The organism is Shewanella sp. TC10 (genome assembly GCF_009663145.1).
Lineage (GTDB): Bacteria > Pseudomonadota > Gammaproteobacteria > Enterobacterales > Shewanellaceae > Shewanella.
This window is the reverse complement of the sequence record NZ_VKHR01000024.1, coordinates 1-57671: the sequence shown is the minus strand read 5'-3', so window position 1 is coordinate 57671 and position 57671 is coordinate 1. Positions and strand designations below refer to the sequence as shown.

General features: G+C 40.0%; 39 protein-coding genes and 2 pseudogenes (1 of these 41 running past the window's edge). 22 read left to right on the top strand and 19 right to left on the bottom strand.

Annotation, left to right across the window (positions count from 1 at the left end; translation table 11 throughout):
* The 3 genes from FNZ24_RS10290 to FNZ24_RS10280 form a co-directional block, all read left to right on the top strand.
* Window positions 1-530 carry the 3' portion of an ABC transporter ATP-binding protein gene (locus tag FNZ24_RS10290; protein ID WP_153914400.1) on the top strand. 349 nt of this gene lie to the left of the window's left edge, so the window shows 530 of its 879 coding nt (coding positions 350-879); its start codon lies off the left edge, out of view; it ends in the stop codon at window positions 528-530.
* A complete protein-coding gene (locus tag FNZ24_RS10285; protein WP_153914399.1) occupies window positions 527-1510 on the top strand; it encodes an ABC transporter permease in 984 nt (327 codons plus the stop codon). The genes FNZ24_RS10290 and FNZ24_RS10285 overlap by 4 nt, the downstream gene beginning before the upstream one ends.
* Window positions 1511-2002: 492 nt before the next feature.
* On the top strand, window positions 2003-2791 hold the full coding sequence (locus FNZ24_RS10280) for a LuxR C-terminal-related transcriptional regulator (RefSeq protein ID WP_153914398.1): 789 nt from the start codon (window positions 2003-2005) through the stop codon (window positions 2789-2791).
* 70 nt (window positions 2792-2861) lie between these two features.
* Here the strand turns inward: FNZ24_RS10280 and FNZ24_RS10275 are convergent, their stop codons facing one another.
* The 3 genes from FNZ24_RS10275 to FNZ24_RS10265 all read right to left on the bottom strand — a co-directional run bounded on the left by FNZ24_RS10275 (window position 2862) and on the right by FNZ24_RS10265 (window position 8144).
* A complete protein-coding gene (locus tag FNZ24_RS10275) occupies window positions 2862-4748 on the bottom strand; it encodes a hypothetical protein (protein ID WP_194945038.1) in 1887 nt (628 codons plus the stop codon).
* Between the two features lie 645 nt (window positions 4749-5393).
* Window positions 5394-7226 carry a hypothetical protein gene (locus tag FNZ24_RS10270; protein ID WP_153914396.1) on the bottom strand — a complete coding sequence of 611 codons (1833 nt, stop codon included), beginning with the start codon at window positions 7224-7226 and terminating at the stop codon, window positions 5394-5396.
* Between the two features lie 192 nt (window positions 7227-7418).
* Window positions 7419-8144, bottom strand: coding sequence for a helix-turn-helix transcriptional regulator (locus tag FNZ24_RS10265; RefSeq protein ID WP_194945035.1), 726 nt, complete (start codon window positions 8142-8144; stop codon window positions 7419-7421).
* Between the two features lie 271 nt (window positions 8145-8415).
* Between FNZ24_RS10265 and FNZ24_RS10260 the strand changes: the two genes are divergently transcribed.
* Together FNZ24_RS10260 and FNZ24_RS10255 are read left to right on the top strand one after the other, a co-directional pair.
* The gene (locus FNZ24_RS10260; RefSeq protein ID WP_153914394.1) at window positions 8416-9858 is read left to right on the top strand and encodes an ATP-binding protein; all 1443 of its coding nucleotides are present in this window, start codon (window positions 8416-8418) and stop codon (window positions 9856-9858) included.
* A 44-nt stretch (window positions 9859-9902) separates the two neighbouring features.
* Complete coding sequence (locus FNZ24_RS10255; protein WP_153914393.1) at window positions 9903-10592, top strand: response regulator transcription factor; 690 nt, start codon at window positions 9903-9905, stop codon at window positions 10590-10592.
* 389 nt (window positions 10593-10981) lie between these two features.
* On the opposite strand, the gene FNZ24_RS10250 is transcribed toward FNZ24_RS10255, so the two are convergent.
* Window positions 10982-12994 (bottom strand): MtrB/PioB family decaheme-associated outer membrane protein, encoded by a 2013-nt coding sequence (locus tag FNZ24_RS10250; protein WP_153914392.1) that lies wholly within the window; start codon window positions 12992-12994, stop codon window positions 10982-10984.
* 11 nt (window positions 12995-13005) lie between these two features.
* A complete protein-coding gene (locus tag FNZ24_RS10245) occupies window positions 13006-13917 on the bottom strand; it encodes a DmsE family decaheme c-type cytochrome (protein ID WP_153914391.1) in 912 nt (303 codons plus the stop codon).
* 1129 nt (window positions 13918-15046) lie between these two features.
* Between FNZ24_RS10245 and FNZ24_RS10240 the strand changes: the two are divergent.
* Both FNZ24_RS10240 and FNZ24_RS21470 read left to right on the top strand, forming a co-directional pair.
* Window positions 15047-15613, top strand: a pseudogene (locus FNZ24_RS10240) (IS30 family transposase); the annotation flags it as partial.
* Window positions 15587-15736 (top strand): phosphoribosylformylglycinamidine synthase subunit PurQ, encoded by a 150-nt coding sequence (locus FNZ24_RS21470; protein WP_267463730.1) that lies wholly within the window; start codon window positions 15587-15589, stop codon window positions 15734-15736. The pseudogene FNZ24_RS10240 and the gene FNZ24_RS21470, both read left to right, overlap by 27 nt.
* A 236-nt stretch (window positions 15737-15972) precedes the next feature.
* Here FNZ24_RS21470 and FNZ24_RS10235 read toward each other — a convergent pair whose 3' ends face one another.
* Complete coding sequence (locus FNZ24_RS10235; protein WP_153914390.1) at window positions 15973-16845, bottom strand: LysR family transcriptional regulator; 873 nt, start codon at window positions 16843-16845, stop codon at window positions 15973-15975.
* A 156-nt stretch (window positions 16846-17001) separates the two neighbouring features.
* Here FNZ24_RS10235 and FNZ24_RS10230 point away from each other — a divergent pair, with 156 nt between their 5' ends.
* Together FNZ24_RS10230 and FNZ24_RS10225 are read left to right on the top strand one after the other, a co-directional pair.
* Window positions 17002-19485, top strand: coding sequence for a N,N-dimethylformamidase beta subunit family domain-containing protein (locus tag FNZ24_RS10230; RefSeq protein WP_194945034.1), 2484 nt, complete (start codon window positions 17002-17004; stop codon window positions 19483-19485).
* Window positions 19486-19530: 45 nt separating this feature from the next.
* A complete protein-coding gene (locus FNZ24_RS10225; RefSeq protein WP_153914388.1) occupies window positions 19531-20703 on the top strand; it encodes a hypothetical protein in 1173 nt (390 codons plus the stop codon).
* Window positions 20704-21726: 1023 nt separating this feature from the next.
* Here FNZ24_RS10225 and FNZ24_RS10220 read toward each other — a convergent pair.
* Entirely contained in the window at window positions 21727-22734 is a 1008-nt protein-coding gene (locus FNZ24_RS10220; protein ID WP_153914387.1) for an alpha/beta hydrolase family protein, read from the bottom strand.
* A gap of 1453 nt (window positions 22735-24187) precedes the next feature.
* Between FNZ24_RS10220 and FNZ24_RS10215 the strand changes: the two genes are divergently transcribed.
* Genes FNZ24_RS10215 through cydX form a run of 3 tightly spaced genes read left to right on the top strand, consistent with a single transcriptional unit; the run spans window position 24188 to window position 27035 of the window.
* Entirely contained in the window at window positions 24188-25744 is a 1557-nt protein-coding gene (locus tag FNZ24_RS10215; RefSeq protein ID WP_153914386.1) for a cytochrome ubiquinol oxidase subunit I, read from the top strand.
* A gap of 15 nt (window positions 25745-25759) precedes the next feature.
* Window positions 25760-26899 (top strand): cytochrome d ubiquinol oxidase subunit II, encoded by a 1140-nt coding sequence (cydB, locus tag FNZ24_RS10210; RefSeq protein ID WP_153914385.1) that lies wholly within the window; start codon window positions 25760-25762, stop codon window positions 26897-26899.
* Window positions 26900-26912: 13 nt separating this feature from the next.
* The gene (gene cydX / locus FNZ24_RS10205) at window positions 26913-27035 is read left to right on the top strand and encodes a cytochrome bd-I oxidase subunit CydX (protein ID WP_153914384.1); all 123 of its coding nucleotides are present in this window, start codon (window positions 26913-26915) and stop codon (window positions 27033-27035) included.
* 143 nt (window positions 27036-27178) lie between these two features.
* Here the strand turns inward: cydX and FNZ24_RS10200 are convergent, their stop codons facing one another.
* The 4 genes from FNZ24_RS10200 to FNZ24_RS10185 all read right to left on the bottom strand — a co-directional run bounded on the left by FNZ24_RS10200 (window position 27179) and on the right by FNZ24_RS10185 (window position 34283).
* Window positions 27179-27670 (bottom strand): DM13 domain-containing protein, encoded by a 492-nt coding sequence (locus tag FNZ24_RS10200; protein ID WP_153914383.1) that lies wholly within the window; start codon window positions 27668-27670, stop codon window positions 27179-27181.
* 244 nt (window positions 27671-27914) lie between these two features.
* Window positions 27915-29918 carry a methyl-accepting chemotaxis protein gene (locus tag FNZ24_RS10195; RefSeq protein ID WP_153914382.1) on the bottom strand — a complete coding sequence of 668 codons (2004 nt, stop codon included), beginning with the start codon at window positions 29916-29918 and terminating at the stop codon, window positions 27915-27917.
* Between the two features lie 169 nt (window positions 29919-30087).
* A complete protein-coding gene (locus FNZ24_RS10190; RefSeq protein WP_153914381.1) occupies window positions 30088-33162 on the bottom strand; it encodes an efflux RND transporter permease subunit in 3075 nt (1024 codons plus the stop codon).
* Complete coding sequence (locus FNZ24_RS10185; protein ID WP_153914380.1) at window positions 33159-34283, bottom strand: efflux RND transporter periplasmic adaptor subunit; 1125 nt, start codon at window positions 34281-34283, stop codon at window positions 33159-33161. Before FNZ24_RS10185 ends, FNZ24_RS10190 begins: the two co-directional genes overlap by 4 nt.
* Before the next feature lie 258 nt (window positions 34284-34541).
* Between FNZ24_RS10185 and FNZ24_RS10180 the strand changes: the two genes are divergently transcribed.
* The 3 genes from FNZ24_RS10180 (at window position 34542) to FNZ24_RS10170 (ending at window position 37270) form a co-directional block, all read left to right on the top strand.
* A complete protein-coding gene (locus FNZ24_RS10180; RefSeq protein ID WP_153914379.1) occupies window positions 34542-35186 on the top strand; it encodes a TetR/AcrR family transcriptional regulator in 645 nt (214 codons plus the stop codon).
* A 156-nt stretch (window positions 35187-35342) separates the two neighbouring features.
* Window positions 35343-36284 (top strand): DUF6268 family outer membrane beta-barrel protein, encoded by a 942-nt coding sequence (locus FNZ24_RS10175; RefSeq protein WP_153914378.1) that lies wholly within the window; start codon window positions 35343-35345, stop codon window positions 36282-36284.
* Window positions 36285-36445: 161 nt separating this feature from the next.
* The gene (locus tag FNZ24_RS10170; protein WP_153914377.1) at window positions 36446-37270 is read left to right on the top strand and encodes a hypothetical protein; all 825 of its coding nucleotides are present in this window, start codon (window positions 36446-36448) and stop codon (window positions 37268-37270) included.
* Window positions 37271-37349: 79 nt separating this feature from the next.
* Here FNZ24_RS10170 and FNZ24_RS10165 read toward each other — a convergent pair whose 3' ends face one another.
* The 4 genes from FNZ24_RS10165 to FNZ24_RS10150 form a co-directional block, all read right to left on the bottom strand.
* Window positions 37350-37910 carry a chalcone isomerase family protein gene (locus FNZ24_RS10165; RefSeq protein WP_153914376.1) on the bottom strand — a complete coding sequence of 187 codons (561 nt, stop codon included), beginning with the start codon at window positions 37908-37910 and terminating at the stop codon, window positions 37350-37352.
* A gap of 104 nt (window positions 37911-38014) precedes the next feature.
* Window positions 38015-38494: a DUF2947 domain-containing protein gene (locus FNZ24_RS10160; RefSeq protein WP_153914375.1), complete on the bottom strand. Its 480-nt coding sequence runs from the start codon at window positions 38492-38494 to the stop codon at window positions 38015-38017.
* Between the two features lie 166 nt (window positions 38495-38660).
* Entirely contained in the window at window positions 38661-40235 is a 1575-nt protein-coding gene (locus FNZ24_RS10155) for a methyl-accepting chemotaxis protein (RefSeq protein ID WP_153914374.1), read from the bottom strand.
* Window positions 40236-40623: 388 nt separating this feature from the next.
* Window positions 40624-42915: a peptidase U32 family protein gene (locus tag FNZ24_RS10150; RefSeq protein WP_153914373.1), complete on the bottom strand. Its 2292-nt coding sequence runs from the start codon at window positions 42913-42915 to the stop codon at window positions 40624-40626.
* 126 nt (window positions 42916-43041) lie between these two features.
* Here FNZ24_RS10150 and FNZ24_RS10145 point away from each other — a divergent pair, with 126 nt between their 5' ends.
* Together FNZ24_RS10145 and FNZ24_RS10140 are read left to right on the top strand one after the other, a co-directional pair.
* On the top strand, window positions 43042-43701 hold the full coding sequence (locus FNZ24_RS10145) for a glutathione S-transferase (protein ID WP_153914372.1): 660 nt from the start codon (window positions 43042-43044) through the stop codon (window positions 43699-43701).
* Between the two features lie 35 nt (window positions 43702-43736).
* The gene (locus FNZ24_RS10140; protein WP_153914371.1) at window positions 43737-44081 is read left to right on the top strand and encodes a winged helix-turn-helix transcriptional regulator; all 345 of its coding nucleotides are present in this window, start codon (window positions 43737-43739) and stop codon (window positions 44079-44081) included.
* A gap of 261 nt (window positions 44082-44342) precedes the next feature.
* Here the strand turns inward: FNZ24_RS10140 and FNZ24_RS10135 are convergent, their stop codons facing one another.
* The 3 genes from FNZ24_RS10135 to FNZ24_RS10125 all read right to left on the bottom strand — a co-directional run bounded on the left by FNZ24_RS10135 (window position 44343) and on the right by FNZ24_RS10125 (window position 50423).
* Complete coding sequence (locus FNZ24_RS10135) at window positions 44343-45773, bottom strand: endonuclease/exonuclease/phosphatase family protein (RefSeq protein WP_153914370.1); 1431 nt, start codon at window positions 45771-45773, stop codon at window positions 44343-44345.
* 268 nt (window positions 45774-46041) lie between these two features.
* Window positions 46042-47454: an endonuclease/exonuclease/phosphatase family protein gene (locus FNZ24_RS10130; protein WP_153914369.1), complete on the bottom strand. Its 1413-nt coding sequence runs from the start codon at window positions 47452-47454 to the stop codon at window positions 46042-46044.
* A gap of 383 nt (window positions 47455-47837) precedes the next feature.
* Window positions 47838-50423, bottom strand: coding sequence for an acylase (locus tag FNZ24_RS10125; RefSeq protein ID WP_153914368.1), 2586 nt, complete (start codon window positions 50421-50423; stop codon window positions 47838-47840).
* Window positions 50424-50846: 423 nt separating this feature from the next.
* Between FNZ24_RS10125 and FNZ24_RS10120 the strand changes: the two genes are divergently transcribed.
* The 3 genes from FNZ24_RS10120 to FNZ24_RS10110 all read left to right on the top strand — a co-directional run bounded on the left by FNZ24_RS10120 (window position 50847) and on the right by FNZ24_RS10110 (window position 54558).
* Complete coding sequence (locus tag FNZ24_RS10120) at window positions 50847-52925, top strand: protein-disulfide reductase DsbD family protein (protein WP_416384831.1); 2079 nt, start codon at window positions 50847-50849, stop codon at window positions 52923-52925.
* A 100-nt stretch (window positions 52926-53025) separates the two neighbouring features.
* On the top strand, window positions 53026-53547 hold the full coding sequence (locus FNZ24_RS10115) for a protein disulfide oxidoreductase (RefSeq protein WP_153914367.1): 522 nt from the start codon (window positions 53026-53028) through the stop codon (window positions 53545-53547).
* Between the two features lie 246 nt (window positions 53548-53793).
* Window positions 53794-54558: a class I SAM-dependent methyltransferase gene (locus FNZ24_RS10110; protein WP_153914366.1), complete on the top strand. Its 765-nt coding sequence runs from the start codon at window positions 53794-53796 to the stop codon at window positions 54556-54558.
* 161 nt (window positions 54559-54719) lie between these two features.
* Here the strand turns inward: FNZ24_RS10110 and FNZ24_RS10105 are convergent, their stop codons facing one another.
* Entirely contained in the window at window positions 54720-55400 is a 681-nt protein-coding gene (locus tag FNZ24_RS10105) for an oligogalacturonate-specific porin KdgM family protein (protein WP_153914365.1), read from the bottom strand.
* A gap of 744 nt (window positions 55401-56144) precedes the next feature.
* Here FNZ24_RS10105 and pseB point away from each other — a divergent pair.
* Window positions 56145-57137: a UDP-N-acetylglucosamine 4,6-dehydratase (inverting) gene (gene pseB / locus FNZ24_RS10100; RefSeq protein WP_153914364.1), complete on the top strand. Its 993-nt coding sequence runs from the start codon at window positions 56145-56147 to the stop codon at window positions 57135-57137.
* A 2-nt stretch (window positions 57138-57139) separates the two neighbouring features.
* Window positions 57140-57664: pseudogene (locus FNZ24_RS10095) on the top strand (aminotransferase class I/II-fold pyridoxal phosphate-dependent enzyme); the annotation flags it as partial.
* Window positions 57665-57671 lie beyond the last annotated feature (7 nt).

The following is a 57671-nucleotide window of genomic DNA, read 5'->3' as shown; positions in this document are numbered from 1 at the left end:
TACAAGAGGTGGCTGAACGCTATCACGTGCACTTGTCCGGCGGACAGCGTCAGCGCTTGCTTCTTGCATTAAGCTTGGTGAATGACCCTTGTCTCATTTTCCTTGATGAGCCAACCACCGGTTTAGATCCTGCTTGCCGTTTGGCTTTTTGGCAACTGCTTGAACGATTAAAGCAACGAGGTAAAACCATGTTGTTGACTAGCCACTATATGGAAGAAGCCGAGCGGTTGTGTGATCAAGTCGCAATCATGAATAAGGGAAAATTAGTCGCAGTTGAGTCACCTAAAGCGATGCTGCAGCAACAGTTTTCAAAGCAACTGGTTTGTTTAGATGGTGTTTCAGCAATTGATGAAACTGTTTTAGCAGATTTTTCATACGTACAGGATGGAGAACGCTATCAGATTGAGACCGATGATAGCTGTAAATTACTGAGTGCGCTATCTACAAGTCAGTTTTCGAACCTTCAAGTACGAAGCCCTAACTTAGATGATTTATTTTTAAAGCTGACTGGGAGTAGTTTGATCTCATGAGAAGCCTTTGGGCATTAATTTGTGCCCGTAACTTAGAATTTATTCGTGACCGCTCAGCATTGGGTTGGTCGACGATTTTTCCAATTATACTTATTATGGCAATTGCAATGGTGTTTACTCAGCATCAAAGCCCTATGTTCCGAATAGGTTACATGCAAGGAAGTGAAGTACCAGCTTCGTTACTTGAACTCGATCATATTGATTTTATCGAGTACCAAGATCCTCAATTAGCTCAATTAAAAATTTCTCGCCATCAACTAGATTTACTCATAGAGCAAGACCACTATTTAATTAATCCAGAATCACGTAGCAGTTATTTTGCTGAGCAATTGCTCTTAGCTGATAGTCAAAACTGGCAATCTCAAGATATTACAGGTGAGCCATTGCGGTATGTTGAGTGGATTATGCCGGGAGTCATAGGCATGAATATGATGTTTTCGGCTTTATTTGGTATTGGTTATGGCGTGGTGCGTTATCGTCGTACCGGTGTGCTTAGGCGATTACATGTTACCCCTGTAAAGCCGTGGCAGTTTATAGGCGCGCAATTGATTAGCCGCTTATGTTCGTTACTGGTTAGCTCAGCAGTAGTATTCATATTGATTTGTTTACTATTTTCAATCGAAATAGAAGGCTCAATTTGGTTATTGTTACTGTCGACTGCGCTCGGTGGTATGGCAATGATTAGTATTGGTTTGCTGGTGGCTAGTCGCACTCGATCTGAAGAGTACAGTAATGGGATTCTGAACTTACTATCGTGGCCAATGATGTTTCTTTCTGGTGTGTGGTTCAGCCTAGAAGGTGCATTACCATGGGTGAAACAATTGGCTGAGTTTTTACCTCTGACTCAAATGAACCGTGCTAATCGTGCGATATTACTGGATGGTGCAGCTATCGGTGAGATCATGCCAGATTTGTTAGCTTTGGCGGCAATGACTGTCACATTATTATTGATTACGTGTTGGCGTTTTCGCTGGGACTAGCTTAGATTTTATACAACCTTGTTAGCTATCTTTACCTGCGTAAAGCTAGCTAACAAGAGTTCTTGGGGGGGAAGAATAACAGCTAACAAACCTAGTAAAGCTCGATAGAGCAATAAACTCGAGCATTTATGGCTAAGCCAAGCTTGGTCGAGAATCTTAAAATATACCAATAGTTTTCAAGTTACATATATTAGTAATAGACCTGAGTCATTAGGGTTATCTACTGCGCTATTATATTGCCGTTCTAACTCTTTCCTTTAACTTCATAAAACATTTTGCTTGTTTGATGCACATTCAGCTGCCGATATTTTGAGTATGATTTGGGTGGGGATATGCAATTAAGTAACATTTTTTATACTGAAATGATAATCAAATCACACAATTAGCTATGACATGTCACACTGTTTTCAGGTGGCAGGTTGAAGTCACTGAAACCATCAGAGGCTATCGTTAGTATTCGCAATAATTGGCTTAATAAAAAGGATAAGTTATATGAGTAATGCTAATTTGAGAATAATAAATGATGAGCCTGATAAAGCCAAAAATCAGCGTGTTTTGTGGTTAGAAAGTTGCTTGGAAGAGATTGCTACCGAGTTTGGTTTTATTGGGGCAACTTATTTACTCTTTTTTAGTGACAAAGTTAAGTACAGTGAGTCTTTGCTGGCAAAGCCTGTGACTTATAAAAAGCAGCATAAAATGAATAATTTCCTTTTCTCGAACAAACGAATGAAGCAGCTACGGAGAGATTACGAGCAATTAGCGATTCATCATGATCCCAATATACAAAACGGACTATCTAATAGCCCGTTTAAGATTTTTAGTTACGAAGGGGATGACAAGAGCAGCAAAATATGTCGTTCGGTATTGGACAAGTACGGTGTTAGCACCCGCTTAGTTTGTCGTTGTGATTATGAAGATCAGCCTGCATTCAAAGGTTGTTTTCTGTTAATGAGTAGTGAATCAAAAGAGGAACTCAGTAATCGCCTAGCTGAAATAAAACCTCAAATAGAGCAAAAAATACAACATTTTCATAAGGTGGCAGTATCTAGTACTGCTGCTCCTGAGATTAACCCCATTATTGGATTGGGATTGATTTCCTCCAAAGGACGTTCGGTATTGGAGTTAGTCGCTGAAGGTTTCAATCGTATCGACATTGCTGAACGATTGTTTTTAACCGAGCGAGGGGTCGATTACCATTTAAATAAACTTAAATATTTATTTAATGCCAAAACTAATGCTCAATTAGTCAGCAGCGCCTACAAGTTCAAAGTCCTTTCCTAAACTTCAGCCCATTAAAAAGCGCCAACCAGTTAATCTGGCTGGCGCTTTTTGCTACTCAGATTAGATAGCGTTAGTTAGCGCTGGTGTTTACATCCATCTGCGTGTTTGGGTGACAAGTTATACAAGAGTATGGATCAGGGAATTGTGAGTCCATGTGGTAATCACTGCTTCCAGAACTCAGCATATCTGCTTCGTAGTAAGCTCCAATATTATTGCCTTTATCATGCACTGGACGGCCTTTGGTCTCAGCCAATGTGTTAGCACATGGTCCTTTCACAGCATTACCTGATTCATCGACTATGCTCTCATGACATTCAATGTCCTGTACTTGCAGTTTCAAAGAAGCACCGCCATGGTTGATCATCTGTTTGTCTTCAGAGTGACACCAATGACAGCGTGATTCTTCACCATGGCCAGTTGGTGCGCCATTGCTACCATGACACTGAGCACAGTAGTATGGTTCTGCTGTGGATGGAAGTAATGGTGAATCACCGTCTAAGTGAACATTATCAATACTGTGACATTGGCTACAGTCAGCAATTCCCCAGCCAAAATGACTGTCATCCATTGGCGCTACTGCTTTATTGATGTCGTACCATTCATATTGACCATCGGCATAATGGTAGGCTGGCACCATCCATAAACCGTTTTGTGAAGACTTTTTGAGCTTAACAACCTCATGAGGGTAGTTTATTACCCAAGAGTCGGACATATGATGGAGCATGTTACCGCCGAATATATTGTTAAAGTCATCAATACACCATTGGGCTTGCTGCTCAGTCATATCTTCAATCCAAGGGCAGTATTTAGCGCGATTGCCCAATATGGTCGCTACAGTTGGAGTCATGCCCCCCATTATGCCATCAGCGAAGAAATCAGACGCGGTTTCATTTTCACCGGAATACATCAACCAACCATTAAAGCCTTCTGCTCGATCACCCTGAACACTGGTTATAGCATATGCGCCGACGTTAGAGCCTGTTGACAGGGTAGGCCAAACTGTAAAGCCGATATCAACATTTAGGGACTCATCATTATGTGCAGTCATTAATGCATCGGCAATAGTGTAAACACCATCGACGAATAGATCAGGTCTTAGATTGTAATTATCTACGGTGATATTTTCTGCGATGGTAATAACATTGCCATCACCAAAATCCACTTGGATTTCGCCTAAAACGACTTTACCGTCATTGTCTTTAAGGCGCTGAACCTCAAGAGCTTGTACATAATCGCGGCGTTCGGTCATTACAGGGGTGAATGGTTCGTAGCGTACTTCAGCATTCGGACGAAGCATAAACTCTTCAGGGCGTTCGTACATAGCTTCTAGAGTTGGCGGGCCAATTTCACGCTTAAAGTTACCACCAGTGTAAGTAAAGCGTGGGTACCAGTTTGCGTTTTCGAAGTTTTCTTCACCATCATTTTCATCAAAGGTTCCGTTACCGTCGTTATCAAAGCTGGTTACAAATCGATAAGTGGCTATGGACTCGTCAAACTGATAATCGATATGAAAATCATCACGAATTTTACTGACATAGAGCATTAAATCTAAGATGGTGAACTGTCCATCAGCCACTTGAGGGTTGATAGATTGGCCCATCTCGCGTTTGAGATCAGAAGCCTTAATGGTCATCTCGTACTTAGTCGAATCAGGAGTGAATACATTGTTTAGATCTTCATCGTAATCTAAATTGTCATCAGCCGTACAAAACTCCGGATGCGTATCACTACAAGGGTACCAACGACCGATATAGAAGTGGACATCACCCTCTAATGGATCGTTGAGTTGAACTTGAAGATCAAAATTATCAGGAAGATCTACAGCAGGTGTATTATCTTCAACAGGGGTATTTTCCTCAACAGGCGTACTGTCGTCTGGAACACTGCTGCTGTCATCAGAGCCACAGGCGGCTAACATTATCGCGGACAGCAAAAGCGGGTATCTAAGCTTGCTCATCATCAGATCCTTAAAAGTTACAAACAAGAAAACAGTGAACAAGTAATCAACAGCTCGTTTCGAATTATTAGAGACTTTGTTTAAATCACTTGTCACGTGCTGACAGCACTTAGTCTGTGCTGTTTTTCAGCTGTATTAGTGTATGTTTTCAGCATCTAAAAAATTGATGTTAGGTTTCATAGTAAAACTCGGTTTACTACTAAGTTATGACGAATGTCACTAAAGTAACTAATGCGGATTGAGATGAATGGTCATTCTAGTTAACAGAAAGTCACTTTGTTGCGCACTCACTATCAAGCAATCAAGTACAGCCTGAATGTACAGAGGCTAAATTAATCCAATAATGGAAAAACACTCTGTAACCAATATCTTGAGAGTTTGAATTTTGTTATATGTCATAGGAGTGCTTTAGTCATTATGGATTTTGTTGCCTGTTTATGCAGTTGTGACTTAAAGGGTTAATTGGGTATAAAACTTTCTACTAGAAAGAAAGATCGAAGTAACTTGAAATTACCTCTACTTCAAACAAAGGATGCTCCGCATACAGATAAATACTGTAAAAAATAATGCATACTTCACACGTAAAAAAGCTTACCGATAGTGATATCGATAAGCTTAGACAGTGTCGCTTTTTACTTTTGAATATTACTGATTTGGGTGGCACGTAACACAAGAATATGGGTCAGGAAACTGCTCATCTGAGTGCCAGTCACTGTTTCCTACTGCCATCAAATCTTCTGGGTAAGCAATATCAGAATAGGCAGTTCTTTTGTTAAATGCTTTGTCATGAATTGGTGATGTTGTGAGGTTCGCTTTGTTAGCGCAAGGTCCAATTAGCTCGCTTTCACCAGCATAATCAGGGTGAACATTATTTAATAAACTATCATTGCAGGTTAGGTTATTTGCTAAACCTCTTGCAGACGCTCCTCCATGATTTGTCATTAACTTATCCTCAGAGTGGCACCAATGACAGCGAGATGTTTCTCCATGTCCAATCGGTGCCCCGTTACTGCTATGACATTGAGCGCAGTAATAAGGTTCAGCTGTACCAGGTAAACTTGGTGAGTCGCCATTTAAGTGGACGTTATCGACACTGTGACAAAGGCTACAATCAGCTATGCCCCAGCCAAAGTGCTCTTGTGTTAATGGTGCTACAGCTTTAGTTATGTCGTATTCTTTACCAAGTCCATCACCAGCTCTAAATAGCTCGGTTGTTTGCCACTGACTCCACATCGCTTCCATGTAATTGAGAGTGATACTTTTAGGGGGGGCATTCATTACCCATACATCAGGCATGATGTGCCCATCAGCAATGGTTTTCCAGTCATCTAAACAAAGTTGGGCTTGATCCAACGTTATATCACTTCCCATCCAAGGACAATAGCTTCGATTTGCCTGAACTGTTTCTGCGGTGACGACTGCTCCACGAGGGTTGAAAAAATCTTTACCTGTGTCGGCTTGATCTGCAAAGATAACCCATCCAGACCAGCCAGCAGAGCGGACATCATTAAGCCCTACTATCGAAAATGAGCCAACATTTGCGCCAGTAGATAATTGTGGCCAATAACTTAGATCCACTTTTGCGTCATGCTCTAGGCTATCATTGAGGCTTAGTAAGATATCCAAGTAGGTTATCACGCCTTCTTTAAATAGATCAGAACGCATTCCGTATGAATTAACTTCTACGTTTTCATATATGGTCGCTTCACCATTGACATTTATCGTTATCTTTTCGATAACGACCTTATCATTATTTGACGAGACTCTATCAACCATCATCGCTTGAACTTCTTCGCGGCGATGAGTCATATCTTCTGAGTAAGGTTGTAGACGGAATAATGAGCCTGAGCGAACCACCATTAGGTCGGTAGGTGTATAGGTTGCTTCAATTGCAGGATCGACTACTTCACGTTGGAATTCGCCTGAGTTGTACATGAATCGAGAATACCAATTGGGGTTTTGATATTCTTCAGGATCATTGACATCTATAATACCGTCGCCGTTGGCATCAAAATCTACTGTAAAGCGATAGGTTCCAATCGCGGGATCAAAGTCACCTACATTTAAATTAAAATCATCACGTTTACGGCTGACATACTCCATTAAGTCAAGTACTGAAAAGTGACCATCTTGAAGAATTGCACTATAGGCTGACTTACCGCCAAATTCTTCAATTAAGTCTTCTGATGGAATAGTCATGACATATTTACTTTCATCAGAAACAATTACATTTCTACCATCACTATCACAAAATGCCGATGCCTCTGTGCCATTGCATGCGTACCATCGTCCTAGGTAGACTGTAATATCATCTTCTAAGGTTTCATTAGGCTCTATATTAACTGTAAGGCTTTCATGTTTAGGTTCAGATGTTTCTGGTATTTCCGGTATCGTTGATTCAGCACCATTATTGTCTGAACCACAGCCTGTTAAGCCTAAGGCAATTATTATTGATAAATACAACGATTTCTTATTCATTATCATCTCAATTTTTCTCATTTTATTTGTGATAAGTTTTTATTATTTTTATTAATTAAAAAGTACATTCTAATAATATGCTTATGAAAATATGATTTATTCCTTTTTGTAAAATTTTTGTATTGGATTAAAACTGTTATATAGAAAATGTATATATTTAATTTGATAATTTTTTATGATTTATAAATATTTTTAGATGATGCATCCTTCTTTGACTAACCGAATTAAATCAGAGTTATTTTTTGCTTTGAAGTTTTCTCTAATTTTCTCTAGGTGGTAGTCAACGCCTCTAGATGACATAAAAAGTGTGTTAGCTGTTTCATGTCTATTAGCTCCTCTTGCTACTTGCTCCAACACGCTTAGAGTCCGTTTTTTTATTTTTCCATCATTAACATAAGGGTTGATTATTGAAGGGTATGTTCTTGATAAATAGAAATGAGTTAGTTCCAGGTTTTTTTTAACAAACTTTTGAGATAGCAATGTATTCAAATCAATATTGTTAAGTTTTGAATGGAAAATAAAGTGGCCAACAAATTTATCCCCTGGAAGTTGCACATATAATGAATACTCACTGTTTATTTCATATTCAGAAAACAAGGCATTTTTGGCCAATCCATAGCTGTCATTCTCTACTGCAGTAGGGGGTACAAATCCATCAGGCCATTCGCCTGTGAACATGAAAGGTTCTATTTTTATGTCTTTTTTCTGTTGTAATTTTATATATTTTTCCATAAATCGTGAATGGGCTGGAGTCATTGAAAACAGAGGGTACTTTTCCAACTGATGGTATGCTTTAGACTGGCTGTGTTTATATCCACGCAATGCTTCACTCGGATAAACACGATAAGAAATCTTGCAATAGTTAAAATCTTTCAATTGAGAATGTAACTCGTTATTGATTGCCTCTATATCAGTCATTTGAGACTCCTTGATCTTAATACTCATATGTTTTGTATGGAAAATATAATGTATATTTTTACATTCATATTTTATGGAATAATATTAATTGGCAATTATGAGGTTTGTGTGAGCGTTAGTGGTGTATTAAGAGAGCAAGTTAGATATGCATCATTGTTTTATTAATAAATGGTCATATGATTTTGAGAGTACTGATAACTAAGTCACAAGAAAGATTTTTGAGTTGTGTTACAAATTGTTCATTAAAAATTTAATATTATTAAATAGTAATATGAAGATAAACTTTTCGAGCTTGTATTCAAAGCTTCTCATTGCTTTTGTTGGTCATACTTTACTCATTATTGTTTTAGTCACCTTTATGACTCTTTATTACGTATCGAATAGGATGCATGCCAATATTGATATTTTTGAGGAGCATGCAAAAAGAGATTTGATAACTGTACTCATAAATTATTATGAACAACATGGAAGTTTTGAAAGTTTAAAATCTAATGACACATTCCTTAGGATGAAGAAAAATAGCTTTGAAAGCGCAAGCTTTGAATATGCTCACCCTATGGAAACAGTTATTATAAATAGCATTTCTGACCTAGGACAAAACAAAGAGCAGGTGCTGCTTTTTATTTCAAGACGATATATAAACCTTTCAACATTGAGCTCTTCAAGTCAACAGTGCATTTCTGGCCCATGTAATCATAATATTCAAATGGTAAAAGAGCCTATTCAGAGTAACGGTAAAACGATTGGATTCCTTAACTTACCTAAAAAGCTCACATTAAGCTTTTTTAAAACATGGTGGTTAATATATTCTCTTCCAATGTTCACTATATTAATTTTAGTTTCTGTTAGCTTGTCGATAATCATTACTGCTTATATTTTACGTCCAGTAAAACAATTACGAGTTGCTGCAAAAAAAATTAAGGCTAGAGATTTTGATTTCGAAGCCCCAGTAAAAAACAATGATGAACTCAACTGTTTATTACAGAATTACAATGAGGTAGCTCATCAACTTAAGGTTTATGAATATGGGCAAAAAAGGTGGGTAAGTGCACTTTCTCATGAATTAAACTCTCCGTTAGCTAATATAAGAGCTGATATTCAAGCTATGCATGATGGTGTCAGAAAAATAGATATTAAACGACTTGATGTAGTGTTGGGGGACGTTGATCAGTTACACAAGTTAATCAATGATTTACAAATTGTTGTTGCCCCAGAGCGTTGGGTAAACCTTAAAATACAAAGCAGTAAATGCATCCTTGAGTCATTTGATATTGCACTAGCCTCTTGTAGCTCACGACTACAACAAGCAAAATTAGTAGTAACTCAACACAACCAATTAACTGAAGAACAAACGCTTAACCTTGATTCAAATAAGTTGGTACAAGTTTTCATTAATTTGCTAAATAACTGTATTTCATATAGTCATTCCTCAACCAATATTAGTGTGAGGTTCTTGCAATCAAACAGTACTATTGTAGTGGAAGTGGAAGACACAGGGCCTGGCGTTCCTGTTTCAGATCTTCCTTTTATCTTTGATTACTTATACAGGGTTGAGAATTCACGAAGTCGTAATACTGGTGGTAGTGGATTAGGACTAGCTATTTGTAAAGCTATTATAGAGTCACATCAGGGGCAAATTACTGCAACTCAAGGGAGTAAAGGAGGCTTAAAAATTATGATCACTTTGCCATTTACTACCTCAACAGCTGCTTAAAGTGAGCAGGGCTAAATATATAATATAAATTAGAGCGTAGAGTTATGATAAATGAAACTCACATTTGGATTGTCGAAGATGATGCAAGACTAGCCAGTGTAATGCAAGAGTACTTAACACTAGAAGGCTTTCAAACTCGCCATTTTAGTAATGGAAAAAATTTGTTGTTAGCGATGGAAAGTAATATTCCTGACCTATTATTACTTGATGTAATGATGCCTGGGATTGATGGTTTAAGCCTATGTGGTGAAATCAGGAAATCTAATAATTTACCTATTATGTTTGTCACATCCAAAAATAGTGAATCTGACCGTATTATAGGATTCGAGTTAGGCGCTGACGATTATCTCTGTAAACCCTTTAATCTTAAAGAGATGGTGTATCGAGTAAAAGCTTTACTTAAGCGTACAATGCCCAGTACCTCAACAAAACCAACTAATAATATTGTCTACGGTGCAATAACACTTGATCTTATTTCACATAGAGTCGTTATTGAAAACTCAGAACTTCATTTGACTCCTACAGAATTTGATTTACTTAAGCTGTTTATGAATAGTCCTAACGTTGCGTTTTCTAGAGCAATGTTAGTAGAACAAGCAATTGGTTATGGGTATCAAGGCTATGATCGCAGTGCTGATTTTCATATTAAAAACTTACGTAGAAAACTTGAAACTAAGCTTCCTGCTGAAAAATATATTAAAACTGTTCGGGGGATTGGCTTTAGGTTTGTGTAGATAAAAGCCACTTTGGCGCTGGAAATGGCTTATACTGGTATGTTTACCATTTTGGTCATCAATCAAAGTTAAAGATGCAAAAAGTCAATTTAAACAATAGTATAGGACGGGAAGTGGTTGAGCGATGAAGCCGTTACAATTATTAGTTAGCATACCTTGCTGATAATCGTAGGGCTATCGCTTTATCTCAATATGTTCAGTTTTAATGTGATTTAAGGAGACATACCTGCAACTAATTTTAGTCCAAAAGTTTGTGGGTATTGTCGCCGTGTACTTTTATTTACCAACAAAAAAGCGACTATCGTTACCGTAAAAGGCAAATGATAGCCGCTTTCAAATTCAGTTTTAGGTCCGTTTAATCTTAGTCATATCAGACGCTATTCTGAGCTTTAGAATTGATACCTAAAGTTTGCCATTACAAGGTGTGCAGTGTAATCATGGTTAAGCTCGCCTAATGTTTTCAAACCAGTAGGTGCGGTACCTGGATAATTATTGACTGGTAGATAGGTGTCATCGTTATCTTCATATCGTTCAATTTCATAACGTAGCCCTACAGTCATGGATGTTGATAATGCGTAATCAACAAACACTGAAGCATTGTGACTCGTTGACTCGAACAGACCAAATACATCTTGACTATCTACATCAGTATCACTGAATGACAACGCATAGCTGTAGTGTCCACCAATAATCACGCCATAATCAGCCAATCCAGTGAAATCAAACCCTACACCAATAAAACCAAACTCTTCATTGGTATTGCTTTGCCAATAGTTGCTGTAATCATTTTTAGCACTAGCTTGTTGGTTATCAATCCACTGATAGCCACCGTCACCGCTTAAATTAAAGGTATCAGTGATTTGCCAGTTAACGCTAATGTCATATCCCATATTTTCAGATTCAACTAAACCAATATCAGTATTGGTGTAATCATCAATAGAGTAATATCCATTTAAACTTATAGCTAAGTTATCCAGTGGTGTATGTGTGACAAACACTTCAGCTTTGGAACTTTTTTTATCAGCTAGGTGGTACTTAAGCATTAACTCAGTTTCATTATTAGCAACGGCATCATCGTATAAGAATGATGAGCCGCCCTTGTCTGAGTAACTACCCTTGAGACGTAAATCCCATTTATCAAAGCTGTTTGCACGCCATTGTGCCCAAACCACATTGTCGTCGGTTTTTTCACGATCTTGAGCTGAACGTTCAGTATCAATTCGATCAAAACCAGCTTCAACACGTTGACCTCTAGCTAGATTATAACTAGCGCTGACTTTATACACAGTACGGGTAATGTCATAGACACTATTTTCAACCATTTCACCTGTGACTGTGTTGTACTGGTACTGCTCATATTCATTGACCTCAGTTGAATTATCTCTGTCAGAGTAATCCAATGACGCATTGATACGCAGTCCTTTAGCCACCAAGCTCGAGGCTTTAAAGTTAGCATCTAAAGTCTCCACCTCAACGTCATTACTATGTTCTGGGGTTGGAGTGCCAGCTAGAGTTATGACGTTACTATCTTGTTTCATGTTACCGCCAACCAAGCGACCAGTTAGATAGCTTTTATCAAAACGGTAATTGCCGAGAATACTAACGAAATGAGCTTGGTTATCTGCAGCTTGTGATGCGTTTGGATACTCACTGTTTTCTAGTGATAATGCGTGGATATTGTTCTCAAAAACACTTCCTCGATAATTAATTTCTGAAAACCAGTTATCTCCGTTTAAATTAATCCCTGCGGATAAATTTTGCGTACGTGTATCTACAGGTGCTGCTAAGTTAATAGCGTTAATACCACCATTACTCATACTTGTGGCTTTTTTACCCGTTTTATCTTCGATGCTGTAATTTACATAACCTGCGTATCGATCAAGGGTATAATCGGCTTCAAGTTGATAACGATCGCGTTTTAATGATAATTCTTGGGTGACGAGATCTTCATTTTCTACAAATTGCCCATCGTTACTAGTCCAGACACTTTGTGCATTATCTGCATCATAGTGGCTTTTTTCATCAAAGCTGGCTTTTACACCCCATACACCTAATTTACCAGTGCTAACACTAATGCTGCCTTGTTCGCTACCTAGGTCATCAGCAATAACCTCTGTACGATGACCATTATCATAGTATGCTAAGTCAGCATTCACACCTGCAGCAAAGCCATCTTGATACTTCAATGTATTAGCAGCATGATTATCATCAGAGTCCATTGAACCCATTTCAACACCCGCGCTACCGACTTTTGAGGATTCAGAAACACAGCTTTTGCATTTCCATTTTTCAGTGATTTGGGTAGCACCTTGAGCCGCTGCAGTAACACCAAAATCAAAAGCCATTGCTCCACTACTAAAACCAGCGAGAGCTAAAGTAATTACACTTAATTTAAATTTCATAAGATGTTCCCTTAAAACTGAAGCGCTTTTCCAGAAGTGTGGTTAGAGCCATGAATTTGACTATGACAATTTAAACAACCTTGACCCGCTGTTTGTATACTTTGGTTGTCTCCTGGAACCGTAGATGCATGGATATCGCCGGCATGACATTGTTTACACAACATAGGTACACGAGATTTAAGTAAGTCATTGTTAACGCTACCGTGAGCATCGTGACAATTGGCACAATTTTCCATCACAGGCGCATGTTCCCACAGGAATGGCCCACGTTTTTCTGCGTGACATTCAAAACAAGTTTGATTGACGTTATAACCTTTTAACTCGCTTTCAGTCATAGTACCGTGAGGATTATGACAGTCAGAGCAAACCATAGAGCCATTATCAATTGGGTGGCTGCTACGCTTATGAATATCAGCGTTCACTTTGGTGTGACACTCAGCGCAGACTTTAGGTTGGTTCTTCTTGACCATGACAGGGTCTTTGGCCACATGGATTTCATGACAACTCACGCAGCTTACGTCTTGATCAGCATGCATAGAGGTATGCCATGCACTTCGGGACGTATCATTGTGACAAGCGGTACATACAGTATTTTGCATCTGCGCAGTTAAAATAGCGTCTTCACCGAAACCAATCATGGGTTCATTTTTACCTCGGTGTTTGCCTTGAGGGCCATGACAAGCTTCGCACTGAAGTCCGCCCATTGGGCTACTAGAACTGTTTGCTTGCCCGTGTACACCATCAAAAAGCGCCATGACTTTTTCAGAACGTTTGTGACACATTAAGCATCCATCCGCGCCTTTTTTAGAATAAGTTCCTTCCTCAAACTTCTTCATTAAGGTATCGAGTGGCTCAGCTTGCACGCTAGCGCTAAAACTCGATATCAAAATGAGCACCACACTCATAAAAGTTAAATTTTTCATATCATCTGCCATTGGTCATCATATAGTTATAGGTATGTGCGATATTTTCGCTAACCATCAACATGCATATCGCATCTTGATTAACACAAAGACTAACGACAAAAATAAGTAAATTCTCTGGGAGTTATAACAGTAAGTATGAAATTGTTAGCTGCATCATAGAGTTTTTTTTAAATCGAAGAATTAGTACTTTACTAAATTGCTTTCTTGAATTGTATTGACATCCTCAGGTAAATGTCGATGTGTGAATGAAACGGTGAAAATAGATTGGGTTCAATGGAACGGGGGAATTAATTATCATACTAATTAGGGTAAAGATATTTTTAATGCAAAAAGCAGAGTTTATTTAGGTAGAAAGGCGCATTAAATATAATGTCATTCTATGCTCAGTGTGTGTCATATGAAATGTTGCGACCAAAGAGGGGAATCCCCTTGTTACTTTGATAAGTAAAACATTGTTTATTCAATTTAAACTGACAAATAATATAAAAAAAGAGGCCAAAGTTGGCCTCTTGCAGGGAACGTTAATAATTATAACGATCTAAGTTTTACACTTTGGGGTGATGAATCTAAGTAGTAAACAGAGTATCAGATTTATTAAAGTGAAGATGATGAAGCTCCATTAAATTGTCGAATACCTATCCAATGTTTCTTATTTAAATTGCTATGACTGGTAAGTACATAAGCAATTAATTGAACATGTAATAGATAAGTTCAACAAATTAGCTAACACTCTGAGAATAATTATAATTGTAGGAAAATGACTTTTAAATAGGACTTATGACAGTCTTTTATATTTTCTGATTACCATATTGCAGCTTGAAAAGTACACTTTATGAATAATCCTTTTAACTTCCTTATATTAGTAGGGCTATAGCCATCATTAATTATTCAACATTTGCATAAATAAATGTTGAATAACGATATACAAGTGAATTATTGCAGGAGTTAGATATTATGGCCGAACTTTGGTGTTACTAGGAAAAGATGAAATAGATTATGTAAGCATATTTACTTACTAACATCCCAGAATTCAGATAATAACTGCGACACTCTTAATTGAGGTATAGAAGAAGCCTACTGCTGAAAGTGGTAGGCTTTATCTCGCCAAAGAAGAAAGAGTATCACTATGAGTTATCAGCAGTTGACTGAGAGAAGAAGATATCTGATTTCAGCCCTTTTCGATCGAGGTATTTCTATATCAGACATTGCCAATACTGTTAAATGTCATCGTTCAACCGTTTATCGTGAATTAAAGCGTGGTTGTAATAATTCGCTATATTCATCTGTGTTAGCGCACCAGTTAGCAGTGATGAAAAGACGGTGTGCAGCCAAATATCGAATACCACAACGCCGTATCGATTTTATTGAGGTTTTGCTCACCAATGACTGAAGTCCTGAGCAAATATCGAACGTGTTAACCCATGTCGGTGCCAATGTCAGTCATGAATGGATTTATCGTTTTGTTGCGCTCGATAAGAGGCAAGGTGGCAAGCTATACCGTCACTTACTTCAGGGCCATAAAAGGTATAGACGAGGTAAAAAAGAACGCGAGCCCGTTATCAAGAATGCAGTTTCTATAGATGAAAGACCTGAGGTTGTTGATAACAGTGAACGTTTTGGTGGCTGGGAAATTGATACTGTTTTGGGTAAGCATGGAACCGGAGCCATAGTAACAATCTTAGAACGAGAAACAATCATAATGCCGCATCCAGAGCGTGTATTCAGAACCGTTGCTAACTCATGGCACCCAGACGAGTGGGCAGAAGACAGCCCATGGATGCGTATGTTCCGTAATGCACGCGTTAAGTTAGGATAAGTTGCACTTAAATCTCAATTAACCCAGTTGAGGTTTAAACAACAGCAAAAGGCGACCCAATAGTCGCCTTTTTATTCGATGGGGCTTATGTAGAGAGTATTGCTTATTTTTGTTTGTCAGAAAGGCAAAGTTAATTACTAAATTAGCCACGACAGAATAATCAGGGATATAGGATGTCGCTTAACTGAATGGCAATTTTTATTTACAGTTCATGAGCTAATGATACAACTTGTTATTCATACTATTTGTTTAATCCAGCTTCGAAGTTCTTTACGTAATGCCTCATTAATCCGAGTATCTGCAGTGTTGGCAAACGGAAGTAGACCTAATTTATCAACAATTTTTGCATCTGGGTGTTTAATCTCTACCAAATGGCCAGTTGTCAGTTCCTTTTCTATATACCACTTAGGTAACGCAGCAAAGCCAGAACCAGAAACAACTAATTGTTTGATTGTTTCTAGGTTGCCAGCTTCTATACGTTTTACTATTTTGGGCAGTTCCCAAGGCGTGATAGCCTTCTCAAGCGGCATAGAAATAAAATAATATTTTAATAAATCTTTGCTTTTTACTTTGTCTAAAGCCGATAGCGGGTGAGTTGGCGCACATATTGATATCGACATGTATTCGCCTATATGCTGTAAGTCGTCCGGTACAGAATGTGCGTGCATATAATTTAGCACAGCAATATCTAGTTGTTTATCATGAATCAAACTCAATAACGACTCATCCCTCATTTGTACTATGCGAACATTCGTATTCGGTAGGTGCTCTAAACAGATATTCGTTAGCGAACTTACTAATTGAGCAGGAAGTGAGTAGCTGATCCCTAAAGTCAGCTGAGTTTTCTCTTCAACGAGTGACATCGCGACAGTATCAAGTTCATTTTGAGCCTGCAATAAACTTTCGCATGAACGAAGTAAATGTTCACCAGCAATTGTTAGCGTAACGCTAGACTTCGTTCTATCGAATACTTTGTTATTCCAGTCATCTTCTAATCCAGCAATCCACTGACTCACTTGAACGCGGTTTTTCTTCATACGTTTGGCTGCTTGAGAAATACTTCCAAACTGTGCTGTCAGCACAAAAGCGCGAATTGCTGATAGGTTCATTGAGGCTCTCCAATATTATGGTGTAAGTATTTTACTACACCTGGTGACTGGTGTGAATATCACTCAATCATTAAGCTTGACCCATATCTAGTTCAGCGCTCAATTCAATGGGCCGGTTCTAATAAATAGTTAATGAATTAAATGGTTGGAGATAATATGACATCTAAATTTATGACAAGTCGCCGTGGTTTTCTGGCTGGTGCAGCAGTTGGAGCAGCAGCAGCATTTGCACCTAAGGCATTCGCATGGGGGAATGATACTCAATATAAAACAGCTTCTGTTTCAGATGCAAACATAAGCCCGCGAACTTTACTGGGTTACAGCTCCGAACTTAGTGTTCGCCCTGGTGATAAAATTGATTTTTACGTATCTGATTTTACTGGTGAGGGTTTTATTGCTGACTTGGTTAAAGTGATCAATGGAGATGCCGTGACTCGTTACCGGGATATGTTTAGAGTCGATACAGTTGCTTCATCATTCGATGGTCGCTACCCAGGAGTAAAGCAAGAGCTTGAACTTGGTTCATATATTGAAGTTCAAAACCCTATATTACCGCAGGGGTCTTTCACTGTTGGAGCTTACATTTATCCAACTTTTGACCCAGAAACTTACAAAGCCCCTGATCTTGAAAACATAGATCCTTTCCATCCACCTTCTTTAAATATTGGGCACAAAATCAAACGTCAAACGGTAGTATCTCGTCGTGATGATTTAAATAATACCGGTTGGGCACTTCAACTGAATGAGAAAAATCAACTGGTATTTATTTCAGAAGGTTATGAAAAAATAATAGATTTAAAACTAAACACGTTTGATTGGTCTTATGTGGCATTAAGTTATGATGGGACTTCAGGTTCATTTAGCCTATTTATGCTAGAAACGCCATTTAGTGCGGCCGATAAGTTCACTGCGCGATGGGCGAAAGTAACGGATTACTGCAGAATCTATCATGATGGCCCATTACGTATAGGTGCAACACGTAAAGGGGGAGGTCATAAAAGAGATAAACCCCACTCAGTATTTAATGGTCGTGTTCAAGATGTCAAATTTGTTGATAGAGCACTTCAGCAGAAAGATATTGAAAGCTTAATGCTGGAAAATAGCACGATAAAAGCAAGTACCCATTTCGATTTTTCAATGGCAGAAGGTCACCGAATTGTCGATGTCATCAATCCAATGAATTTAGGGACCATACATAATTTACCAGAGTTAGCAATTAGAGGTTGTTTTAGTAAAGGCTCTATTAACGTCAATGAAAACCCACAAGAGTTTAATGCGATTAAATTTAATGCTGATGACTTATACGATGCAGAGTGGAAGCGTTCATTCAGTTATAAAATTCCTAATAACCTTAAATCTGGAGTTTATGCTGCACGCCTAAGACAGGGAGATTTTATTGAGTACATTACTTTCTTTGTTGCCGCAGCAAAAGGAAAGCCACAGGCGAAACTTGCTGTTTGGATGTCTGAATATAACTATTTAGCGTATTCAAATATCACGCTCGGGGTTACAGCTAAGAAAAACTATCCAGGTCATAACTTTAATGATAGTGATCTTGATTTTCTTAGAGCTAATCCAGAGTTCGGCACTGGATGTGTTTACAATCAGCATGCTGATGGTCTTTATTACATTTATGGCTCTCGAAAACGCCCTGATATACACATGAAACCAGGCGGTTTTGCATATAACTTTGTCCAAGACACTCATATAACAGCAATGCTGGAGCACTTTAATATTGAGCACGACATTATTACAGATGAATTGATAGATAATGACCCTGAGTTGTTAAAGCAATATAAGTGTGTTGTGAGCGCTTCTCACCCTGAGTATGTTACCGCTCAGATGTTTGATGCAGTCGAATCATATCAAGAACATGGTGGTCGATTTGTGTATACCGGGGGAAATGGCTGGTTTTGGTCAGTAGGAACACACCCGACACTGCCAGGAGTTATGGAAAGTCGTAACTTTGCTCCAACAGCTGAGCGTTATTTAACTGATGGTAGACGCGGCGGGTTAATGATTGAAGCAGGGCGTAATACAGGGGTCACTTTTGGTAATGAGATGGCTGGCATGATTTTTAATGGTTCCAGTTCTATGAAAAAACTTCCTGATGCAGAAAACCCAAGAGCTAAATGGATATTTTCAGGCTGTAAAGAAGGTGTTCACTTTGGTACCTACGGTATTGATAAGGTACGTGGAGGCTGTGCAGGTTTTGAAATTGATCGTTTCAATGCTGGCAATGGTGCTCCAAGGCATGCATTACACCTAGCTGATTCGACACCACTTATGAAAACGATTGAACATGTGAAGATTTCTAGTGTACCAGTGAGCATAACCTATGAAGAGAAAGACTGCGCAATAACTCAATGGGCTAAAGCTTCCGTAGTGTTTTTTGAAACTGCGAGAGGAGGCGCAATGTTTAGTACAGGGTCAATTACTTGGATTAGTTCAGCTTTAGAGAATCATTGGGACAATGATGTATGTCGGATCACAATGAACGTGATTAATCGCTTCGTCGATACCACACCGTTTCCTATGATTGGCGACTATGAAAAGCGTGTTGTGAACCGTGTTCAGGATAATCCTAAATATTCCCCATTATTCGATGCCCGAATAGAAGTAAAACAACAATTTTCTTAATCTTATAGCAGCCTGAAAGGGCTGCGATTTCTTAAAGGTTTATCCATGACTTCGATCAAAAGTATTACTCATAGATTTAAAAGAATAGCTGCAATAGCTTTATCTTCACTGTTGTTCGCATGTACCAGCATAGGCCCGAATAAATTAGTTGCTAGTCATGAAGGATATAATGATGCTGTGCAATTAACTCAAACACGTGAAGTGTTAAAAAATATTGTCCGCATTCGGTACTACGATCCAATCCAGTTTATTAATATTACCAGTATTAATGCTCAGTTCTCTGTTAATACAGGGGCAACTGTTAATGGTATAGCAACTTCAGATGCCTCTATTGTCGGAAATATTGGTTATAGTGATACACCAACATTAACTTATACACCTTTATCTGATGCCGCATTTGATAAATCACTTGGTACACCAATTAGCACGGAAGAAGCTATTGCCCAATTCTATCATTGGGGAGAGCTAAGCACTGCGGATATGGGGCTTGTATTAGGTGCTGTTAATAGCAAACCAGATCGACAAGGGGAAGCTGGAAAGCATTACCAAAATCAACTTTCTGCTTTGCTCGGTTTAATCAATAGCGGAGCGACAGTAGAGCACTTTAGAGAATTCTATCCAAGGCATGAGTCAATCAAAAAAGACAAAATCAGCGGGTTTGATTACACCTTAGCAGCTATGAATGACCTTTACTTTTATGATGCGGGAGATAATGAGGTTTACATTGCGAGTAAGCATATGGGGGTTGGTTTAGTTGTCCCTAAGCCACACAACGAAGAGGTCGCAGAGTACCTTAATACGTTAGGGCTTACTCCTGGAGAAAAACTCTACCCAATGAGATCAACAAGTGAAGCGGAACCACAGCCCTACGGTATGCAAACAAACACCCTTTGGCTTGCCCCTCGTAGTGTTGAAGGTATGCTCGAACTAGCTTCGGAAAGTGTGACTATTCCTGCTCCCCATATTGGGATTGTATCTAAAAAGGGAGAAAGTTCACGTTCGAGTGTAAAATTACCAATAAATATTGCGGTTTCAAAAGAACAGCCGCTCTCCATTTACAGAATCCAACATCGTGGTTATTGGTTCTATGTTGATGATGCAGATTACCGATCAAAAAAAGTTCTTTCAACGTTAGTTTCAGCTTACAGCTCGAGGATCGGTGGTAAACAGCATCAAGATCCTTCGCCGCAAATTGTTTTGCCTGTTGCTGGAATGTAAGACATTTCTATCCATATTTTAGAAGGTCTTGAACGCATCTACACTGGGATTATTGTCTCTTCGATAATAACCGAAGGCGCTAAAGGTGAAGTCTGAAACTGGCTCAATCCATGTTGAAATATACGCTTTTAGCTTTTTCGCCGGAGCTGTGGGGCTAATTCTTTAATAGAGAATATAGAGGGAGTCGCACTTCACTCCCTTTTAGTCTGCTCTTTACAAAAGAATGGGTGAAGCGCCACGACTTTGATTTAGACGTTGACCTAGACTTTGAATTTAGATTTTTATTCAAATCTAGAAATCAATAGCTGCCGAATGCTGTAACTAATAATGGAGCAAAAACGTGTTACCAGCATTAGCTTTGAACTTAATCAGTATTGGCTCAATTACTTAAGATCATCACTTTAATCTAACCCATTGCGTGCCGCAGGCTTATGTGCAGATACAACTGCGAGACGCTGCAAGTACGTCCATGTAAGCTCTGCCAAAACATCCATGTTTTGGAAGCTCGCTGCCGCATCTACACCGGGATTATTATCTCTTCGATTTGACTTTATTCGTGGCAATTAAAAGATAAAAAATACAAATCTAAAAGGCACCATTTGAATTGAGGTCGTTGAAGAAAATAGCGTGAGCCTGACAGGACGTCAGGCTAGCTTTCGCGGTGCAGGGATGCACCATCGGAAGCGTTAGCAATTTCGAATAAGGCCGAAGCAGTCTACAAGCGACGTTGAAAGTTGGATCTATCACCATTGAAAACATGCGTTTTTCAGCATTTTTCGTTAGGGGCGGCAGGGCCTAATTCTTTTACAGGGAGTATAGAGGGTATTGCTGTTGATACCCTTTTGGTCGGGTGTGGGTGGATAACCCACGATGTTAATCCAAACGAAGTTTGGAAATTCAGGATTAAATCCAGATATCAGAATCAGGTGTGGGCGAAGCGCCACGACCTTAATCCAAACGAAGTTTAGAGAATGTGGCTAACTACAACTAACTCCCTTTTGAGCAGGAGTCATAATTCCGTGTCTAAAGATACTTTTGAAACCAATCCACTAATTCCAAATTGACCTTTTCTCTGCTGTTTCTCAAATAATGGTTATCAGGATAAAGCACCAGTTTATGGGGAATATCATATTTGGTTAATGCGTCAGCAAGTACGACAGATTGGCTTGCTGCCACACGTTTATCTTCGGTGCCGTGGATCAATAAAATAGGCACATGGGGTGATAAATTGCTGGCCCAGTTGATAACTGAGCGTTTCGATAACTCGGCATCTTTTTTGATTTCATAATAAGGAATACGTTTCTTATATACATTTTCCATTTCTGGGCGTTCTATTAACCCTTGTTGTAAATCTGATACACCTGCAATCGTAGCAATAGCTTTGATTTGGTTAGTTTTCTTCATTGCTAAGTGTGTTTGCATGCCACCGCGACTGCCACCGTACATGCCAATACGCTGCGGATCAGCGCCTTCAATATTTGGGATAAATTCGAGTAGGGCAATAACATCATTCACATCTTTTCCGCCAAACTCATCTTTTGCACTTGGCTGCTTAACGTGAACTCCACGATATTGACTGCCTATGATGACAAAGCCTTGCTCTACAATCGGAAATAGTCCGTACATCATTGCGCCAAAGACGACGCTGCCAAAATTTCCGTTACCACCACGGTTATAAACTAAAACGGGTAACTTAGTGTCAGATACTCTGGGCTTTATGACGTAGCCCATTACTTCGGTGTTATTTACCCAATAACTAAATGTGCTACAGGATAAATTCGCTTTAAAGTGATTGAAATCGTCTTGGCTAAAAGTAGCGTTAAATTGTGATAGTGCTTTATTGAATTTTTGTTCGATTCTTATCTTCTTTCGATATTTTTCTTCCATGAATTTATGCCAAGTATCGTATTCAGCAAAAATAGAACTAAAGCAATCTGTTTGATTACTGATGCGATCATCGTTAATTAAATTGTTTGCTTGAGCGCTGAAGGAAGAGAATAAGAAGGTAACTAGTAGAAAATATTTTATCACGTGAACTCCATGTCTGTGATTAAACTGTTTTTGATGTCTATGTAGTAAGTCGACTAACTTAAGTGATTGATAAGATTAAATCAACAGAGAAAATATGTTGTCTAAAAATTTAAAGTTAAAACGTTTTGGCTTTTTATTATTCAATTTAAATGGGAGTAAACGGGAAAATTAGGTGAGTATGACAATATGAAACACCACTTCGCCTGCTCAACTCAACTCAACTCAACTCAACTCAACTCGAGTCAGCTTAACTCGAATCATTTTGTATGCCGAAACTGATCAAAATCTCAATATCAAACGTATGTTTGAATACTTTAATTTAGATATAAAAAAGCTTTAGATAAAAAGACAGTGAAAATGGCATTAAAAAGCCCCTTAGAATCGAAACTCTAAAGGGCTAGTCAATGCTCTATGTTGCAAGTGAGCGACAAGAGCTGTTTTGCGCTAACAAAACATCAAGGTTAACGTCTAATAGAATTAGCAAGCAATTGCATACTCAAACTATCTTCCGTTGTATTGCTGCTCTCGGGTGTCAAATAGGTAAGACACAAACGTTAGCAACAATAAAATCCTGTTTAGTACGCTTGGTACATTTCAACAAATACTTTTTTGTAGCTGTTGATGAAACGCTCAAATAATTTAGTCATGTTCTAAATCTCCACTCTGTAATATTCAAAATTAGTAGAGTTGGGGATGTAACTTGAAGTCCATTTTGTTCAAGTCCAATCGGCCTACTCTCAACACAGGACATATTCTAATTCTGTTCAAAAATTAGCTCAAACGAATAAAATTAATCTTTATCATTATTAAAACTAATCCATTTTAGATATTTCTGTATTTATAATGAATGTAATTTACTTTTTAGTCGTTATTAATTAGTAGTTTGCGTTTTTACTTTTGGTTTTTACGGTTTAGTAAATCTATTGCTTTTATGTAAAAAGTTATTTTTTGGGTTTGAGAGTGTTTTTATTAGATTTAGATAGTTTAGATTTAGTGATTTTACAAAAATGTAAACAATTTCCTAGCACAGTATTTTATGCTGGTCAATTTACAAAAGGTGGTAGTTTGCACCTCTGCTCAAAACCCGCAAAAAACATCATTTTTATAGGCTGTTTTGTTGATTGAGGTCAAATTTCGGTGGTATAAATTAAAGGTCTACAGCATTTGTGTTTTGCTGTAAGTTACTGAATTTAAATGGCTATTAAAAAAGTAAATAATGACAGTCACGATCTTTATCACACAATGTGGTTAAGTGTGATGCGAGTCTCACATTATTTGTGTTTTATCTGGCTAAATTGAGTTTTACGTAGAATGATATAAAAGCGCTTTGTTAACATTGTACCAACATGTTAAATGAAGCATTAGTTTTAAATAAATTTTTTCCTGCAATGGCACTTGTTGTGATTGATGGGAATCATCATGACAATTGGATGTACCGAGTAAGGAGTCACCAATGATTATTGAAGAGGTTGTAGAGCTGTCACGATTGCAGTTCGCGCTTACAGCCATGTATCACTTTCTGTTTGTACCGCTAACACTAGGTTTAGCCTTTATTCTGGCGATCATGGAATCACTATATGTGATGACTGATAACCAGATCTATAAAGATATGACTAAATTCTGGGGTAAATTATTCGGGATTAACTTTGCTTTAGGTGTGACCACCGGTTTAGCAATGGAATTCCAGTTCGGTACTAACTGGGCTTATTTCTCACATTATGTGGGTGATATTTTTGGCGCACCATTAGCAATTGAAGGCTTAATGGCATTCTTCCTAGAGTCGACTCTGGTTGGTATGTTCTTCTTTGGTTGGGATCGATTCAGTAAACGTCAGCATTTAGCAGTAACTTGGTTAGTGGCCATTGCTTCTAATATGTCAGCGTTATGGATTCTAGTTGCTAACGGTTGGATGCAAAACCCAGTAGGTTCTGTATTTAACTACGAAACAATGCGTATGGAAATGACTAGCTTCGCTGAAGTGGTATTTAACCCTGTTGCGCAAGTTAAGTTCGTTCATACCGTTGCATCTGGTTATGTTGCCGGTGCTATGTTCGTTCTAGCGATTAGTTCTTACTACATCCTTAAAGGTCGTGACTTACCGTTTGCGCGTCGCTCATTCGCGATTGCAGCAAGTTTTGGTATGGCGTCTATCCTGTCAGTTATCGTACTAGGTGACGAATCAGGTTATAAAGTGGGTGAAGTACAACGTGTTAAGTTAGCAGCGATTGAAGCTGAGTGGCACACTGAGCCAGCTCCAGCAGCATTTACTGCTGTAGGTTTCCCGAATCAAGAGAAGATGGAAACTGACTTCGCGATTAAGATCCCTTATGCAATGGGTATCATTGCAACGCGTTCTATCGATGAAGAAGTGACAGGTATCATTGACTTAATCGACGAGCACGAAATACGTATTCGTAATGGTATGATTGCGTATTCTTACCTTGAACAGCTAAAAGCTGGCGATGAAAGTCCTGAACTGCGTGCAAACTTTGAAGCAACAAAAGGTGACTTAGGTTACGGCTTATTGCTTAAGCGTTACACTGAAAACGTAGTTGATGCGACTGAAGAACAAATCAAAGCTGCTGCCAAGGATTCTATTCCTAACGTAGCGCCAATGTTCTGGTCATTCCGTGTCATGGTTGGTGCTGGTGTGATTATGCTATTCGTGTTTGCTGCAGCATTCTGGCAGAGCACGCGTCATAAGATTGAAGAGAAGCCATGGGTATTAAAAGCGGCGCTATACAGCTTGCCACTACCGTGGATTGCAATTGAATGTGGTTGGTTTGTGGCTGAATACGGTCGTCAACCTTGGACCATTTCAGAAGTGCTTCCGACCTTCATGTCAGCTTCAAGTCTAACGACTTCGGATCTGTGGTTCAGTATCATTTCTATCACTGTGTTCTACTCGATTCTATTAGTGATTGAATTGTTCTTAATGTTTAAGTTTGCTCGTCTAGGCCCATCAAGCCTTAAGACAGGTAGATATCATTTTGAAAACCAAGATGCTTAATCTGAGGACCTGATTATGTTTGATTATGAAATACTAAGATTTATCTGGTGGGCTCTGATTGGCGTATTGCTAATTGGGTTCTCTGTAACAGACGGTTTTGATATGGGTGTTGGTGCGTTATTACCAGTGATTGGTAAAGACGATACTGACCGCCGTATTATGATCAATACTATTGCCCCGCACTGGGATGGTAACCAAGTTTGGTTAATTACTGCTGGTGGTGCACTGTTTGCTGCATGGCCTATGGTTTATGGCGTATCTTTCTCTGGCTTCTACGTGGCTATGATGTTGGTACTGTTTGCCTTATTCCTACGTCCAGTTGGCTTTGATTACCGCTCTAAAATTGAAGACCCAAGATGGCGTAAGTCGTGGGATTATGCGTTATGTATCGGTGGCTTCGTACCACCGCTGATTATCGGTGTTGCGTTTGGTAACTTACTCCAAGGCGTTCCATTTGATTTTGATCAGTTCTTACGTGCAACATACCACGGTGGCTTAATAGGCTTACTAAACCCATTCGGTTTATTAGCAGGCTTAATTGCAGCATTTATGTTCGTGATGCAAGGTGCATCTTGGCTACAAATGAAGACTGAAGGTGAGCTACGTGTTCGCGCAGCTAAAGCAGCGCAAATTACAGGTCTTTTAGTTGCTGTGTTATTCGCTATTGCAGGTGTTTGGTTAGTTAACGGTATTGACGGTTACGTAATTACTTCAGCTATCGACACTGCTGGTCCTTCAAACCCAACAACTAAAACCGTTGCGGTTGAAGCTGGCGCTTGGTTAGCTAACTACGACAAGTACCCACTGACTATGTTATTCCCTGTATTGGGTCTACTTATGCCAGTATTAGTGATACTAGCAAGTCGTGTTAATCGTAGTGGTTTTGCATTCTTGTTTAGCTCATTAGCTATTGCAGGTATCATTTTGACTTGTGGCGCAGCAATGTTCCCATTCATCATGCCATCTTCTTTAGACCCGAATGTGAGCTTAACGATGTGGGATGCTACTGCGAGTGAGATTACCCTTAATGTGATGACTTGGGCTGCGATTATCTTTGTACCTATTGTACTAAGTTACACAATCTGGACTTACTTGAAGATGTTTGGTCGCTTGAACCGTGAGTTCATCGAAAAGAACAAAACATCACTTTATTAATTAAGGAGCCATTATGTGGTATTTCTCTTGGATACTAGGTGTATTACTTGCCTGTGCTTTTGGCATCATTAATGCGCTTTGGCTTGAGAACACTGAAAACTTAGACAGAATCAACGAAGCAGATTCTGACAAGTAATTAGTCGTTTACGCTAACACTTAAAACCCTGCCATAGTGCAGGGTTTTTTATTGGCTAAGAAAAATATGTTGCAGATGAAGCTATTGATATAAGAGGCATTGAGTATATAGCCTTGTGGGGGCGTTATTAGTTTATCTTAGCCTTATGATTGCGTTAACTGCTGATACTGTGCCGCAGTAATAAATTGACCAAAGCTTTCGCACCAAATAATGATGGTGTTGTAATCGGCGACATTCACATCTGTGGTGATCGGCACTAAAAAGTTATCGAAGGTTTTGACGTCGGCAACCTGAACCATTTCTGATTTTAAGCGATTAAAGTCGGCTTCGGTTTCGACAAACTCTTTAGCTAAATACACTTTAAAATCTGGCCCAGGTGATAGCTTGCCGTTAAGGGTAATAAACTCATCACCAATTGTGACTTTGCCTTCGCCCCAATGTAAGGCATCACTGTCTTTTAAATCACGACTAAATTCGGCTGTAAAACGCTGCTGAGTGTCGACTGACTGAACCTGCTCAATACTCGGTGCATCAGGTGCGGTAAGAATAGGAAGGGCATAAATACCTGCACCAAAGCCAATGGCAAGCACAAGTGCATGGGTTGAAATCAATGTGGCTATTGTACGTTTTTTCATGTTGTTCCTATTTATTGTTCACTTGGTCGTGATGGTCTTATTAGTTATAAAAAGTTACTTATAAAAAGCTACTTATAAAAATACTAGTTATGAAAAACAGCTTATATAAACATAGCTTGCAAAAATGTTGCTGGATAAATCATAGAATAAAAAAGGGCATGAACTTAAACGTTCATGCCCATATAAAGACCTGACTTAGTAGCCTTTTATTTCAATTATTTGTTTAACACTATTTAAGTCTATTCTACACCTTGAAGAAATTAATCTTGGTTTTTAGCTCTCCAGCCAATTCTGTTAAGCCGTCAGCAACCTCAACGGTTTCTCCTGCACGCTCTTGGCCTTCATTGGCAAGAGACGATATTTGGTGCAAGTTGCGGGTGATTTCGTCTGCTACAGCACTTTGCTGCTCAGTCGCGCTGGCTATGCTACTGGTGAAGGTTGCTAGTTCGCCAATGCTATCTGTGATTTGGCTTAATTGCTCGCTTGTTTCCATACCTTGCTCGGCAGAGAAAGTCCCTAATTTGTGGCTGTCTTCCATTTGCTGAGCCGTACTTTTTACTTGAGATTGTAGTTGGCCGATGGTTTTGCTGATCTCAGATATGGAGCTTTGAGTTCGCTGGGCAAGGGAGCGGACTTCGTCGGCGACCACGGCAAAGCCACGACCTTGCTCACCAGCACGAGCGGCTTCAATGGCGGCATTAAGGGCGAGTAAATTAGTTTGCTCAGCAATACTGTTAATCACTTCGGTCACCTGATTAATGGCTTCGCTCTTTTTGCTGACATTTTCTATGTTGGCTTGGCTCTCATTAAGCTGAGTTTTAAGAGAATTTAAGGACTCAACAACAGCTGTGAGTTGTTGATGTCCACTGCGAGATGATTCATCGACTTGCTGACTCTTCGCCGCTCCTTCGTTTGAATGACTGGCGACATCGCGAATAGATGCAGACATTTCTTCAATAGCGGTAGCAATTTGGTTAGTTTGCATCATGAGTGATTCTGACTCGTCACCGTTTTGCCTTGCCATTTCTTGAGCTTTTTGAGCCTGAGATTCCAAGGTTTCTACTGAGTGCTGCAGCGAATCAATTAAGTCTTTTAAGTTAGCTGACATGTCTGCTGCACTAGCGGTGATTTGATCTATTTCATTCTTACTATGGGGGTCTCTTACTTCAAAGCGTTGGGATAAGTCACCTTTACCTAATGCCTCAAGCTGTTGCTGCAAAACCAGAAGAGGCGCCATTGCTTTAACTTGTGACATTGCCAATAAACCACTGATTAAAATGATCCCTAAGGCAGCAACACCTGCAGTGATGTAGAGCAATTGCATACTTTCATTGTTAAGTTCAGCCGCTTCAGTTAAACCAATTAGAGTCCAGTTCCAACCGGGAATATTAATACTATTAGCAAACATGGTTTTTTGTTGATTGCTACTGTATTCATAACTGAAGTGCTGACCGAGTACTTTATTGGCATCTAAGCCATTTAAAATTTCTGGGTTAAGTTCTTCGCCCACATTAAATCTTGGGTGCGATATTAAGCGTTTGTCGCTGTTTCTGACCAGCATGTAAAAACCAGACTCTTCGACAGTCAAGTTGTTGATGGTTTTCTGTAGTTCAGTGATCGACTCGGTAATGTCGAAACCGATATATAAAATACCAATGACTTCGCCAGTATTACTTTTTATCGGACGATAAACCGTCATGTAATCCTTACCGAATAGCTTGGCATAACCTTCGTAGGTTTCACCCTTTAGCAATGTTTGATATCCGGGGTGGCTTTGGCCTAAGTAGGTGACTAGCGCTCGTGAGCCATCAGCTTTTTTAAGTGAGGTTGAGATCCTTAAAAAATCATCGCCGTCTTTAACAAAGATGGTGGCAGTACCGCCTGTTAAGTTTGAAAAGCGATCGACTTTACTTTTAGTGGCATTAATTTGGGCATTTTCGTGAACAAGGGAGGGTGTTTGGGTGCTGTAAATTCTGACACTACGATCGGGTTTATGAAAATCACCAGGATACATTGCGCGAAGAATATCGGCATTGCGACGAGCAAGGTTTAACAGGCTGACATATTGCAGTTCGATAAGTGCAGCATTGCTTTGCATTTGCTCGTTCATCGAATCAATGGCTTTGTCTTTTAATACATTAGATGAGCTCAGGTAAGATACGGAAGAAATGATACTGAATACCAGAACGGTAAGCGCTAGCGAAAAGTACGTTATTTGTTTTGTTATTGACCAACTTCGATAGTTCATGTGATAAGTTCCGAAAAAAGGATAACTACAATCTAGAGGATATGACTCCGAATTCATTTGATTATGATCATGTTTAGATTGAGTAAATTCGTGAATTTGAAATTGGCAATGCTAAAGCAAAAAACGACGCATTAATGCGTCGTTTTTAGAGTATTACTAGTTGAATATATTAAACTTCTACGGGCGACAATATTTCAGATTTCTGTGATTTTTTCTTCATTAAAATAAGATACATTGTCGGCACCCAAATTAGCGATAACATGGTTGTCAGCAATGTGCCGCCAGCAATGGCAATAGCAAATGGTGGCCAGAATCCACCGCCTGCAATAATTAAAGGCAGGAAGCCACCGATAGTGGTTATCGTGGTCGAACCAATGTGTCTGCCACAGCCACTAACTAATTCAATGATGGTTTGGGTGTTACCTAGTCTGGCTTCTGGCACATCTTCAAGCTCTGCCAAAATGACAATAGCGGCGTTAATTGCCAGTCCCATAAGCCCTAGTAACCCAATGATCACCGTAAAGCCAAATGGGTAGCCAAATAAGTATACGGCTAACAAGCCTAAACCCGCAGATTGAAATGCACTGAGTAAGATAATGGCGGTCAGTCTGAACGAGTTAAAGGACAGTACTACTGTTGCCAGTAATAAAGTCACCACCACGACAATATTGGACAGTAAGTTACCCACTGCTTCATCGCGTTTAGCACTCTCGCCACCAATTTCTAAATGGTAACCTGACGGAAGCTCGATTTGCTCAAGTTTATCTTTGACGTCATTGAGCACTTTTCCAGGAAGTACACCACTGACGATATAGGCTTCAATGGTATTGACTCGCTCACCGTTTCGACGTGGGATCCCACCGCGACTGACATTTATCTCGTTATGGGAGATGGCAGAAAGTGGAATTGTATCGCCCTGACTGGAAACTAAATTAAGCTCTGCTAAACGAGTCGCTTCCTCACGTGATGTATCGGCTAATCGGACTCGCACTGGCAGTGATTCAGTTTGCTCAAGTATGCTACCTCCTATGATACCCGTGGTTGCCATTTCAATTTGCTTAGCGATATCGGTAAGGCTTAAGCCACTCATTAAGCTGGCATCTTCATTAATTTGTAACCAGACCTTGGGTGAGCCAGCGCTTAATGTGGCACGAGTATGAATAACATCCTCAGTTTGCATTAGTAAGCCACGAGCTTGTTCACCTAATTGGTTCAAGGTATCAAGGGATGGTCCGTAAATACGTAACTCCACTGGTGCATTAAACGGTGGCCCTTGTTCAAGCTTTCTCACTAGGATTTGTGCTTGGGGGAAATCAGCATCAAATTCTTGCTGCAAGGATAAAATCAGGCGATTAGCGGCATCAAAGTCAGTGACTTTGACCATGGCTTGAGCGTAATTAGTAGCACCTTGCTGACGCTGGGTTAAGTTGTAGTAAAACGAAGGGATATTGCCGCCCACAACCCAAGTGATCATTTCAACATCGCTAATAGACTCTAAGCGTTCGTCAATATGTTTTACCTGTTTTAAGGTGTTATCTAAACTCACATGAGGGGCAAGATAGACCTCTATTTGAAACATGTCTCTGTCAGAAGGCGGAAAGAACTGCTCAGTCATTTTAGTTGAAGCCCAAAAGCCCACCAAAGGTAAAACTCCGATGAGCAGCGCGGTCATTAATGGACGTTGTAAGCCAAAACGTAAGCTGGTTTTAAAGGCGTGGCTTAGGCGAGGGAACTCCATGCCTTTTTGATACCAAGCCATAGATGCATTGTCTTGGCTAAATCGACCCGCAAGGCCTGCAATAATGGTATGAGAAATCAGGTATGAGCCTAATAAGGCAAACATCACTGATATCGCAATGCCGCCAACAAATTCACCAGCAGCACCTGGCATTAACACAATCGGCGCAAATGCCAGCATAGTGGTTATGGTAGACCCTGCTAATGGTAGCCATAAATGATTGATGGTTTTGCTGACCGCTTCTAGTTTAGTTAACCCTTGTTTACGGCGCTGAGCAATAGCATCGACAATCACAATCGCGTTATCCACCATGATCCCTAATGCCACCACTAAGCCTGTTACTGACATTTGGTGGATAGGTAAGCCGGTGTATTTCATGCAGGCGAGGGTGAATAATGCTGTTAAGGGCAATGAAAGCGCCACAATAACGGCATTACGCAAACCTAAGGTAAGCATCAATACAAACAAAATAATCAGAAAACCTTGGATAAGGTTAATGACCAAGTCGCCTAGGCGGACGCTGGTATAGCCTTGTTGATCGAATAGCCATTGCACTTCAATGTTGGCGGGGAGGTTAGCACTGAAATCATCGACCACTTGGCTGACTTGGGCTTGCCATTTATCGACGCGATTATCTTCAATCATACGAGCTGAAACGAGTACCCCTGATTTGCCATTGATTAGGGCAATGCTGGTGGCAGGTGTTTTAGGCTGACGGCTCACATTGGCCACATCACCAAGGCGAATAATTTGACCATTGGTGTCTATTTTTAGGGGCACTTCGCTGACTCGGGTGATTGAATCTAATTCACCTGATACTTCAATCAGTGCTTTAAAGGAGGCGTTATTGATTTCACCTGCTGAAATTTTACTGTCGGCATTAGATAATATCGATGCGATACTCGCGGGGGTTAATTTCAATTGGCTGATTTTATTGCCATCGAGTTCAACCAAAATTTCTTCATCAGGGGTACCTGATAGTTTGACAAAATCAGTGCCGTTTAAAATTCGTAACTTGCTTTGTAACTCTTTTGCATAGCGGTTTAGTACATCGGTGCGAATAGGCGTATCGCTTTTCCAGACTAAGCCCAATATTGCAGTATTAGCGTAACCAGTTTGATCGTCGAGTAAGCTATTTTGCGCTGATGCTGGCAGTTCAAATTTACTGTCAGAAATCAGGTCTCGCGCTCTAGACCATACTGGCGCGGTATCGATAACCGTGTCTTTTAATTCAAGTTGAATAACCGAAATACCGGGGCGAGAAGTTGATTGCACCAGCTTTAACTCTTCTAAACGGCGCAGTTGGTTTTCAAGTACTTCGGTGACTAAGGCTTCGACTCGCTCAGCTGATGCACCAGGGTATTGAGTGACAACCGAGGCAAAGCGGTTAGTAATAGTAGGATCTTCAGTGCGAGGTAAACTGCTAATTGCCCCTAAACCAGCAACTAGCAACAGCGCAATCATTAAGCTGGCTAGTCTACCATTTTCAACAAAGGCCTTAATCATAATGACCTCGCCACAGCCGTCGAAGTGGGATTAACTTGTTGGCCAACGACCAGTTTATGTAAGCCTTGAGTCACAATCACATCATCTTTATTAATCGCGCCATTGATATAAGCTTGCTGCTCAGTGGTATACAGGATATCAACATCTCGGCGCTCAATACGGGCTAAGCCATCATCACTTTTAGTGACGACAAATACATTCCATAAACCACGAACCCCATCGGTTAAAGATGAAATAGGTACCCAGTAACCTGCGTCAGTGATTTGTTGTTGATATTCAAGATAGGCAATTTCGCCATTAATCACTTGTTGGTTACTTGGAAGGTCAATCCGCAGCTGCACGGTACGAGTTACCGCATCAATTTCAGCGCTAATACCTGCAACGATCCCTTGGTAAACCGTTTTGTCTATTAAGATATTGACTTGCTGATTGGTGCTGAGCGTTTGCGCAACAGTGTTAGGGACGCCGATATAAGCTTGTTGTTGGCTATTACCAATTAAGGTAAATACTGGACTGCCGAGCGTGATAACTTCGCCTAAATTGTGGTGACGTTTACTGATGGTGCCATCAAATGGGGCGACTAAAACAGATTTTTCGAGCTTAAGCTCAGTTGCGTATAGTGAGGCTTCGAGCCGTTTTTGATTGGCTTGTAGGCTGGCGACTTGCTGCTGGGTTTCATCAAATTGTTGCTCTGAAACGTATTGCTGTTTTTTCAACTCAATAGAGCGTGCTAAGTTGCTTTGGGCTAAATCTAAGTCTGCTTTGGTTTGCAACAGTGAAGCGTTAAGTTGCTGTTGCTCTGCTTGTAATAATTGGGTATTGAGCATCGCCAATGTTTGACCCTTAACCACAGTATCACCACTGTCGACGATGATATCACTTAGTTTTCCTGCTAATTCAAAGCCAACACCTGTCGTGTCGGCGGAGCGAACCGTTCCCGTATATCTCTGTTGGTGTTGATAACTGTTGTTAAAACTAAGCGGTTGAGTAATGACATTAGGCACAGCAACTTGCGCAGTGGGTTGGACTTCATCTTTGCTACAAGCACTTAAGAGTACGATACCAGCACTCAAGCTAAATAAAGTTCTAGGGAGATTAAAAGAACGCGCTGCTGTTTTCATGGTGAACATTCCTATTGCTATGCAACTTCCTTGGCAAATCAATTTAGATAATATTGACCTGCACTTAACATCATGTGATGCTCAAGATATGAACTAGACTGTCTAGTCTATTTAGTATTAAGTCTATTTGTATAAAACTAGACTGTCCAGTCCAATTTGTGATTTAATGTTATTGAGTGTTAAAGAGCTGTAACTTGCAAAGGCTTAAAGTGACCAATCAGCATCAAATAGCTGCCTAAGAAAAAGATGACTAACTACATGAATAAAAGCGCAACTAATTCAACGCTCTGCCAACATAGCGCCCCAATGACGCGTAGCGAACAAAAACGCGCGCAGATTTTAACTGCATCAATAGAACTGTTTTGTGTTCAAGGATTTCCTAACACCAGTATGGATTTAGTGGCTAAAAAAGCGGGTGTGTCTAAGCAAACCGTTTATTCCCATTTTGGTTCAAAAGATGAATTATTTGTTGCAGCCATAGAATCTAAGTGCGTCGTGCACCAATTAACCGGAAATTTACTCGATGACGCCACAAATGCCGAGCAAACCATCAGAATGTTTGCCCAGCAGTTTGGTGAACTCATTGTCAGTGATGAAGTATTAGCTGTGTTTAAAACCTGTTTAGCCCATGCGGAAACCCACCCCGAATTATCAAAACTGTATTATGAAGCTGGTCCTAAGCATGTATTAGGTTTGTTCAGCGATTATCTAGAGAAAGTAAATCAACAGGGGGAGTTTTATTTTGCTAACCCTCATGACAGTTCAGTCCGTTTATGTTTAATGTTATTTGGCGAATTAAAACTGCGTTTAGAGCTAGGTATTGATGTTGAAGCGCTACTCGTTAGTCGACAGGCTTACATTGAAGAAACTGTGACAATATTTTTAAATGCCCACCGTAAATAAAAAAGATTTCGATAGTGTTTGTCTGCGGTAATAAAAACTGTGTAATATCTCATAAAATATTGAAAATGTGATCCAAATTGAAATACTCTGGGTATAGGAGTTATGAATATATCTTGGTTAATTCAAACACAATAATAATGAGAAAGGATGCAGTTAATGAAAGTTATTCCACACTTGTTCAATCCGTTGCAAGGGATCACGTCTGCTAAAAATATAGCCAAAGCTAGCGTTTTAAAAGCTGCGGTTATATCTGCTGCATGTTTGTCGCCTAACGCGGCTGCTTACGATTACTCTCCTTTTAAATTTCATGTATCGCGAACCTCAACTGAAGCTGCGCAGATAGGCGATACAAACACCGAGTTACAGCGTGATGTTTGGCGCTTAAAGTTATCCGGCTCTATGCCTATCAACAAACAGTGGATGATAGGTGCCAATATTGGCTACGATAATCTAGATTATGGTTTTAAAAATGTGGACTCAGGTCTACTTAATGATCAGGTTGCGCCATGGAGCTCAATCAATAAATACAGTGCTGGCTTATCACTTATTTACCGTCCAAATAACAGTTGGATGTTTATGGTCGCGCCAAAGCTGCAATACTCTTATGCTAATACCGCTTCATCGTCAGATGCGCAAAGTTATGGTGTAGTGGGTTCGGCTATGTACCGTTTTGAGTCGGGCAACATGCTGGGTTTTGGTGTGGCTTACCTGAATGATATTTCTGAAGTTAAAACTGTGCCATATTTGGCCGTTCGCTGGAAAATTACCGACAAACTTACCTTGGGCAACCCGTTCCAAGCAGGCTTCAGTGGCCCAGCAGGTCTAGAGCTATCTTATAAATTTAACGAGAAGTGGGATTTTGGATTGGGAACCTCACGCCGTTCAGAGCGCTTCTTAATATCTGATAACGAACAGACTATTGAAATGGAAGAGTGGGTTACCTTTGCTCGTGCTGGCTGGAATATCAGTAAAAAAGCCACTATTAATGCTTATGGCGGATACTTCTTTAATAGTGAAATGGAACTCAGCGAACCTGATGTTACTGACGAAATTGATAATCAACTCGCTGTTGGTTTAGCGTTTGATATTAAGTTTTAATCGATAAATTTCATTGTTTAGGGACTGAGCATAGCTGATTGAGCATGTTCTAATCTCATTGCTAATGACAAACCAAAAGAAGCGACCATCAGATCGCTTTTTGATATTTATTTTTAAATCCTGTGTAAAGTATTATCAATTGTTACCTACTAGGAATTTCAATGTTCAAATGGATTTGTATTTTAATCTTGGCGACTTCGTTTAACACCTTTTCTAAGGAGCTAACGTTTTCGAAAGAACTGTCATTTTCAAATTTTTGTGAACCCATCATTAATCTCATATCGTCTAAGCAGGCTGAATTAACTTGGTCAAAGAATCAATGGGAGCCAACTGAAGGGGCTTTGCCATTCGGGGTTAAATTTAATAACGCGATACTTCCCATAGTCGATATAACATCATTTTCTGAATTAGAAGATTTTGGTGAGGATGTATTTTTCGGCTCTGAAGAAAAATCTATAGTGTTTATGATCAGTTTAAATAAGTCTGGATTGAAAACACTTAATGAGTTTAACGGCATCCAAGTTGATCCAACACTTACTCATTACTTAACTGAGGAAGAATTTAAACAACTAGAGGCTTTCTATCAAAATACTGTTCATGACGTTATTCGTAAAGGATATGAATTAACCCCATCAATCCTTCAATGCGACAAAATTGTGGATGAGGAGAGCTTTAAGCGTATCGTTGATATTAATTGGATAGAAAATATGCAGACATTGATCCTTAAAAAGGCTAGTCGAGTGCGAGACAGCTATTTTGTTTACGATATTAATGGAATTGATTACGGTGTACTTGGCGAAGAATCATTTTCAATTATTATGATTGTTGGTGGGTATAGTATTAAAATTTCGGTACTTACTGAAGATGATGTTCTCTTAAAACAGTTCTTTTTTAATTTCATGAATGCCATTAAACATAACAGGTTTAATTTGGTCGATTGGGAATATTTTGGAAAAGAAATACCGCGCTTGTTTATCATTGATTAAAAGCTCATTGCTAACGACAGACCAAAAAAAGCGACCATCAGGTCGCTTTTTTATTGCTATAAGCTTTTTGCTGCCAAGGTTATTGAGCCAGCATATTTTTACGTAAGCTTTTTTGCGCAGGGTCGTCGCCTAACCAAATTTTTAGTAGTGCTTGTCTAAACGCTTCGCCTTCAATAGTGGCCTGCTCAACGCCATTTTTAAAACTTGTCACGCCAGCGCCTTTATGGGTGACAAAGGTAAATTGATCGCCTTTGCTGACCTCTTCAGTAAATAGACCCATAAATTGTTCTATGTTTTTGTCTATTGAAGTGGTATTGCCGTCAGTCGCGCTATCAAAACCTTCATTAATGGCATCGACCATTTTATCTGAGGTGATCATACCTGAGGTAATATTAAGGCGAACAACTGCTGTTGGTTGAGCTAATACGGCGGTTAAATCTGTTGCTGGTGTTGCAACGTATAAGCTACCAACATATAAATCCATAAAGAATTTACTGCGAACACCAGCGCCATTTAACGCAAGTGATTGCTCGGCAATAGTGAGATTATCAGCTAACTCAACACCAGAAACGGTTTTAGCTTCAGCAAGTGTTGGGGTCAGTAAAACTGCGGTTAGAGCGATTGTTGAAAATGCTTTCATAGGGGACTCATTTATTATTTTCGTATCAGTCAGGTCGATGTTGAACTCGACGAACATTTAAAATGCTCTGTCGAGATCATTGAGTAAACCTGGCTTATTGGTTTTTAGCTGCGCATCCCTAGCTTGTATTGTCCATTTTGTTCGAACATGATTGCTTGTTTTTTCTTGGGAGCAATCAGGATTGGACCGTCATCAAAAAACAAAAATGCTTTCCAATTACGGGCAAACACAGCCCAAGTTGTTTCAATAATTTGGTATTTTTCATAGCAGAAGAACACTTGAGTATCGTCAGCCCAATCGATATATTCAGCGATAGGTTCTAGCAGGGTATTGTCATCTGAATCCCAAGCCGATTGCCAATGTTCAGTATGTTTCCAAGCATCTTGCTTAGCCGCCCAGTCACCTTTAGAGAATAATTCAGCTCGGTTACACTTATTACTGATCCATTGATTCCAAACTGTCATCGCACTTTTGTCGGTGAGCGGTTTGATTAATGCTTTATCTGTATCTAACACGGGTAAATCTTTATGGTTAAAGATCCACTTGCGTTTGTATGCATCTAATGGAATGTAAGTGTGTGCCAAAAATAGCTCCTAGCGTAATAAAGATGAGACTGATAATGAGTGGAGGATTATAACGACTCACTAATAATAGTGCTAGCGCTGAAGGTTGGATTGGGGAAAGGGGGGTGAGAAAGGCCGCCAAAGCAGCACTTTCTCACTAGGGTTGACTATTTACATTGCTAGAGGGCTATAAGCGAAAGCGTCTGATTAACGAGTGAAACACCCCGATGGTATTTTCAAGGGATTCACTGGCTGTTAATGACTGGTTGGCCGCATTTGCGGTATCAGTTGCGCCATCGGCAATATCGATGATTTGCTGGTTGATATGCTCAGCAACCGCACTTTGCTCTTCAACGGCTGAGGACATTTGAAACGTCATGTCGGTAATGCTACCTACAGCATCTTTAATTTCACTCAAGGCATTACGAGTATTTTCCACCACTTCAACACCGTGTTTAGCTGCTAGTTCACCTTGGGTCGACATTTCAACGGCGCTATTAGTTCGGGCTGAGAGTTGCTTAATTACAGCATGAATTTGATCGGTCGATTCTCGAGTCTTTAATGCTAACGCGCGGACTTCATCTGCAACGACACTAAAACCTCGACCTTGCTCGCCAGCTCTAGCTGCTTCGATGGCCGCATTTAATGCCAGCAGGTTAGTTTGATCGGCAATCGATGAAATAAGGTTGGCAGCTTGACCGATTTGTTCAGTTGAATCTGCAAGCTCTTTAACGGTGACCGCGATACTGTCGACGGTGTGACTTAACTGATGAATTGATGCCAGTGATTCATTCGCTAAGTCGCCGCCTTTATCAACGTACTGAATGGCATTTTCTGCACTGTGAGCATTTTCTTCTATCTTTTGAGCCACTTCTTGAATTGCTTGTGACATTTCAGTAATGGCAGAGGCTATTTGTTGGGTTGCTAGACCTTGTTGTTCAACTGACGTTTGAGTCACAGACACTTGAGTTTTACTGATAGCTGAAATATCACTCAATCCTGTCACTGATTCATTGATACGAGTGAGTGCGGTGCGACACCTTGCCATTTCGCTAATAAAGGCAAGCTTAGCCTGAGCGCTGACACCAACATCATCAAAGTAAGTTTGGGCTACAGTAGCATCAGCAAATGATTTAGGGCTGATATTGAGCAATGACTGCCAATGCTGCCCTTGTTGATGAAGACTCCAGATGCTACTAAGTATTAGCATCAATAAGGTTGCAGTGATGGCAAATGTATTAGCTTGCCAAGCAAACAAGCCCAGTAATACGAGTCCAGGGACTAAGATGGGTAATAATTTCTGTAAGCTATAACCTAATTGGGTTGTTTTAGGTGTAGCGGCTTTCCCCGCTAAAATACGCTGATAAGTTTGTGCTGCACGTTGTTTCTCTGATGTTTCAGCACATACTCTGACTGACTCATATCCAACCAGGTTATGACCGTCATAAACCGGGGTTACAAATGCGCTTACCCAGTAAAAGTCACCATTCTTACGACGGTTTTTAACCAAGCCCATCCACACATTTCCCGCTTTAAGTGTTTTCCACATGGTCTCAAAAACAGCGGCTGGCATATCAGGGTGACGGACAATATTGTGGGGCTGGCCAATCAGTTCTTCGCGGCTATAGCCACTGGTGTCGATAAATGCTTGATTACAGTGGGTGATGATTCCCTTGGGATCAGTACTTGAAACCAATGGGGTGTCAGGGGAGAAAAAGAACTCTTGGTTATTCGTTTTATAGCTTGCAGTATGATTTTTCATAATTCTTCTTATATTAAACTGCAGAGGTCATAAAAAAGGGTAAATTGTGACTTTGACCTCAAAAATATAATGGGAATGTAATCTAAATAACAATGGATTTACAGTATATAAACCAACTGCTTAAGCGAGATTTTTAGTGAAATAAACTAGCCAGTAAAAAAAACTTAATTTAAACAAATGTTTAAATTATTTTAACTATTTACACTCTGAATCAATTTGATACACTTTTTTGTAAATTAAGTTAATTCAATGGTTTATGTGTTGATGATGAATACGGTGTCGGTGATGTAGCAGAGTATGGTTAGCAGGAGTTATATCAATATCTAGACAATAAAAAGCCCAGCAATTTGAGGTGCTGGGCTGTTTTAATAACCGATAGCTATTCTATTTATAGCCCGTTTTCATATTGTAAATGGGTCGATTCTGGCACCATTTTATATAAGGTTTCACTGGCTTCATTTTTACCTGCAAGCAGGGCTTCAAATTGCTTTATAAGCTCAACTTTATCAGGTGATTGTCTATCACCCGCGCCAATGTTGGTTAAATCAATCATAAAGCCATCAAACATATGGCTTAAGTCATCAATAATCTCAGTATTTAAGAATTGGTCTTGGTTATAAATACTTGGGTAACCCGCTTTTTGTTTATCAATGGCAAACGAGTCACCTTTGAGGTTTTTAATGCTGGTGGATTTATCACAAGACAACATACAGCCATTATCAATACGCGGTTTTTCGCAGCCGACACTTTGCTGGAAGAAACACTGACGGCTAGCCATTAACAAAATAGGGTGGTAAATGCTGTAAAGCATTTTAAAGTTATTTGGTCTGGCAATTTGTTTCATCTGTTGCTTGTTAATTTCATTTGAAATGAACGCGCCAGCACAATCAAACCCTTCCTTCAATGCTAATAAAGCATAAGAGTTAGTGGTATTTAAAAATGGTCCAGCTATCCACTGAATGCCGAGTCTATTAGCATGATAAGCAATACCGGTATTGTTAGTGACAATGAGTGGCGGCTTAACTTGCTCAAGGATATTGAGCGCGACGTCATAATCTTTACCAATTAATACTGGTGGGAACCAAGGAATAAGGCGCGGGTTTTGCTGTAAAAAGTCGACATATTTAGTGCAGCCACGTTTATAGGCATCAGGTAATTTAAAATAAATATCGCCGTCAGTGACATCGGCGAGTGCTGCATCTTCTTCATCGCAAATCAACATCGACAGAGCTGGCTGTTGTTCAGCATCTTTCTTATTACGCTCAAGTTTTGGTAACTCAACTTCTGCGATCACTTCAATACCGTTATTTAAATAAGCTAACAGCTCATTTTTTAAGGTGGTAATTTCGCGGTATGGAATACTCATACCATCGGTTAAGTTATCAGTATCTAGTTGAATTAACTCGAAGTTAGCATTGTTGATATTTTTAAAGCGCTTTTCAATCGCTTCTTTATCAACACTTAACTTTTCGCTTGGGCGCATTACGCTGCTTGAACTAAACACTAGGGTTTTTGATTCGATATCGGCAAGATCACTTGCTGCGCTTTGGGTAGTGACTGTAAGTGTTAATGGCTTAGCTTCTTCACTCGCAAAGCTTAAGATTAATTTGATTTTTTCGATGCTTAAATGGGCGATTTTATCATCCACAGAGGCATTAATTTGTTGCTTATCCACTTGCAATTGTTGCTGTGCATCATGGATTTGCACCACCGAAATCGACTCGCCTTTTTCAGCTTTAAGCTGGTCGACTAAATGGTTTTTAGAGTTATCTCGTGGGTTATCGATAAACATCGATTGGTTTAAGTCACCACGTAAAAATGCATTGGTGAAATCACGGTTAAATACTTTGTATAAGCGCTCGCCATCTTGGGTGAGTTCGCCTGTTTCAACATAGCCATCAATTTGCTTACGGAAACTGTCAATGACTGTGTGAACATAACTAGCGCCTTTAATGCGACCTTCAACTTTAAACGAATATACGCCGGCTTCAATTAATGCAGGCAAGTCGAAAAATGCGGAGTTATCTTTAATATTTAACGGGAAATTGTTTCCCGACTCAGTGGTTTCGTACTCTTCGCGGCATGCTTGGCTACAACGACCTCGGTTACCTGAGTTACCAGCACTGGCTGAAGTTGAATAGCATAAGCCAGAGAAGGCGACACATAACGAGCCATGCACAAACACTTCTAATAGAGTGTCATGTTCTTTACCGACTTTCGCTAACGTGGTTATTTCACGTAGGTTAAGTTCGCGTGATAAATTAACTCGGGTTACCCCAAGTTTTTTAAGGAACGGAATTTGGCCGGCATTGTGGGTCGTTAACTGAGTCGATGCATGGATATCTAAGGTTGGGAAATGTTTACGTAATACATAAAGCAGACCAATATCTTGCACAATTACGCCGTCTAAGGTGGTATTAACCAACTTATTGAGCAGCTTGATAAGCGTTTTGAATTCTTGCTCTAAAATAACAATGTTGAGGGTTAAGAATATTTGGCAGTCATATTGATGCGCAAGTCTGATGATCCCGACCAATTGATCGAATGAAATATTAGCTGCGCGATTACGGGCGTTAAAAGTATCTAAGCCGCAATAAACAGCATTTGCACCAGCAATAATGGCCGCTTTAATCGCTTCGACATCACCACCTGGGGCTAATAATTCAATCTTCGGTTTCATGTTCTTAAAGGTTCTCAGTTAATTTTAGTGAGGGGATGTTACCCGTATATTTTGCTAATGAATATCGTTAAAGTACATTATTAATTAGTAAGCCCGTATATAAGTTGTATGGAAAATAACACAACAATGAATAAAATCATGGATTTACCTGTCATCTACTCGCTCAGAAATTGTCCGTTCGCAATGCGAGCTAGAATAGCAATTTATAAGTCAAAACAGCCAGTATTGCTTCGTGATCTGGTTTTAAGTGATAAACCCGCTGAAATGTTAGCGGTGTCGCCCAAGGGAACAGTCCCTGTGGTTGTCACTCAAACAGGAACAATTATAGAAGAAAGTTTTGAAGTGATGTTGTGGGCATTAACTCAGGGTGATCCAGATGATTTGTTGTTTGCTGCAGATGACTCGTTAGATGCGATGCTGAAGTTAATTTATATCTTTGATAGTGAGTTCAAGCGCTGCTTAGAAAACTATAAATGTGCTAAACGTTACAGTGAATCCAATATCGTAGAATGTAGAGAAGCCTGTGAAGTTTATATTGCCAAGCTTGAGACAATATTGTCTCAGCATCGATATTTAATGGCCGACAGAGAAAGCTTAGCGGACATTGCGTTATTGCCATTTATTCGTCAGTTTGCTCGGGTTGAACGCCAATGGTACTTACAAGCGCCATATCCTCATTTGCGGGATTGGCTTAATGGTTATCTGCAAAGCAAGATGTTCAGTAAAGTCATGACTAAACATCCGCTTTGGCTAGAAAATCGTGAAGATGTGGTTTTTTGTGGTTAAAGCTTTTACTAAAGGGGAGTATTGAGTTACTTGCTATGAAAAAAACGGTAAAACAATTTTCAAAAAAGTCGGCGCCAGAGCGCACCGCTAGGATGGTAGAAACCATTTACGGATGTAAGTGGTCACTGACCGTGTATCAGCTGCTGGCTAATGATATTAATCGCCCAGGTGCTATGGTCAATCATGTTGAAGGCTTAACCACTAAAGTTCTCAATGAATGCCTTAAGCGAAACGTTGAATTCGGTATTTTAGAAAGATTGACCTTTAACGAAATTCCGCCAAGAGTGGAATACAAGGTGACTGAATTCGGACAAAAGTTTTTACGTATTTTAGATGAGCTTGAAAAGCTACAGCAAGAAATCGATGGGGATGTCTTTTGATGAGTTGACGCTCATTTGTTATTAATGACTGCTATTGATGGCTATGATTAATAGCTACGATTAATAGCAAGTATTAACACCTAGTATTAAAGGGCGCGCTATAACTATCGCTGTTAAAACACGTAGTAACAACGCAGCCAGAAGTGCAGTACATAATGAAGTGAAAAATGAAGTAAAAAGTGCAGTAAAAAGCCCGCATAATGCGGGCCTTCTTATCGCTATTAGATTGACAATAACTGATTATGTCATCTATCCATTGGGTTATAATTTAACGTCAATCCACACCAGGCGGTGATCTGATGATACGGATTTACTTCCACCGCCCCATTTCCCAACACGGGGATCCTTCATCATCAAATGGCCTTGCTCTGATGTTGTTGGCCAAAATACCCCAGAGCCTGTTACGTTTAAGTCACTTGATGGAATAATATGGTCCAATCGTAAACCTGACGTGCTGGTGATGTATGCCGAGTAGTTGAGATCTCGGTTATCTTTTCTGCATTCGTTGTTAGAAAAACACTCAGGGCCACCTAGGCTGCGAGGCGCTTTATTGCCATGGGTTGCATCTTGATTAACTCGGTGATTATTCATCAAGTCTTTGATGGTATCTAAATAGCCATCACCTGACAGAGGATCTGCATTTAAGTCTCCTAAAATAACAAATGATGCTTGGTTGTTAATGCCGCCTTTTTTACCTTCATCATCGTAAATGTAGCTGCCTGTACCTGAGATGTAATCATGCCAAAACTTGATTTCTGCTCGGTTGAGTAGCTTATTGTTTTCGGTGACAGTGTCAAAAACCGGTGGGGTTGGGTGAGACATTAATAAATGAATCACTTTATCGCCATTAGCAGTGGGAACGATAATCGGTGCATCCACATGGTTTTTAGATGACATTGGTTTTTCTGCCCAAGCAGCGTCGCTGTACCAATTGTCGCCACAGGCTTTACCCGCTGGAATAGGATACTTTTTGTCTTGGCAATTGCTGATAACTGGGTTGGTTTCACCGGGCATGTCTTTCCATTTGAAATGCTGGAAAGTACGGATCTTGTCTGTATCGATTGGAAATTGAGAAACCAAGCTGAACGCGTATTGACCATGATAAACACCAAAGCCCCATGCATCTGCAGGTAAGGCGATTTTGCCATCGTGGTTTAAGTCATATCCGCTCAGTAAGCCGGTATTAGTTGCGAAGTTTTCAACGTAACCAAACTCAATGGGCTCAAGTGTTTTAACCGTTTCAGAAGTAGAGCCTAACGTGTTTTGAGGCACAGAAAGGTAGTTTAGCTGAAAGCCTTGTAACGCCTGGGCATTTTCTGCAATGCCATCATTATTGAACTCGCTCATCAATAACACTGCTGGACGCTTAGTTTGAATAATAGCCGCGACGTTTCTTATTTGAATGACTTTTTCTGCCAGTGTTTTTTCTTTATCAATTAAGCTTTTATCAAACCATTTTTTTATCAAGGCATCTTGCTGAGCCACAGTGAGGCTCATTTCTGCTATCAGATCTGTAAAGTTGTTTCTATCAAAAGAGAGGTTATAAGCACCGATACGAATATCGTTAATTACTTCAGGAGATTTATTCGCATCTGGCTGAGTATGCTGACTAAAATCATCATTGTTACTATTACAACCCATGAGTAATAGTGCGCTGACAGCAAAAGCCGTAGCGGTTTGTAATACTTTCATTGTAACCCCGTTGTTATTGTTTTTTGTTTCCTTTGTTGGAAACTGGTTTGGATTTTATACTTATCTTCATCACAGCTTCAAACAAAACCGTGTTAAAACTTGGGGCTAGTATAAAGGGCAATTATTTCATTGATGGGAACAACGTTTTTTTCATTCATTTTAAGTGTAACTGATGTATCAATTTACTAAGGAAAGCAATAACAAAAAGCCCGCGTGATGCGGGCTTTGCAGTATTAATTGTTATATCAATTTATATGAACAAGTTAGATTAAAGCTCAATGTTAATCCATACTAAACGGTGATCTGAAGAAACTGACTTTCCGCCGCCTCCCCAGTTACCAACACGTTCATCGTTCATCATTAAACGACCTTCTTCAAACGTTGCAGGCCAGAATACGCCAGAGTCTGTCACGTTTAAGTCACTTGATGGGATAACGTGGTCTAAACGTAAACCTGAAGTGCTGGTCACAAGATCTGGATACTTAGTGCCCCAGTTTTCTTCTTTACATTCACCGTTAGACAGACATTCAGGGCCACCTAAACTACTAGGTGCATAAATACCATGAGTCGCTAATTGGTTAACTTGATCGCTATACATTAAATCTTTGATGGTATCTAAGTAGCCGTCGCCAGATTCAGGATCAGCATTTAAATCACCTAAAATAACGAAAGATGCATCACTGTCGATGCCGCCTTTATTACCAGCATCATCATAAATGTAGCTGCCTTCACCTGATGTGTAGTCATCCCAGAATTTGATTTCAGCACGGTTTAGTAACTTATTGTTTTCAGTTACTGTGTCGAAAACCGGTGGGGTTGGGTGTGACATAAGAATGTGAATGACTTTTTCACCATCTTCAGTAGGGATGATGATAGGTGCGTCTACATGGTTTTTAGACGACATAGGCTTTTCTGCCCAAGCTTCTGCGCTATACCATTCATCACCACAAGATTTTCCTTCTGGGATAGGGTTATTTTCATCTTCACAATTGATGATAGTCGGGTTAGTTTCGCCAGGCATGTCTTTCCACTTAAAATCTTGGAAAGTACGGATGTTATCTGTATCGATTGGGTACTGAGATAATAAGCTAAATGCGTATTGACCGTGGTAGAAGCCAAAGCCCCATGCGTCATCAGGTAGTGCAACTTTACCGTCGTGGTTTAAGTCGTAGCCGCTTAATAAACCTGTGTTAGTGGCGAAGTTTTCAAAGTAACCAAACTGAATTGGCTCAAGGGCTTTAAACTCGTCCGCTGTAGAGCCTAATGCATTTTGTGGTACAGAAAGGTAGTTTAAACGGAAACCTTGAATAGCTTGTTGATCTTCTGCTGTGCCGTCGTTATTAAATTCACCCATCCATAGCACTGCAGGACGTTCTGTTTGAATAATGGCTGCCACATTACGAATTTGAATCACTTTTTCAGCGACTGCTTTTTCGTCATCGGTTAACGTGCCATCAAACCATTTATCCATTAAGTCATCTTGATCTGCAACGGTCAGCGTCATTTCTGATACAAGATCTGCAAAGGTATTTCTGTCAAAAGATAGGTTATAAGCGCCGATGCGAACATCTGTGGTTTCAGGTGTTGGTTCACCTGGGTAGTAGTTATTAGTTTCGTCATTACAACCCGCAAGTAATGCCACACCGACAGCTAAAGCTGCAGCTGTTTTTAATACTTTCATTTTAAACCCCATTTTTATTTATGCCTCCTTTACTGGAAGCTGAGGCAGATTTTATACATGTGTATAGGTCGCACCAAATAAAACAAACTGTTGTAAATGTCTTGTGTGCTTTTTGCTTGACGGGGTTGTTTAATTGTTTCGCGGCGGCATTGTAACAGTTGCGCGTAAGTGTGTTTTTATGGTGTTTATTATGATGTGCTTAAGTTGTTACTGGGTCGGACTTGTTGAACTTTGTGGGCTGCGTGGGGTGCTCTGTGTTGCGCCGATAACATTGGTGTTAATCTGTATGCTTGGCCTTTATGAATATGAAAATAAAAAGCCCGCGTGATGCGGGCTTTGAGCTTTAAAGGTTTTTTGGGGATTGTTTATCCGCTTAAAGAAGCTTACTCCCCTTTTTGAAAGCTAAGTTCAGTGGTGCTTTCAACTGAAGCGGCAATATCTGCTTCAGTAAATAACAATGGACGGAACTGTTTTTCAGTTGAATAAAGTACACTTTGATCTGCAAATGATGGACTCAAGACATTGCTTGATTCTGAGTACGTTAAAATCCCCTTGGCAACTGGGCCATCATCGGTGAAGCTCACAGCCATCATCCAGCTTGAACCGTAACGAATGTGATAACCTTCGCTGCTTAAGCCAGATGCTAACGGCGCTCCTGATATTGCATCCATTGCAGTTGTGTATTCATGTTGAGGGATTAAGGTATCATCGCCCGATAAACTGGTTGAGAATACATTAAACCCGCCCTCAGCATTATGGGTGCCAGGCCAAGGCAGTTTAGTGCCTGAAGCAGTACCATCAGGCAGTGATTTTTCAACAAATTGCACAGTGCCCATAGCTGCATCCACATCAAAACCTGCGGCTTCAACATTTAATGCAGCGTGAGCCAGAGCAACAAGTGCGCTGCCATCGGTGGCTAAGGTGTTAGGAGTCATTGCAGCATTAGTATGATCAAATGGCACTGTTAGCATGCTGTTTTGATCGAATTGATGAGCAAACTCACGAATTAACGCACCGCCAACACTGTCGTTGTCCTGCTTACCATTCCAAGCTTTGAGTGTCGTACAAGCGCCACTGATATCTTTCGATACTGTGTCGCTTACCATGACTGGCGTATCTGCTTGTGCTTCACATTGACTGATTAAATCAGTGAAAATGAGGTCGTTTAAGTAGATACGATTAGACAATAATGCGGCTTCTAGTTCATCGACATTAAACTTACCGTCATCACCAGCTGCATCTTCCATCAGCGTTAACGCCATACGGGTTCGCAGTGATAACTGACCGCGCTCAGCGCCATACATAGGAGAGTAATCTTCTAAAGGCTCTGCGAGGTTGGTTGACCAAAATGAGTTATTAGAGTTTTGCACAAAGTCAGTACGCTCTAGCTTTGGCGCACGTTGATATGGCATTGGGCTATCGAAATGAAAGATAGATGTATTACCGGGTAAGATGGTAAAGCCTGCTTGCTCTCTTGCGGCAATAATATCTGGATTAGTTTTAAGCAGTGATACGGCGAAGTCAGTTAAACCAGGTACTGTGGAGTCATCAATGTAAAATGCATTACCTTCCTTATCTGCGTACATGGTGTTATTAAAAATCACCCCGTCGTAGTTTTTAAAGGCTTGTTGAAACTCATCCTTGTTAGTTGCGCGGTTCATGGCAAACCAATGATCGATTGGGTCTTTATTGGCCATATTGGCGTCTTGCAACATAAAAGCTTGGCCATCATCCCAGCCAAAAGGAGCTAGGGCTGCAGGGGCTTCTACAATTGGGCCTTTTGCTGTGGTGTAAATGTCTTTCTCAGCGATAAGCATGCCGGCTGCGCCGCCATTAACAACCACTTGCACAGTTTCTTTAGTGATTGGCATTGGCTTACCGTCATACATGTATTGCAGGCGGTCGCCACTGACTAACTCAAGGTTATACATCACAAAGTGCTCTGCAGTAGAGAAGGTATGGGTCCAAGCTAAATCTTGGTTAAAGCCGATATTGATTAGTCCAGGCATACCAACCAATGAGCCGCCCATTACATCTAACTGACCTGGAATGGTGACGTGAGATTGCCAAAAACGCAGGTTACCCGTATGCGGGAAGTGTGGATTACCTAGCACCATACCTTTACCGTTTTCGGTTTTATCTTTACCTAAACCCCAACCATTTGAACCTAAATTACGAGGGTTGGTTTCAGGTGTCGTGATGGTGTTAGCGCGGGCAAGGAGTTTAGTGTTCACATCTTGAATAAAGGCTGTTTGGGTGGCCGAAGGTGCTGGACCTACGATACGAGGCAAGTACTCTTCGCCGTCACCAGGGTTGGCATAAAAAATAAGATCTAAGAAGTTAGCTGCGCCAGGGAGAAGGGCGATTGAAAATAAGTAATTGGCAACATCGACCCCTTCAATAGGTTTCACCCAAGGCTGGCCTGCACAAAATGGCTCTGCTTCTTGTTCGCCAGCTTCTACATCAGTTAAGTATTGGTTGTAACCTGCACTAAAGCCTTCCATTAAGGCGCGTGAGTTATAACTAAATTGTGGGTATTGGGCTTCGGCCATTTCACGTATTTTTAGCGCTTTATAGGCAAAGTCTGATATTAAATTGCCATTATCTTCTGATGTTGGTAATCCAGTAGCAAAGTCGATAGAGGAGTGAGGGCCAAAATACATTGAACGTTCAGAATTCGCTTTTATGAAACCATCGGCTAGTACACATAAGTTATCTTGTGCTTGGGCGTAACCACTACCAAACGCTAAGCTTTCTAAATTGTCGGCTTGAATATGCGGCACACCATAAGCGGTGCGACGAATTTGCGCTTTGAGCATGCCGTCAGGGGCAAAAGCTTGTAGGGGGGGGGTCACTTCAGGTTCAGGGGTGACTTCAGGTGTTTGAGAGTAGTCGGTGTCGTTGCCACAACCAGCGAGAAAGACTGTTGACGCAACGCCAATAGCCAGCATGATCTTATTCAAATGCATTAGTTAATCCTTTTTATTGTTGTCTCATCTCTCTTGTGGAAATGAGTGAGTCTTGCCTTTCCTTGTGCCTCAATCTCGTTTTATTTACCTGCCCCAAAAGCGGAAAATAACGAAATACAACAAAGACACTTATTTGATTAAAACAATCATTCAAACGTATGTCTACATTTAACCTGTTTCTGATTATGTCAATTTGGAGCATGTAGTTAGAACATGTATTTTGAGCTCGAATTGGCTCAGTTAAGAGTGCTCGCCGTGCACATTGGCGAGCCTGTTCACAAATCTGGCAATCAGTAGGCAAATAATATGCATTAGATGAACTAATTTATCGTCGATACGGTCTATTATGCTAACGCTAGAGTTGTCTTGTGTATTAACCCGCTTGCCACATCATTTAAAGTGGATAAGTAAGAGGAACGTTTGTTGAATATCGTCAAAATTTTATTACTTTCTTTACTGACGCTGGTCTCAATCAGTATTCATTCATTTGCAAGTGCCGCCACCACAGGTTGGCTGGTCAATGACAATCATCCTCCTGTCAAAGTACGCTTTATGTTAACGGGGGAGCTTGATGAACAAACTCAAACTGTGCCTGCCATACTGGATGTTCAATTAGATGATGATTGGAAGATGTACTGGCGAACGCCTGGTGAAGGCGGTATTGCGCCTAAAATTGATTGGAGCGAGTCTTCAAACTTAGGTGATGTTGATTGGCAATGGCCAACGCCTAAGCAATACACCATCATGGGCTATAAAACTCAGGGATACCAAGGCGAAAGTATTTTTCCTATTCATTTAAAAGTGGATGACATTAATGCCAATACTGAGCTAAGAGGCAAGTTCACATTATCTTCTTGTACCACGGTATGTGTATTAACCGACTATGAACTTGAATTAGATTTTATACCTGATGAGCTTCAGGCTGATACCGAAGCTATGTTTGCCTTCAATAAATCGGTATCGACAGTGCCGCAAATTGTTGAGACACAAAATGCGACAGAGCAAGTTAATGTTGGCTGGGATATGAATCAAGAGTTGCTGCAAGTGACTTTACTTGATAACCAGTGGCGACGACCTCAAGTCATTGTTGATGGCGACCAAGACACTAACTTCAATATTTTAGGTGTCAGCCGTCAATCACAAGCCGATGGCACTGATGCATGGGTGGCACAATTTGATGTATCGAATTGGTCTGGCGATCCTAAACTGTTCGAAAAACAACTTAATGTCACAGTGAGTGATAATCAGCGCGCCTATGAGTATCAAACCGGTGTTGGCCTGACCTCAATTGAAGCTGCTGGCAACTCATTATTGACTATGATGCTGTTTGCTCTTCTAGGTGGATTAATCCTGAATGTAATGCCATGTGTATTACCTGTTTTAGGGATGAAGTTAAGTTCAGTTATTGCAGCACCAGACATGCAAAAGAATCAAATTCGCTCACAGTTTATTGCCTCAGCACTGGGGATTATTGTGTCATTTTGGCTATTGGCTGCCTTTGTACTGACCCTTAAGTTTACCGGTCAAGCGATTGGCTGGGGCGTACAGTTCCAAAACCCTTGGTTCATAGGCTTTATGGTGCTGGTGACCTCGGTATTCTCACTTAATATGTTGGGTGCATTTGAAATTAATCTGCCATCGAGTTTACAAACCAAGTTAGCGACAACTGGTGGCAATGATCATCGTGGTCATTTTTTACAAGGTATGTTTGCCACGTTATTGGCAACGCCGTGTAGTGCTCCATTTTTAGGGACCGCAGTGGCATTCGCACTAGGTGCGGATGTCTTAAGTTTATTAGTCATATTCACAGCACTAGCCGTTGGTATGGCACTGCCGTGGATATTGGTAGCAATGTTCCCACAGGTGGCCCGTTACTTCCCTAAACCTGGCCGTTGGATGAACATTGTAAAAGTGTTCTTCTCGGTGTTGTTACTCATTACTAGCTTATGGTTAATCAGTTTACTAGCAAGCTTTATCAACGTGATGGTGCTATGGGTGATTGCGGTATTATTAGTGGTTGTTTTCTTCTGGCTGATGGCCAAGGAATACGGTGTGCCAGCGGTTATTGCAAGTTTTAGTATGGTAGTGATGTTTGCCGCGATAGGTGCATTTGCAACCTCTGATGACTGGTCAAATCCTCTACCTTCTGATTTAGCGTGGACACCGCTTGAGCAAAGCGATATAGCGAGTAGTGTTGCCGAAGGTAAAACGGTATTTGTCGATGTCACGGCAGATTGGTGTATTACTTGTAAAGCCAACAAAGTTGGGGTCATCCTGCAAGATCCAGTTTACTCAACTCTCAAACAAGACAACATAGCGTTAGTTGAAGGGGATTGGACAACAGCGTCTCAACCAATTACAGATTACTTACAAAGCCATGGCCGCTTTGGGGTACCCTTTAATGTGGTTTATGGACCTAATGCGCCTGAGGGCATAAAGCTGCCTGTCATTTTGACAACTGAGCAAGTACTGGCTGCTATTGAAAGAGCTTCAGCTGGTTAATCATTATTAATGTGTGGTGCTGAATATAAATTTGATAATTCACGGTCAAATAAGATCTGTGAATTATCATCAGTAAACACATTGGAATTAATGACAAAATATGGCCGATTCAACAAATAAAACTTGGGTTCAAAAAGGGTTAAGCGCTATCAAGCAATTGCTTGTCATGCTGGTGCTGTTTTTAATCGTTTCAACTGCAGTTGATTTATGGCGTGGGAAAGATATCCCAACTAAAGCGCTGCCACCTATTAGTGCGCTTGATTTAAATGACAATTTAGTGGATGTGATGTCAATGAGCCAAAAGGAGCCAGTGTTGGTGTACTTTTGGGGGACGTGGTGCCCTGTTTGTAATTTTGTCACACCTTCGGTGAATTTATTGAGCGAGCATTATTCTGTTGTGTCTATTGCGATGAACTCAGGTAGTGATGATAGATTGACGCATTTTTTAACTGAAAAAGGCTATAGCTTAAGTACAATTAACGATCAGCAAAGTTTTTTAGCCCGAGAATGGTCAGTGCAAGTCACACCGACTGTTATGGTGTTTAAAGACGGCGAACTTAAGCATTACACCACAGGGTTTACCAGCTTACCAGGCATGTGGTGGCGAATGATGTTTGCTTGAATCAGTGACATGGATGAGCTTTTATATAGTGAAATTAAAGGCCGACACGATTATTGTGTCGGCCTTTTTAATTGAGCTTACTTTCCTAATTTCTCGGGTTGTTAGCATGGCTTGTTTGGGCTTTAGCTAGGTATAGGTATAGGTATAAATTTAAAACATAATTGGCAACAAATTAGTTAGTGCAGATCTTGGCTTATTCCATTATTTTAGGTTTTCGTTAAGGAAGCTAGCCCGTTAAGGATTATCATGAAAACCTCCCTCGTTACTTCATTGTTTATCGTTTCAACCACCTTATGCTCATTTTCAACGTCAGCAGCGCTGACGCCATTTCAAGAGAAAGTACTTAAAGTCATGGAAATGGAACATAGAACTGACGCTGATAAGTTAAGAGATGCTAACCGTGCACCTTATCAAGCTTTAGCGTTTTTTGGCTTAGAGCAAGATATGAAGGTGATTGAGTTCGCTCCTGGTAATGGTTGGTATACCAAGATATTGGCGCCTTTACTGAAAGATGATGGCGAGCTCTATCTTGCTTATAAGAAAGAGTGGCTTGAAGGGATGAACGATCTTTTAGCGAAAGATGTCATGAGTAAAGCCAAGAAGTTACCCATTGAACTTGATTGGAACCCTGAAGCCAGAAGTTACAAGTTAGGTACTGTTGATTTTGGTATGACAGATGCGGATATGATGCTCAGTATTCGTGAATATCACAATTTTAACTTGGAAGATAAAACCAAATTAAACAAAGCCACATTTGAGGCGTTAAAACCAGGTGGGCTTTATGTGATTGTTGATCATACTCGTAGACATATGATGCCCGAAACAGTTGAAATGCGCCGCCGTGAAGATCCTGTTGATGTGATTTTAGAGGTTCAAGCTGCTGGTTTTGTGTTAGAGAAATCATCAAATATGTTTTACCGACCTGATGATGAACTACGTTATGAAGTTGGCCGTAAAACCGTGACGGGTAATACAGATAGGTTTACTTTGGTATTTAAAAAGCCCAATTAAATGGGGAGTAAATAAAAAGGAGCATAGGCTCCTTTTTAGTGACTGCATTACATTTTAATATTAGCTAAAGCTTATTTAAAACAATATCTTAGGTTTAAATATTTCCTGATCTAATTCGTGATTATTTGTATGATAAATACTGTTGTTATTATCTACTTCAGTTAAAAGCTATAGCGTATTCCAATACGGCTTCTTAACTCCCTCTGACTTGAATCATCTGAAACCGACACATCTCCAAATTCTACCCATGGTGTCCAATTTCCTATCTTATAGTGGGCTGTTAAATTATTTTCATAGTTAGTTCTATTGTCGTTATAGAGTAGGTAATCATCATTGTCTGCATAGTAATAATTACCTTCAAAACCAAATGACCAATTCTGGTACTTATAACCGATGTTGACAGTGTAACGGTGACGGAGTCGTTTAATATCTTCACCTGGTTTTACGTCGAGACGATAGCGACCACTTAGTGAAAGACCTTCGATGCTTTTGGGAGTGTAAGTTAGACGAAGCTGAGGTTTGTAGGTTGCACCAGAGGTTCCAAATTCAATAGGCATGCCTGGTATTAGCGTCCATTGATCGTTCAGTTTTATACGATAACCTAAATCTAGTTCAGAACCATTTGATTGTAAGTCTTGCATAAACTTACCATCAGCACCTTTAAATTTAAGCTCTAGGCTTACTGAAAAATTACTGTCAAAAGTATGTCCCATTTTGACACGACTAGCATGTTGATCTGTTCCGCTTTTATATTCTTGGCGAAAATCCAATGAAGCAGCGTTTGCATTTGAGCAAACTAAAAATACCGTACAAATCAATAAAACTAGTCTAATAGATGACATCGCTAACTCTATCTAAGATTCAGTTGATTTGTATTACAATATGAATAATTGGTATTTCCAATGTGCAATTTTACAAACTGTGACTAATGACATGGATAATGGTTTTATCATCTTATTTATTGGTAACAACTAGGCATTTAAATTACCAACCGTTAACTTGGTGACATTATCTGGTTTAATTTAACTTTCTGTTAACGCTGGGTGTGAAGAGGTGTCGGTGTGTGAAGTGAAGGGCTGCTAATCCCGTTTGTTGCAGATCGCGCTTGGTGATTTAATACTTTGCACAGTTAATTTATCTTTTAGTGAATAGTCACTACTAAAAAGGAGCGACTATTCATTTCCCCTTCACCTAACTCAGTCTTTGGTTATGAACAGTCAATCAATTGACGTAAGTATTTATCTATTTACTCATGTAAGGTTTTGAATCTAATTTGATTGAAATTACAGCTAGAAGCCATGCTTGAAGTCGGATTTTACTATTTTGTGTATATACAGGCTTGAATATAGATTAGTATTGAAAGATAGTGGTTATTGTTAATCTGTTGTTTGATTAAGCCATTAAAAAATAGATGTTTTTATTAATATTTAACCCTTATTAATGGTGGGTATGTTAATGGCATCAATTTTTATTTAAACACAAAATGCTAATGAAACCAGAACTTCTGGTTCATTTTTTGCTAGTAAAATTTATACTGTTTGAATAACGATTACCCAATAAAATATAAAAAATGATCTGGAGAGTACATGTTTGATAATCAATCAATTCTGATAACAGGCGGTACTGGCTCGTTTGGGCAGAAATATACTAAAACTATTTTGGAGCGCTATAAGCCCAAAAGATTGATTATTCTTTCTCGTGATGAGCTCAAACAGTATGAGATGCAACAAGTGTTTAATGATCCTTGTATGCGTTATTTTTTGGGCGATGTCAGAGATGCGGACAGAATGATGCAAGCATTTAATGATGTGGATTATGTTATTCATGCTGCAGCAATTAAACAAGTCCCTGCAGCAGAATATAACCCTATGGAATGTATAAAAACTAATATCCATGGTGCTGAAAATGTCATTAAGGCTGCAATCGCTAATAAAGTAAAACGTGTCATTGCTCTTTCAACAGATAAAGCTGCTAATCCAATTAATTTGTATGGTGCGACTAAATTAGCCTCAGATAAATTATTTGTTGCTGGTAATAATATTGTCGGTGATGGCGAAACTCGATTTTCTGCCGTTCGATACGGTAATGTCGTTGGTTCTCGCGGCTCAGTTGTACCGTTTTTTAAATCATTAATTAAAAATGGAACAGACTCACTTCCGATAACCCATCCCGATATGACTCGATTTTGGATTACCTTACAAGATGGTGTGGATTTTGTTCTTAAAAATTTCTCACGGATGCAAGGTGGCGAGATTTTTGTACCGAAAATTCCGTCTGTTCGCATTACTGATTTGGCGGAAGCCTGTGCCCCAGGATTGAAACAAGAGATTGTCGGTATTCGGCCTGGTGAAAAAATGCATGAAATTATGTGCCCTGGAGATGACTCTCATCACACAATTGAGTTCGATGATCACTTTGTCATCACGCCAAGTATTACTTTTTTTGGTAAAGAGCATGATTACTCAACTAATAACTTAGGAGAAGTAGGTCAGTTAGTTGAGCAAGGTTTTGAATATCATTCCGGTAATAATCCAAATTTTCTGTCTATTGAGCAAATTCGTAAGCTGGATGAGGCGTAATAATGATTCCATACGGGCGCCAATCGATTACAGCTGATGATATTGAAGCGGTAACCTCAGTACTTAAATCTGACTTTTTAACACAAGGTCCCCAAGTTCCCCGCTTTGAAAACAGTATTGCGCAACTTACTCAATCTAAGTACGCTGTTGCTGCCAACAGTGCTACATCTTTGTTGCATGCAGCTTGTTTAGCACTGGGAGTCACGGATCAACATACAGTTTGGACCAGCCCAATTTCTTTTGTGGCTTCGGCTAACTGCGCGCTATATTGTGGTGCTAAAATTGATTTTGTCGATATTGACCCATTAACCGCAAACATGTGTCCTCATGCACTGGAAGAAAAGTTTGCAAACGCATCTAAAAACAATTCATTACCAAGAGTATTGATTGCGGTGCATATGGCTGGGCATAGCTGTGAGATGGAAAAGATATCTCAACTTGCAAAACAGTATGGGGTTAAGGTCATTGAAGATGCTGCACACGCCATAGGCGGACGCTATCTTGATTTTCCTATTGGCAGTTGCCAATAGGAAA

Bases quoted from the DNA above. Each gene is read 5' to 3' on its own strand.
- FNZ24_RS10285 (WP_153914399.1), top strand. From the start codon at position 527: ATGAGAAGCCTTTGGGCATTAATTTGTGCCCGTAACTTAGAATTTATT.
- FNZ24_RS10280 (WP_153914398.1), top strand. From the start codon at position 2,003: ATGAGTAATGCTAATTTGAGAATAATAAATGATGAGCCTGATAAAGCC.
- FNZ24_RS10275 (WP_194945038.1), bottom strand. From the start codon at position 4,748: ATGAGCAAGCTTAGATACCCGCTTTTGCTGTCCGCGATAATGTTAGCC.
- FNZ24_RS10270 (WP_153914396.1), bottom strand. From the start codon at position 7,226: ATGAATAAGAAATCGTTGTATTTATCAATAATAATTGCCTTAGGCTTA.
- FNZ24_RS10265 (WP_194945035.1), bottom strand. From the start codon at position 8,144: ATGACTGATATAGAGGCAATCAATAACGAGTTACATTCTCAATTGAAA.
- FNZ24_RS10260 (WP_153914394.1), top strand. From the start codon at position 8,416: ATGAAGATAAACTTTTCGAGCTTGTATTCAAAGCTTCTCATTGCTTTT.
- FNZ24_RS10255 (WP_153914393.1), top strand. From the start codon at position 9,903: ATGATAAATGAAACTCACATTTGGATTGTCGAAGATGATGCAAGACTA.
- FNZ24_RS10250 (WP_153914392.1), bottom strand. From the start codon at position 12,994: ATGAAATTTAAATTAAGTGTAATTACTTTAGCTCTCGCTGGTTTTAGT.
- FNZ24_RS10245 (WP_153914391.1), bottom strand. From the start codon at position 13,917: ATGAAAAATTTAACTTTTATGAGTGTGGTGCTCATTTTGATATCGAGT.
- FNZ24_RS10235 (WP_153914390.1), bottom strand. From the start codon at position 16,845: ATGAACCTATCAGCAATTCGCGCTTTTGTGCTGACAGCACAGTTTGGA.
- FNZ24_RS10230 (WP_194945034.1), top strand. From the start codon at position 17,002: ATGACATCTAAATTTATGACAAGTCGCCGTGGTTTTCTGGCTGGTGCA.
- FNZ24_RS10225 (WP_153914388.1), top strand. From the start codon at position 19,531: ATGACTTCGATCAAAAGTATTACTCATAGATTTAAAAGAATAGCTGCA.
- FNZ24_RS10215 (WP_153914386.1), top strand. From the start codon at position 24,188: ATGATTATTGAAGAGGTTGTAGAGCTGTCACGATTGCAGTTCGCGCTT.
- cydB (WP_153914385.1), top strand. From the start codon at position 25,760: ATGTTTGATTATGAAATACTAAGATTTATCTGGTGGGCTCTGATTGGC.
- cydX (WP_153914384.1), top strand. From the start codon at position 26,913: ATGTGGTATTTCTCTTGGATACTAGGTGTATTACTTGCCTGTGCTTTT.
- FNZ24_RS10200 (WP_153914383.1), bottom strand. From the start codon at position 27,670: ATGAAAAAACGTACAATAGCCACATTGATTTCAACCCATGCACTTGTG.
- FNZ24_RS10195 (WP_153914382.1), bottom strand. From the start codon at position 29,918: ATGAACTATCGAAGTTGGTCAATAACAAAACAAATAACGTACTTTTCG.
- FNZ24_RS10190 (WP_153914381.1), bottom strand. From the start codon at position 33,162: ATGATTAAGGCCTTTGTTGAAAATGGTAGACTAGCCAGCTTAATGATT.
- FNZ24_RS10185 (WP_153914380.1), bottom strand. From the start codon at position 34,283: ATGAAAACAGCAGCGCGTTCTTTTAATCTCCCTAGAACTTTATTTAGC.
- FNZ24_RS10180 (WP_153914379.1), top strand. From the start codon at position 34,542: ATGAATAAAAGCGCAACTAATTCAACGCTCTGCCAACATAGCGCCCCA.
- FNZ24_RS10175 (WP_153914378.1), top strand. From the start codon at position 35,343: ATGAAAGTTATTCCACACTTGTTCAATCCGTTGCAAGGGATCACGTCT.
- FNZ24_RS10170 (WP_153914377.1), top strand. From the start codon at position 36,446: ATGTTCAAATGGATTTGTATTTTAATCTTGGCGACTTCGTTTAACACC.
- FNZ24_RS10165 (WP_153914376.1), bottom strand. From the start codon at position 37,910: ATGAAAGCATTTTCAACAATCGCTCTAACCGCAGTTTTACTGACCCCA.
- FNZ24_RS10155 (WP_153914374.1), bottom strand. From the start codon at position 40,235: ATGAAAAATCATACTGCAAGCTATAAAACGAATAACCAAGAGTTCTTT.
- FNZ24_RS10150 (WP_153914373.1), bottom strand. From the start codon at position 42,915: ATGAAACCGAAGATTGAATTATTAGCCCCAGGTGGTGATGTCGAAGCG.
- FNZ24_RS10145 (WP_153914372.1), top strand. From the start codon at position 43,042: ATGAATAAAATCATGGATTTACCTGTCATCTACTCGCTCAGAAATTGT.
- FNZ24_RS10140 (WP_153914371.1), top strand. From the start codon at position 43,737: ATGAAAAAAACGGTAAAACAATTTTCAAAAAAGTCGGCGCCAGAGCGC.
- FNZ24_RS10135 (WP_153914370.1), bottom strand. From the start codon at position 45,773: ATGAAAGTATTACAAACCGCTACGGCTTTTGCTGTCAGCGCACTATTA.
- FNZ24_RS10130 (WP_153914369.1), bottom strand. From the start codon at position 47,454: ATGAAAGTATTAAAAACAGCTGCAGCTTTAGCTGTCGGTGTGGCATTA.
- FNZ24_RS10125 (WP_153914368.1), bottom strand. From the start codon at position 50,423: ATGCATTTGAATAAGATCATGCTGGCTATTGGCGTTGCGTCAACAGTC.
- FNZ24_RS10115 (WP_153914367.1), top strand. From the start codon at position 53,026: ATGGCCGATTCAACAAATAAAACTTGGGTTCAAAAAGGGTTAAGCGCT.
- FNZ24_RS10110 (WP_153914366.1), top strand. From the start codon at position 53,794: ATGAAAACCTCCCTCGTTACTTCATTGTTTATCGTTTCAACCACCTTA.
- FNZ24_RS10105 (WP_153914365.1), bottom strand. From the start codon at position 55,400: ATGTCATCTATTAGACTAGTTTTATTGATTTGTACGGTATTTTTAGTT.
- pseB (WP_153914364.1), top strand. From the start codon at position 56,145: ATGTTTGATAATCAATCAATTCTGATAACAGGCGGTACTGGCTCGTTT.